At 60.9% G+C, this 45,463-nt stretch carries 43 protein-coding genes and 2 tRNA genes; 32 read left to right on the top strand and 13 right to left on the bottom strand.

Annotation, left to right across the window (positions count from 1 at the left end; all coding sequences use genetic code 11):
- Positions 1–752, top strand: a 752-nt coding sequence (locus DWX39_RS08335) for a sugar nucleotide-binding protein (protein ID WP_117759327.1), incomplete at its 5' end; no start/stop codon positions are given.
- A 37-nt stretch (positions 753–789) separates the two neighbouring features.
- Here DWX39_RS08335 and DWX39_RS08330 read toward each other — a convergent pair.
- Genes DWX39_RS08330 through DWX39_RS08320 form a run of 3 tightly spaced genes read right to left on the bottom strand, consistent with a single transcriptional unit; the run spans position 790 to position 5,128 of the window.
- Complete coding sequence (locus DWX39_RS08330; protein WP_117759323.1) at positions 790–3,198, bottom strand: YfhO family protein; 2,409 nt, start codon at positions 3,196–3,198, stop codon at positions 790–792.
- Entirely contained in the window at positions 3,182–4,150 is a 969-nt protein-coding gene (locus DWX39_RS08325) for a glycosyltransferase family 2 protein (protein ID WP_117759321.1), read from the bottom strand. The genes DWX39_RS08330 and DWX39_RS08325 overlap by 17 nt, the downstream gene beginning before the upstream one ends.
- 6 nt (positions 4,151–4,156) lie before the next feature.
- Positions 4,157–5,128 (bottom strand): glycosyltransferase family 2 protein, encoded by a 972-nt coding sequence (locus tag DWX39_RS08320; RefSeq protein WP_117759319.1) that lies wholly within the window; start codon positions 5,126–5,128, stop codon positions 4,157–4,159.
- Positions 5,129–5,288: 160 nt separating this feature from the next.
- Here DWX39_RS08320 and DWX39_RS08315 point away from each other — a divergent pair, with 160 nt between their 5' ends.
- The 4 genes from DWX39_RS08315 (at position 5,289) to DWX39_RS08300 (ending at position 8,106) form a co-directional block, all read left to right on the top strand.
- Positions 5,289–6,134 carry an ABC transporter permease gene (locus DWX39_RS08315; RefSeq protein ID WP_022094778.1) on the top strand — a complete coding sequence of 282 codons (846 nt, stop codon included), beginning with the start codon at positions 5,289–5,291 and terminating at the stop codon, positions 6,132–6,134.
- Positions 6,135–6,145: 11 nt separating this feature from the next.
- Entirely contained in the window at positions 6,146–6,913 is a 768-nt protein-coding gene (locus DWX39_RS08310) for an ABC transporter ATP-binding protein (protein WP_006236046.1), read from the top strand.
- Positions 6,914–6,967: 54 nt separating this feature from the next.
- A tRNA-Arg gene (locus DWX39_RS08305) sits at positions 6,968–7,044 on the top strand.
- A 75-nt stretch (positions 7,045–7,119) separates the two neighbouring features.
- On the top strand, positions 7,120–8,106 hold the full coding sequence (locus DWX39_RS08300; protein ID WP_117759317.1) for an acyltransferase family protein: 987 nt from the start codon (positions 7,120–7,122) through the stop codon (positions 8,104–8,106).
- A 99-nt stretch (positions 8,107–8,205) separates the two neighbouring features.
- Here DWX39_RS08300 and DWX39_RS08295 read toward each other — a convergent pair whose 3' ends face one another.
- The 9 genes from DWX39_RS08295 to aroF form a co-directional block, all read right to left on the bottom strand.
- Positions 8,206–8,673, bottom strand: a complete 468-nt coding sequence (locus DWX39_RS08295) for a DUF4869 domain-containing protein (RefSeq protein ID WP_117759315.1) — start codon at positions 8,671–8,673, stop codon at positions 8,206–8,208.
- Positions 8,674–8,804: 131 nt separating this feature from the next.
- On the bottom strand, positions 8,805–9,242 hold the full coding sequence (aroQ, locus tag DWX39_RS08290; RefSeq protein WP_117759313.1) for a type II 3-dehydroquinate dehydratase: 438 nt from the start codon (positions 9,240–9,242) through the stop codon (positions 8,805–8,807).
- Between the two features lie 99 nt (positions 9,243–9,341).
- Positions 9,342–10,580 carry a shikimate kinase gene (locus tag DWX39_RS08285; protein ID WP_117759311.1) on the bottom strand — a complete coding sequence of 413 codons (1,239 nt, stop codon included), beginning with the start codon at positions 10,578–10,580 and terminating at the stop codon, positions 9,342–9,344.
- Entirely contained in the window at positions 10,581–11,726 is a 1,146-nt protein-coding gene (gene pheA / locus DWX39_RS08280) for a prephenate dehydratase (protein WP_117759309.1), read from the bottom strand. It lies immediately after the preceding gene.
- A gap of 49 nt (positions 11,727–11,775) precedes the next feature.
- Positions 11,776–12,867 carry a chorismate synthase gene (gene aroC / locus DWX39_RS08275; protein WP_117759307.1) on the bottom strand — a complete coding sequence of 364 codons (1,092 nt, stop codon included), beginning with the start codon at positions 12,865–12,867 and terminating at the stop codon, positions 11,776–11,778.
- A gap of 1 nt (position 12,868) precedes the next feature.
- On the bottom strand, positions 12,869–14,188 hold the full coding sequence (gene aroA, locus DWX39_RS08270; RefSeq protein WP_117759305.1) for a 3-phosphoshikimate 1-carboxyvinyltransferase: 1,320 nt from the start codon (positions 14,186–14,188) through the stop codon (positions 12,869–12,871).
- The gene (gene aroB, locus DWX39_RS08265; RefSeq protein ID WP_117759304.1) at positions 14,182–15,288 is read right to left on the bottom strand and encodes a 3-dehydroquinate synthase; all 1,107 of its coding nucleotides are present in this window, start codon (positions 15,286–15,288) and stop codon (positions 14,182–14,184) included. The genes aroA and aroB overlap by 7 nt, the downstream gene beginning before the upstream one ends.
- Before the next feature lie 36 nt (positions 15,289–15,324).
- Positions 15,325–16,239 carry a prephenate dehydrogenase/arogenate dehydrogenase family protein gene (locus DWX39_RS08260; RefSeq protein WP_117759302.1) on the bottom strand — a complete coding sequence of 305 codons (915 nt, stop codon included), beginning with the start codon at positions 16,237–16,239 and terminating at the stop codon, positions 15,325–15,327.
- 3 nt (positions 16,240–16,242) lie between these two features.
- Positions 16,243–17,265 (bottom strand): 3-deoxy-7-phosphoheptulonate synthase, encoded by a 1,023-nt coding sequence (gene aroF, locus DWX39_RS08255; RefSeq protein ID WP_117759300.1) that lies wholly within the window; start codon positions 17,263–17,265, stop codon positions 16,243–16,245.
- 204 nt (positions 17,266–17,469) lie between these two features.
- Between aroF and DWX39_RS08250 the strand changes: the two genes are divergently transcribed.
- The 19 genes from DWX39_RS08250 (at position 17,470) to rsfS (ending at position 37,342) form a co-directional block, all read left to right on the top strand.
- Positions 17,470–17,546, top strand: a tRNA-Arg gene (locus DWX39_RS08250).
- 76 nt (positions 17,547–17,622) lie between these two features.
- Complete coding sequence (locus DWX39_RS08245; RefSeq protein ID WP_117759298.1) at positions 17,623–20,340, top strand: HAD-IC family P-type ATPase; 2,718 nt, start codon at positions 17,623–17,625, stop codon at positions 20,338–20,340.
- 103 nt (positions 20,341–20,443) lie between these two features.
- Positions 20,444–21,586: a zinc ribbon domain-containing protein gene (locus tag DWX39_RS08240; RefSeq protein WP_158561643.1), complete on the top strand. Its 1,143-nt coding sequence runs from the start codon at positions 20,444–20,446 to the stop codon at positions 21,584–21,586.
- Between the two features lie 107 nt (positions 21,587–21,693).
- A complete protein-coding gene (locus DWX39_RS08235; RefSeq protein ID WP_117736658.1) occupies positions 21,694–22,236 on the top strand; it encodes a peptidylprolyl isomerase in 543 nt (180 codons plus the stop codon).
- Positions 22,237–22,247: 11 nt separating this feature from the next.
- The gene (locus DWX39_RS08230; protein WP_233512210.1) at positions 22,248–23,552 is read left to right on the top strand and encodes a tetratricopeptide repeat protein; all 1,305 of its coding nucleotides are present in this window, start codon (positions 22,248–22,250) and stop codon (positions 23,550–23,552) included.
- Positions 23,553–23,679: 127 nt separating this feature from the next.
- Positions 23,680–24,711 (top strand): rod shape-determining protein, encoded by a 1,032-nt coding sequence (locus DWX39_RS08225; protein WP_006236061.1) that lies wholly within the window; start codon positions 23,680–23,682, stop codon positions 24,709–24,711.
- 78 nt (positions 24,712–24,789) lie between these two features.
- On the top strand, positions 24,790–25,731 hold the full coding sequence (mreC, locus tag DWX39_RS08220) for a rod shape-determining protein MreC (protein WP_117759294.1): 942 nt from the start codon (positions 24,790–24,792) through the stop codon (positions 25,729–25,731).
- Positions 25,732–25,742: 11 nt separating this feature from the next.
- The gene (locus DWX39_RS08215) at positions 25,743–26,309 is read left to right on the top strand and encodes a hypothetical protein (protein ID WP_117583249.1); all 567 of its coding nucleotides are present in this window, start codon (positions 25,743–25,745) and stop codon (positions 26,307–26,309) included.
- A gap of 13 nt (positions 26,310–26,322) precedes the next feature.
- Positions 26,323–28,392 (top strand): penicillin-binding protein 2, encoded by a 2,070-nt coding sequence (gene mrdA / locus DWX39_RS08210; RefSeq protein ID WP_055249986.1) that lies wholly within the window; start codon positions 26,323–26,325, stop codon positions 28,390–28,392.
- A 9-nt stretch (positions 28,393–28,401) separates the two neighbouring features.
- Complete coding sequence (locus tag DWX39_RS08205; RefSeq protein WP_055249988.1) at positions 28,402–29,628, top strand: FtsW/RodA/SpoVE family cell cycle protein; 1,227 nt, start codon at positions 28,402–28,404, stop codon at positions 29,626–29,628.
- Between the two features lie 18 nt (positions 29,629–29,646).
- Positions 29,647–30,576, top strand: a complete 930-nt coding sequence (locus tag DWX39_RS08200; protein ID WP_055249990.1) for a YcjF family protein — start codon at positions 29,647–29,649, stop codon at positions 30,574–30,576.
- Positions 30,577–30,586: 10 nt separating this feature from the next.
- Entirely contained in the window at positions 30,587–32,464 is a 1,878-nt protein-coding gene (locus tag DWX39_RS08195; RefSeq protein ID WP_055249992.1) for a TIGR03960 family B12-binding radical SAM protein, read from the top strand.
- Entirely contained in the window at positions 32,461–33,273 is an 813-nt protein-coding gene (locus DWX39_RS08190) for a TIGR03936 family radical SAM-associated protein (protein WP_117759292.1), read from the top strand. The genes DWX39_RS08195 and DWX39_RS08190 overlap by 4 nt, the downstream gene beginning before the upstream one ends.
- 67 nt (positions 33,274–33,340) lie before the next feature.
- Complete coding sequence (rplU, locus tag DWX39_RS08185; RefSeq protein ID WP_035138585.1) at positions 33,341–33,715, top strand: 50S ribosomal protein L21; 375 nt, start codon at positions 33,341–33,343, stop codon at positions 33,713–33,715.
- 33 nt (positions 33,716–33,748) lie between these two features.
- Positions 33,749–34,006 (top strand): 50S ribosomal protein L27, encoded by a 258-nt coding sequence (gene rpmA, locus DWX39_RS08180; RefSeq protein WP_006236075.1) that lies wholly within the window; start codon positions 33,749–33,751, stop codon positions 34,004–34,006.
- A gap of 84 nt (positions 34,007–34,090) precedes the next feature.
- Positions 34,091–35,557 (top strand): GTPase ObgE, encoded by a 1,467-nt coding sequence (gene obgE / locus DWX39_RS08175; RefSeq protein WP_199411476.1) that lies wholly within the window; start codon positions 34,091–34,093, stop codon positions 35,555–35,557.
- Positions 35,558–35,560: 3 nt separating this feature from the next.
- Positions 35,561–36,238 (top strand): nicotinate-nucleotide adenylyltransferase, encoded by a 678-nt coding sequence (gene nadD, locus DWX39_RS08170; protein ID WP_055249998.1) that lies wholly within the window; start codon positions 35,561–35,563, stop codon positions 36,236–36,238.
- An 86-nt stretch (positions 36,239–36,324) separates the two neighbouring features.
- Positions 36,325–36,858: a bis(5'-nucleosyl)-tetraphosphatase (symmetrical) YqeK gene (gene yqeK, locus DWX39_RS08165; RefSeq protein ID WP_199411477.1), complete on the top strand. Its 534-nt coding sequence runs from the start codon at positions 36,325–36,327 to the stop codon at positions 36,856–36,858.
- Between the two features lie 28 nt (positions 36,859–36,886).
- On the top strand, positions 36,887–37,342 hold the full coding sequence (rsfS, locus tag DWX39_RS08160) for a ribosome silencing factor (RefSeq protein ID WP_117759286.1): 456 nt from the start codon (positions 36,887–36,889) through the stop codon (positions 37,340–37,342).
- A gap of 98 nt (positions 37,343–37,440) precedes the next feature.
- Here the strand turns inward: rsfS and dinB are convergent, their stop codons facing one another.
- Positions 37,441–38,694, bottom strand: coding sequence for a DNA polymerase IV (gene dinB, locus DWX39_RS08155; RefSeq protein WP_199411475.1), 1,254 nt, complete (start codon positions 38,692–38,694; stop codon positions 37,441–37,443).
- Between the two features lie 201 nt (positions 38,695–38,895).
- On the opposite strand from dinB, the gene rpsP reads away from it, so the two are divergent.
- From rpsP to DWX39_RS08115, 8 genes are read left to right on the top strand one after another with little or no spacing between them, the layout of a single operon-like run.
- On the top strand, positions 38,896–39,237 hold the full coding sequence (rpsP, locus tag DWX39_RS08150; RefSeq protein ID WP_022094749.1) for a 30S ribosomal protein S16: 342 nt from the start codon (positions 38,896–38,898) through the stop codon (positions 39,235–39,237).
- A gap of 42 nt (positions 39,238–39,279) precedes the next feature.
- The gene (locus DWX39_RS08145) at positions 39,280–39,525 is read left to right on the top strand and encodes a KH domain-containing protein (RefSeq protein WP_171021534.1); all 246 of its coding nucleotides are present in this window, start codon (positions 39,280–39,282) and stop codon (positions 39,523–39,525) included.
- 4 nt (positions 39,526–39,529) lie between these two features.
- Positions 39,530–40,051, top strand: a complete 522-nt coding sequence (gene rimM / locus DWX39_RS08140; RefSeq protein WP_117759282.1) for a ribosome maturation factor RimM — start codon at positions 39,530–39,532, stop codon at positions 40,049–40,051.
- Between the two features lie 10 nt (positions 40,052–40,061).
- Complete coding sequence (gene trmD, locus DWX39_RS08135; protein ID WP_089573450.1) at positions 40,062–40,820, top strand: tRNA (guanosine(37)-N1)-methyltransferase TrmD; 759 nt, start codon at positions 40,062–40,064, stop codon at positions 40,818–40,820.
- A gap of 2 nt (positions 40,821–40,822) precedes the next feature.
- Positions 40,823–41,386, top strand: a complete 564-nt coding sequence (gene lepB / locus DWX39_RS08130; RefSeq protein ID WP_089573451.1) for a signal peptidase I — start codon at positions 40,823–40,825, stop codon at positions 41,384–41,386.
- 59 nt (positions 41,387–41,445) lie between these two features.
- Positions 41,446–42,357 (top strand): glycine--tRNA ligase subunit alpha, encoded by a 912-nt coding sequence (locus DWX39_RS08125; protein ID WP_006236091.1) that lies wholly within the window; start codon positions 41,446–41,448, stop codon positions 42,355–42,357.
- A gap of 3 nt (positions 42,358–42,360) precedes the next feature.
- Complete coding sequence (gene glyS / locus DWX39_RS08120) at positions 42,361–44,457, top strand: glycine--tRNA ligase subunit beta (protein ID WP_117759280.1); 2,097 nt, start codon at positions 42,361–42,363, stop codon at positions 44,455–44,457.
- Between the two features lie 34 nt (positions 44,458–44,491).
- Positions 44,492–45,367 (top strand): pyruvate, water dikinase regulatory protein, encoded by an 876-nt coding sequence (locus DWX39_RS08115; protein WP_117759278.1) that lies wholly within the window; start codon positions 44,492–44,494, stop codon positions 45,365–45,367.
- Positions 45,368–45,463: the final 96 nt, after the last annotated feature.

The raw sequence follows: 45,463 nt of genomic DNA, 5'->3' as shown, positions 1-45,463 counted from the left end.
CCTATTCGCAGTACGACTGGTCGCTCTACGGCACCGTGATCAACTGCGGCGCCTACACGGCCGTGGATAAAGCGGAGACCCCCGAGGGCCGCGTGACCGCCTGGAAGGCCAACGCGACGGGGCCCGCGCTTCTCGCACGCACCTGCGCCGGGCACGGGATCACGCTCGTGCACGTGTCCTCCGACTACGTCTTCGACGGCACCGAGGAGGTGCATGACGAGGAGGAGCCATTCAGCCCGCTGTCCGTCTACGGCCAGACGAAGGCCGCCGGCGACATCGCCGTGGCCGGGTGCCCGCGCCACTACGTCATGCGCAGCTCCTGGGTCATCGGCGAAGGCCACAACTTCGTCAAGACCATGAAGGGCCTCTCCGACCGCGTCGCCGACCCCGAGGACAAGCTGGACAAGGTCACCGTCGTGGACGACCAGCTGGGACGCCTGACCTTCACGCGCGACATGGCCGAGGCCATCTTCCACGTGCTGGGCTCGCACGCCCCCTACGGTACCTACGACTGCACCGGCTCCGGTGCCGTGAGGTCCTGGGCGGACATCGCCCGCGCCGTCTTCGAGGCCGCCAACGGCAATGGCGACAAGGTCGTGCCGGTGTCGACCGCCGACTACTACGCGAATGCCGCCGGCCCCGTCGCCCCGCGCCCGGTCCACTCCGCGCTCGACCTGTCCAAACTCGAGTCGGTCGGGTTCCACATGCCCGACTGGGAGGAAGAGCTGGGGGAGTACCTCAAGACGCTCTAGCCGCTATTAACTTTTCGAGAGTAAAAGCCGCCGTTCTTTAACGGCGGCTTTTCTTTTGCCTGGTGAATAGCCCCGCTGCAACAAGGGCGGCGGCGGTCGCCAGACTCACTGCAAGCCCCGCAAGGGCGCCCGGAGTCTTGTAGGTCATCACGATCCTATTCGCGCCTTTCTGCATGTTCAGGGATGACAAGCCCTTATCGGCGGCGGGCGTTAGTTCTGTGGCGGTTCCGTTTGCCGTTACGTTCCAGCCCTCATCGTACGGAACGCTCAGCAGTAGGTTGCCGTCATCCTTGGCGGTATACTCGCCTTCGATCCTTCCGTCCTCAAAAACCGTCGGAACAAATTCGCTCATCTTAAGCTCGTTAATAATCTGCTCGAAAACGTCCAGATTGAGGGCGTAAAAGACCGGCTCATTGTCTTGGGGCATGTCTGTATAGCCCTCTGCGACTCCGATTGACACCGTATGCTGGCTCGGGGAGTCCGATGCATCCGCAATCTGGCGGATATTATTGTCGAATCTCCAGGCCTCGTTTCCGATCGTTCGCTGGTCGATGGTAAGGGTGACGGGCCAATAACTGCCGGCGGTCGCATCTTTGTTGATGTAGAGATACCCGATGGAACCCGACGGCACGGTGGCGTTCCACTGCCTTAAGTTCTCGTCATCCTCCGTGTTTTTGGCCTCGATTTTGGTATAGAGCATTACCTCGCGGCCCAGGATTTTGCTGTAGAGGTCGTTTTGCTTTTCGAAGGGGTTCTCGCCCTTCAACGTGCAGTTTTGAATGTCATTGGATGTCATGACACCAACGCTGAGCGCATAGGGGTTCTCGTACACCGCACTTGCTGTATCGGCTATTTCAGTCATTGCCGCGTATCCCGAAGGCGCGTGCTCGGCGATGGCGTACTTGACTCCCAACAGGGCATCAACGGCAAGAATGGGCTCGGCATAACGGGTCGAGAATTCGCCGACGCTGCTGTATCCAAGGGAGTTGAGCAGTGCGATGGCCTGCGGATTGTTGGCAGACGAATACGAAGACAACTGGTTGTACCCAAGCGCCAAGCCTTCGTTGAGGGCGGCGCTGTCGACGCGTGTGGTTGTGCGGTCAATGCGATAGAACGACGCCGAAGTCTGGTCTTGAATGGTCGTGATAGTGTCGGTTGCGGTGGCGACATAGGCGCTGTTGGCTTTTTCGGAATAGCCTGTGTACAGCTGGTTCCACATAACATGGGCGTTGGCAAACAACTCAATGGCGGTTAGTGCCAGGAGGGGCATGATGACGACGGGGCGATAGGCTTGACGCAATTTAGGCTGGTTTTTGAGCGCATGCAGCGCGTGTCCTGCGGCCCACAGCGCAAAGAAGCTCAGCAAAAAAGCCGTGCGCGAGTAGAAGCCGTTGGGAACGCGCATGCCGCACCAGATGTACTCGAGCGGGCTCAAAACGGAGCTTGCGACCAGGATTATCGTGACGACGAGTGTTGCGATGCGCGTCTTGATCGAAACCGTGCGGTTAACCAGCAGGCTCACCGCAAGCAGCATCATGACGATGCCGCAATAGAACTGCGGTGTGCTTTCGTTGCTTACCCACATGCAGGGAAGAAAGCCCCTGATGAGCGACTTGAGGCTGGTTTTAAGTAGGGGGCCGAGTGCTAGAACGGGACCGCCCTTGGACATGGCAAGGATGGTCGGCAAAAAGGTCCAGGCGGACAGAAGCAGTCCGAGCGCGATAGCCCCGGCGAACCGCAGGGCCCGATCGAGCATGAGCTTCCAGCTAAAACCTTCTTCTGCAACATAATCGACAAATTCGACCAATACGAAGATGCAGAGGAACAGGATGCTGATGTAGGCCGTATACCAGCAGAACATGACATTGAGCGCCGTTGCGATGACGAGGCGGATCATGCGCTGCTTGCGGATGAGCTCGTAGCATCCGTAGGCGCAGATGGGCAGCAGGATGAGGCAATCGATCCAGAGCGGGTTGCGTAGGTTGCTGATGGTCCAGCTGCAAAACGTGAACGAGAGGGAAAGCAGGAATGCTGCGGGCTTGGGTAGGTCAAAGCGCTTTTGCACATACCAAGCGCTGCTGATGTGGATGCAGCCCAGTTTGAGCGCGGAGATAACAAACACGAAGAGCGTTAGCTTGTCTGCGGGAAAAAGCGCGCAGAGCAGGTTGAAGGGGCTGGCGAGGTAGTAGCTATAGAGCCCCCATGTGTTCATGCCGAGTCCTTGCGAGAAGGAATAGCGAAGGCTTGCCTCGCCTAAAAGGACGCGCCGGAACCAAGCAAAGAAGTCGATGTATTGGTATTTGAGATCGTTGGTGAGAAACGAGTTGTCGCCAAAGGGGTAGACATGCCCTGCCACTGCAAGTGCGACAAAGAGTGCGACGGAAAATGCGAAGCAGGCGGCGTAGAACGCCACATTCTTGAGCGTGCTGTTATTGGGCCGTGTCATCAGATTCCTCGTTGGATTCTCGAATGATATAGATGGGACGTCGCTTGGTTTCCAAGTAGGCTTTTGCCAAGTATTCACCTATGATTCCCAGGCACAGAAGCTGCATGCCGCCAAACAGCGTTATGAGGCAGGCGAGCGACGGCCATCCGCCGACGGGGTCGCCCCAGACAAGCGTCTTTACTAGGATGACGACGAATCCCAGAATAGCGATGAGGCAGAAGACGATACCCGTGAGGGCGGCGAGGGAGAGCGGTGCCGTGGAAAACGCGACGATACCGTCGATGGAATAAAGGAGCAGCGACCAAAAGCTCCATTTGGTCTCGCCGGCCACGCGGTTGACGTTTACGTAGGGGAGCCATTTGGTCTTGAAGCCGACCCAGCCGTAAATGCCCTTGGAGAATCGGTTGTATTCGCCCATGGAGATGATGGCGTTGACCATAGGCCGCTTCATGAGCCTAAAATCGCGTGCTCCGTCGACGATGTCGGCCTTGGAAATGCGGTTGATGATCTTGTAGAACATACGGGCACAGAACGACCTGATGGGAGGTTCGCCTTTGCGGGTGGTCCTGCGCGTTGCGACGTTGTCGTAGTCTTCGGTCTGCAAGATCTCGTACATCTGCGGCAGGAGCGAGGGCGGGTCCTGCATGTCGGCATCCATGGTGGCGACATAGTCGCCTTTTGCGTGCTGGAGTCCGGCGAGTAGTGCCGCCTCCTTGCCAAAGTTGCGCGAGAAAGAGTGCCAGCGGATGGCGTATGGATGCGCCGCCGCGGCTTCCGCCTTCATGACGGCGAGCGTTTTGTCTGCCGAGCCATCGTCGATGAGGACGGCTTCAAAGGAGATGCCGGGGTCTTGCCGGGTCATGATGCGAACGACGCCATCGAGCTCTTTGAGAAAGATCGGAAGTGATTCCTGCTCGTTGTAACTCGGTACGACGATGGAGATGAGCGGCATGGTGGTTTACCTCTCGCTTGGCTTGGAAGTAGGGTGGCCGGGCTGGTCGTCGTAGGCGTACTTGCTATATACGTTGACCTCCCACTGCTTTTTTTCGACCTTTGCTACAGAATCCAGGATGAATCCGGTTGCAAGGCTCAGGCCGCACAGGAACATAAACGACGCGGCGAGCATGGCGGTGGGGAAGCGCGGAACGAGGCCGGTCTGGAAATACTCGACAACGATGGGCATGCCCAGGGCGAGGCCGATCACCGCAAACAGAAGCGCGACGAGGCTGAAGAACTTCAGCGGGCGGTAGTCCTTGAACAGCGTGCCGATCATCGCGACGACTTTAATGCCGTCGCTCACGGTATTGAGCTTGGACTCGGAGCCTTCCGGACGGTCGCGGTACTCGATGGGCACATCTTTGATGCGCCAGCGGTGGTCGACGGCGTGGATCGAGAGCTCGGTTTCGATCTGGAAGCCCTCGGAAAGCACGGGGAAGGTTTTGACGAACGGGCGGCTCATGGCGCGGTAGCCGGTCATGACGTCATCGAAGCTGTAGCCATAGATCCACTTGATCATGGCGCGGACCAGATTGTTGCCAAAGCCGTGGAAGGCACGCTTGTTCTCCTCGGCGTAGGTGCCGTTGGAAAGGCGGTCGCCTACGGTCATGTCGGCCGTGCCGTTAAGGATGGGCTCGCAGAGGGCTTTGGCAGCCTCGGCGGGATAGGTGTCGTCGCCGTCGACCATCAGGTAGCAATCGGCGTCGATATCGCGAAACATCTGGCGGCACACGTTGCCCTTTCCCTGACGGGGCTCAAAGCGGACCGTGGCGCCGTGCTCGGTGGCGATGCGTGAAGTATCGTCCGACGAGTTGTTGTCATAGACATAGACCGTCGCTTGCGGAAGCTCGCGGTGAAAGTCGTCGATGACTTTGCCGATCGTGAGGGCTTCGTTGTAGCAAGGGATGATGACGGCGATGGATTCAGAATTCACTCAATGCTCCTTATACTTTCAATCCTTGAAAGTATAGCCGTTTGGGCTTGGCATCCTAAGATGTGGGTTAGTTCTCCAGTTTTGTTGCGCGAATCGTTTGCATGGCCGTCGGGTCTATACTGTTCGTTTGTCAACGATTACGAGTAAAGGAGTTGCATCCGTGTCGGATCAGACAAAGCAACAAGAAACTCGCAGTCTGCCTGCGACGTTTGCTAAGAACGAATTTGAGAAGGATGCGTTTATCCTTCGTCAGCTGGTTACCAAGGATTTTAAGATCAAGTATCGCCGTAGCGTTCTGGGTGTCGCATGGTCGGTGCTCAATCCGTTGCTGATGATGATCGTCATGGCCATCGTGTTCTCGACGATTTTTGGCCAAGGCCGCAATGGCTCAATGACGCCCGAGATGTACCCGCTGTACTTGATCGTGGGTAACATTACCTTTGCCGTCATGTCCGAGTCTACGAACCAGGCCCTGACGTCTATCGTGGGCGCTGCCCCTCTGCTCAAGAAGGTTAAGGTGCACCGCTGGGTCTTCCCGGTGCAAAAGGTGCTCTTCTCGCTGGTCAACTTTGCCTTCTCGCTGGTCGCCGTCGCCATCGTCATGCTGTGGTTCCGCGTTATGCCTTCTTGGCACCTCATTCTGCTGCCGGTTTGCCTGCTGCTGCTTATGTGCTTCTGCATGGGCCTGGGCATGATGCTCTCTGCTCTTACGGTCTTTTTCCGCGACGTTATGCATCTATGGAGCGTCGTCATTACGGCGTGGACTTACATTACGCCCATCTTCTGGACGACTGACTATATTGCGCAAATGCCGCATCTCGTGCGTATCTTGATGTATGCGAACCCCATGTTCAACTACCTGCAGTTTATGCGCGATATCTTTCTGTTTCAGACTACGCCCTCGCTCATGACGTTTGGTATGTGCGTTGCCTGGGCGGTTCTTGCGCTTATTATTGGCTACACCGTGTTCCATAAGTCCGAGCGCAAATTTATCCTCTACATCTAAGGAGTGCTGTGATGACTGAATCTGTTGTTGATTACAGCGAGCAGCCTCTGGCTGTCGAGGTCGACGACGTCACCATGATCTTTAACATGGCGTCTGAGTCGCTGACCAACCTCAAGGAGTACTTCATCAAGCTCGCCAAGCACGAGTTGTTCTTTGAGGAGTTTAGGGCGCTTAAGCATATTTCGTTTGATATTCATCGTGGCGAGGTCGTGGGTCTGGTTGGCACCAATGGCTCCGGCAAGTCTACGATGCTCAAGATTATCGCTGGCGTGCTTGAGCCAAGCGAGGGCAGCGTTAAGGTGCACGGTAACATCGCGCCGCTGATTGAGCTTGGTGCCGGCTTTGATCCCGAGCTGACCGCCCGCGAGAACATCTATCTGAACGGCGCCCTGCTCGGCTATACCAAGGAGTTCATCGACGCCAACTTTGACGGCATTATCGAGTTCGCTGAGCTTCAGAACTTTGTCGACATGCCGCTTAAGAACTTCTCCTCGGGCATGGTTGCGCGTATTGCCTTTGCAATCGCGACGATTACCGAGCCCGATATTCTGATCGTTGACGAGACGCTGTCCGTCGGTGATGTGTTCTTCCAGCAGAAGTGCGAGGCCCGCATCCAGCACTTTATCCAGAGCGGCGACGTGACGGTTCTGTTCGTTTCGCACTCCATGGAGCAGGTTGAACGCATCTGCCAGCGTGCCGTTTGGATTGAGAAGGGTGACCTTCGCATGGACGGCCCGGTCGATGAGGTCTGCAAGGCGTACCGCGAGCAGTTCAACTAGGTTATAATTACTTGCGCCTGACAGGTTTGCGCTTGCTTGGGCGTGCGGTTATTTGCTCCATTAGCTCAGTTGGATAGAGCAGGGGACTTCTAATCCCAAGGTCGACGGTTCGAATCCGCCATGGAGCACCATCATTTATTAAGCCCGGACCGCTTGGTGGTCTGGGCTTTTTTCATCTTGCGTGCTGCGGTTTTGAAGGGTTCGCCATGGGAAGTAAAAGGCTCGACTGGATAGATATTGCAAAGGGGATTGCAATGATTCTGGTCATTGTGGGGCACACCGTCCCAAATCCTTCTCCCTTGCGGCACGCGATCTTCTCGTTTCACATGCCGGTGTTCTTTATTCTTGCCGGGTATACGTTTAGGCCGAAGCCGTGGCGCGAGCTGCTGAGTGGTTCGGTGTCGCGCCTGCTGGTGCCGTATGTGGTTCTTGCACTGGCGTGGCAGGTGCCGACGTTCTTGATGAGCGGTGTTTCTTTGACGAGCGGTACGCTGGTTGCGGGGCTTAAGACGCTTGTGTTTGCCTCAGGCGTTGATGTGCCTCGGCTTGGCGTTGCCGCCGTTGGCATGGCATGGTTTTTGGCGGCGCTGTTTACGTCGCGCCTGTTGTTTAATGCGCTCGTGCGGCTGTTTGATCGCCGCGGGATCGGGGTTGTTTGGCAGGGCGTTGTCTGTGCCGCGATTGCCTTTTGCGGATTGAGCGTGTCTCGATTAATGGGTGTTTACCTGCCGCTCGATATGGATCTGAGCTGCTATATCTTGCTGCTGATGTGGGTTGGCTATACGGCGCGCCAAAAGGGGCTGGAGCCGAGCGTGAGCAAGCCCCTGCTGTTTATTGGAGCCGGTGTCGCTTGGCTTGTCCTTGCCGCGCTGAGTGGGCTTGAGCTTTCGAGCCGCCGCGTGGATGGGTTTGTGGTTGCGACAGTTGCCGCTCTTGCCGGCAGCTACTGCGTGTGCTGGGTTTCCATGGCGCTGGAGAAGTTGAAAGACGTGCCGGTTTTGGGGTCCTTTGAACAAGCCCTCGTGTTCTGCGGACAGGCCAGTCTTGCCATCTTTGCAATCCACGCGGTCGATTGGTTTATTCCTTGGCAGACGATGCCGCTGCTTATGACGCTGCCGGCATCGTGGCTCTTCGCGTCAATCGTACGCTGTGCCTGCGATATTGGATTGGCATTCGTGATTAAGAAGGCGTAACAAAAGCAGTGTGACTAAGTTGGCCCCCGCTGTTTCATTTGGGTTTTAAGTATTCTGGTAAGACTTTTCTAACGCATTCAGCGATTGCGGCCATAGAACCTAGTGCAGCACTCTGGCCGTATCATCAACATCCAAAAAGTCATTGGTGGCACCGACGAACTCCTGCATGTTCTTGACGATGCGGCCGTCATTTTCAATACGGATTTCGAAACGCTTCCAGGGGAATTTCATGATGTGATAAAGGGTTACCAGCACGTCTTGCTCTTTGCCAATCTTGAGCAGCCAACGGGCGCAGTTGTCTCCGCAGGTGGAAGCATTAAATACCATGTCGGGGAGATTGCGTACCAGCAGCAACGTCTTGACACCGCCAGAAAGCTCGAGTGGCGTAATCGAGCCAAGCTGCTTGCTGATGATGTTGTGGGGGCCGATGAGCTCTGAACCGTCAACACCATTAATCATCTGTGCAGCCATGGGATCTTCGAACCATGAATCCAGGTACGAGTTCCTAAAGTAGGTCTTGGTATCGTAGATGGAACCGGGGTAATCCCCCAGGTGAATGCTCAGCATGTGGGTCTCCAGACGTAGTGTGACTGCAACGATTATATGCCAGTAACAAAATGCCGGAAGCAGCGAGGTCGCTGCTTCCGGCGCTGGAGTTTTGTTCGCGTGAATCGGTGTTAATGAATTGATCCGCGAGGCTACTTTTCGAGATGCTCCTTCAGCAGCTCCAGTGCATGCGCATAGCCTTTCAGGCCTTCGCCGGTGATGGTGGCGAAGCAGGCTAGGCGTGCATAGCTCACCTGGCGGAAGTCCTCGCGGGTCTCGACGGCGCTGATGTGGACCTCGACGGCAGGGATGGCGACGGCCTTGAGGGCATCGAGGATCGCGACGCTCGTGTGCGTGTAGGCCGCCGGGTTGATGACGATGCCGTCGACCTTGCCGTAGGCCTCCTGGATCTTGTCGACGATGCTGCCCTCGTGGTTGGATTGGAAGACCTCGACCTCGTTAAAGCCCTGCGTGGCGCCTGCCTCCTGGCAGATCTGGACCAAACGGTCGTAGTTATCGCTTCCGTAGATGCCCGGCTCGCGAATGCCGAGCATGTTGAGGTTGGGGCCGTTGATGACGAGTGCCTTCATGGTTGCTTCCTTTGCAGTTGGTTGGCGTGGCTGGTCTTGCGATCTTCGGCGATTGCCCAGATAAAACCTGCCAAAATAAACCTGTCCCTTTTTGGCAGGTTAGAGGGTCTCGACGATGGCGGCCGCGGTTTTGGCGGCGCAGTCGCGTGAGTCGATGATGTAGTCGGCCCAGGAGCGGTAGCGCGGCATGCGCTGCTCGGCGAGCTTGTCGATGCCATCGCGCGCCGTGATGGGGCGGCCCTTGTGGGCGAGCTCGTCGAGCTTGCGATTGAGCATCACAATCTGGCTGTTCTGGTGCAGCAGCGGGTAGTTCTCGTCGCGCGTGACCACGCCGCCGCCGGTGGAGAGCACCAGGCCGCTGCGCTTGGAGATGTCGGCCAGCGCCGCCGTCTCCTGCTTGCGGAAGGCCACCTCGCCGCGCTCGACGATAAAGTCGGCACAGGTCATGCCCAGACGCTCCTCGAGCGCGTGATCCAAGTCGATGTGCTCGCGACCCGTGAGCAGGGCGATCTGCTCGCCCACGCGGGTCTTGCCCGAACCCGGCATGCCGATCAGGGCAATGTTTTGCTCGCGGCGGGACAGACGCTCCGTTATGTCCAAGATGCGCTTGCGCGGGGTGACCTGGCCGGTATAGCGCTCAACGGCCTGTGCCGCTTGGGCCACGAGCATCAGTAGGCCGCCGATGCAGGGGATGCCGCGGCGCTCGGCCTCGAGCATCAGGCCCGTGCGAGCGGGGTTGTAGACAATGTCGATAACGCCTTCGAGCGCATCTAGCCCTTCGAGCGTGCAAGGCGCGTCGGGGCAGTGGGGGAACATGCCGGCAGGTGTGCAGTTGACGAGCAGTGCCGCATAAGATTGCTGCGCGATGTTGTCGTAATTGACCTCGCTCGTACGACCCACGGGTACGACGACGGCGCCCAGGTCACCGAGTACCATGCTCGCCGTGGTGCCGGCGCCACCGGTGGCACCGAGCACGAGGACCTTCTTGCCGGCAACCTCTACGCCCAGCTCCTCGACAAGGCACTGAAAACCGAAGTAGTCGGTGTTGTCGCCGCGTAGGCGGCCGTCGGGCAGGCGCGTGATGGTGTTGACGTTGCCCATGCGCTCGGCGAGCGGGCTCAGCTCGTCCAGGTATTCCATGACGGCGCGTTTGTAGGGGATGGTCACGTTGGTGCCTTCCCATTCGTTACACGTCATAAAAGCCTCAAGATCCTCGGGCTCGCGCTCAAATCGCACGTAATCGAGCCCAGCGAGCTCTTTGTAGATGGTTGGGGTGTAGCTGTGGCCCAGCACGCGGCCCAGCACTCCGTAGGGGCGGGTTGCGGCGGTATCGGTCATCTAGAGCACCTCCGTGTAGCTGCCAAAGTAGGTGAAGCTCTCGCACACGTCGTCGATAGAATCGAGCAGGTCGTCGAGGGCCTTGCTGCCAAAGGGGCAGTCCAGATCAAAGTAGAACATAAACTCAAAGTCGCGGCTGGGGATGGGGCGGCTCTCGAGCTTGATGAGGTTGATATTGAGCGCGTAGAAGCGCTCGAGCACGCGATAGAGGGCGCCCGGCTCGTTGACCGTGGTAATCATGAGCGAGGTGCGGTTGGCGCCGGGGTAGACGCGCGGCTCGCGGCTGATGACGACAAAGCGCGTGTAGTTGTTGTCCGAGTCCTGAATGTTGGACTCCAGCGCCTCCAGGTCGTAGAGTGCCGCGCAGCTGCGCGATGCGATGGCGGCAACATCGGTGCGGTCGGAGTTGGCGACCATCTCCGCCGACATGGCGGTATTGGGGTACTTGGTGGCGTGCAGGCCGTGGGCCTCGATAAAGCTGGCGCACTGCGCGATGGCCTGACCGTGGCTGTAGACCTCGCGCACGTCGGCGAGCTTGGTGCCGGGCTTGACGAGTAAGTTGTGGTCGATCTTGAGGCGAAGCGAGCGCACGATGTGGAATTCGAACTGGGCGAGCAGGTCGTAGACAGCGTTGACCGAGCCGGCGGTGGAGTTCTCGATTGGTAACACGCCAAACTCGCAGAACCCGTCGCGTATAGCGCGCATGACGCCCTCGAAGGTCTCGAAGAACGCAATATCCGGCACGTCGAAGAGCTTGCATGCGGCGATCTGGCTGTAGGCACCCTCAACGCCCTGGCAGGCGACGCTGGCAGTCTGGGGGAAGGGCGTGTCGAAGGCTACGGCCGTGGCGTGGGCCTTTTGCGACACTGTGATGCCCTTGAGTTCGTTGATGTAGCGCTGCTGCTCGGCCTTGCTCATGCTCATGAGGAGACGGAACAGGGTGATGGTCTGGGCCTCGTAGCGCTCGGGTGCGCGGCTGGCGAGGTTGTTGAGCTTGGAGCGCTCGCGGGCGGGGTCGAAGACGGCCTTGCCCATCTCGATTTTTGACTTGGCGACCTCGGTGGCAATGTCCATGCGCTCGACAAAGCTGTTGAGGAGCGTGGTGTCGATGCCATCGATGGCCTGGCGAATGTCAGCAAGGTCCATGGAGACCCCTTTCACGTGTCGGGGGATGTTGAGGGGTGGATAGTTAGCGCTAGGCGGCGTCTTCGAGGAGGGCGTCCCAGATGGCGAGGGCGGCGGCTGCCTCGGCTACGGGGACGGCTCGGGGGACGATGCAGGGATCGTGGCGGCCATGGACCGAGAGCTCGGCATTTTCCATAGCGTCCATGTCCACCGTCTGCTGCTCGCTGCCAATGGAGGGCGTCGGCTTTACGGCCATGCGCCACATGACGGGCGCGCCGGTCGAAATACCGCCCAGGATGCCGCCGGCGTTATTGGACTCGACCTTGATCTCGCCTGTCTCGGCATCGATGCGATACGGATCGTTGTTCTCGCTGCCGCGCATGGCGGCCACGGCAAAGCCCATGCCAAACTCCACGCCCTTTACGGCGGGAATGCCAAAGGCGATTTGCGCGATGCGGTTCTCGATGCCGTCGAACATGGGGTCGCCGATGCCCGCGGGAAGCCCGTAAATGCCGCACTCCACGATGCCACCGATGCTGTCGAGTTCGTCGCGCGCAGCTAGGATTTCCTCGCGCATGCGGCCGGCTGCGGCGGCGTCAATGCACGGCAGATCGTTCGTAAGGATCGCCTTGCGGTCGGCCTCGCGATAGACCATATCGTCCATCGGCAGGTCGGAGATGCCGCCGATCTGCGCCACATGTGCCATCACTTTAATGCCGCGGGCCTCGAGTGCCTGCAGCGCAATGCCGCCGGCGATGCACAGGGGTGCCGTTAGGCGGCCGGAGAAGTGTCCGCCGCCGGCGACATCGTGCATGTTGTGATACTTCACGCGCGCAGGGAAGTCCGCATGTCCGGGGCGGGGCTTGCGGCGCAGTTCGGAGTAATCCTTGGAGCGCGTGTTGGTGTTCTCGATAATCGCGGCGATGGGCGCGCCGGTGGTATGTCCATCGACCACACCGGCGATGATGTGGGCGGCGTCGGCCTCGCGGCGTTTGGTCGCGGTCTCGTCGCGACCGGGGGCACGACGGTCAAGGAAGGCCTGCAGCTGCTCCTGGTCAACAGCGATGCCCGCCGGAATGCCATCGAGGGAGCAGCCGATGGCGGGGGAGTGCGACTGGCCGAAGATGCTTACGTGCAAGACGTTGCCAAAGGTCGAGGACATGCTATTCCTCCTCGAGTGTGACCTTGCCGCCCAGCAGGCGGTAGTGGTCGAAGAAATCGGGATAGGACTTGTTGACGGCCTCGGCGCCGTGGATCACGACCTCGCCGGTGGCGCGGCTCGCGGCGATAGCGGCCATCATGGCGATGCGATGGTCGTTGTGCGAATCGACCTTGCCGCCGGTGAAGGCATCGACACCCTTGATGATGAGGTCATCGCCGGCAATTCGTACCTGCGCGCCCAGCGCGGTGAGCTCGCGGGTGGTGGTGACCAAGCGGTCGGATTCCTTGATGCGCAGACGGGCACAATCGCGGATAAAGGTGCGGCCCTGTGCCAGCGAGGCCACGGCCGAGATGACGGGCACCAGGTCCGGAATGTCGTGGGCACTCATCTCAAAGCCGGCGAGCTTGTCGGACTGCACGGTGGCGGCGTTGGTGGAGCGCACGATGCGGGCGCCAAAGCGCGAAAGCGCGGCAAGCACGTTACGGTCGCCCTGTGCGGAGCTTAGCGACACGCCCTCGACGGTGATTGGGTCGGTACCGATGGCGCCGGCGCACAGCCAAAAGGCGGCGTTGGACCAGTCGCCCTCGACGGCCACGCTGCCGGGCGTGCGGTACGAGCCACTGCTCACGCGGAAGTTCGTGACCTCGGGCTGGCCGTCCTTGGCCGGAATGCGCTCGACGTCGACCTCGACGCCAAAGGCCTTCATGGCCTGTATCGTCAGGTTGATGTAGGGGCGGCTCTCGATGAGGCCGGTTACCTGCACGCAGGAGGGCTGGGCCAGCAGCGGGGCTGCCAGCAGCAGGCCCGAGATGTACTGCGAGCTCACGTTGCCCGGAAGCACAAAGGTGCCCGGGCGCATGCGGCCGCTCGTCTTGAGCGGAAAACCGCCCAGACCCTGTAGGTCGCAGCCGGCGGCGATGATCTCGTCCGAGAGCGGGGAGAGCGGGCGGGCGCCCAAGCGCCCCTGACCCACAAAAGTTGCTTCTGCGCCCAGCGCGCAGGCGACGGGCAACATAAAGCGGAGCGTGGATCCGCTTTCACCGCAGTCAAGCGTGCCGCCGGCAAGGGCCTTGAGCAGGCCAAATTCAACACTCTTCATGGTGGGGTGGACCTGGAAGCCGTCCTCGACGGTCTCGATGCGAGCACCCAGGGCCGTAAGGCAGCGCACCGTAGCCTCGATGTCGGCGCAGGTGGTGTTGCAGGTGACGTGTGTCTCGCCGTTGGCAAGCGCAGCGCAGATGATCAGGCGATGCGCCATCGACTTGGACGCGATGGCGGGAACGGTGCCCTTGAGCGGGGACGGGGTGATGCGGGCTAGCATGCGGATGCGTCTCCCTTCTGGCCGAGGCCCTCGGCAATGAGTTCGTGGAAAGTGGAAAGCGGTGTGCGGTCGATGCTGCAGCGGCCAATGCCGTGCGGAATCACTAGATCGATGGTGTCACCCGCGCGCTTCTTGTCGTGGAGCGCCTCGGCAAAGACGGTATCGGCATCTAGGTCGCAGCGGGTCTTGAGGCCATGGCGGGCGCAGAGTTCCTCAATACGATCGGGCAGTGCAGCATCGCAAATGCCGTGCAGGGCCGCGGCGCGCGTGATGATGCCCATGCCGATTGAAACGCAGTTGCCGTGTCCGAGCTCAAAGTGCTCGCAGGCCTCGACGGCGTGCCCGGCGCTGTGTCCAAAATTGAGGAGCTTGCGCTGGTTGGTTTCGCGCTCGTCGGCGACGACCACGGCGCGCTTGATGTCGATATTGCGGGCGATGATGAGCGCTACGCGGGCCACATCGCGGTTGAGCAGCTCCAGCGTGAGCGGGGTCTTCTCCAGCTCGGCGAAAAGCTCCGGGTCGGCGATCACGGCGTGCTTGACGACCTCGCCGCAGCCGTCGGCGAACTGCTCGGGCGTGAGGGTGGCCAGGCACCCCACGTCGGCAATAACCATGCTCGGCTGCCAAAAGGCGCCGGCCAGGTTCTTGCCGGCAGCCAGGTCTATGGCGGTCTTGCCGCCCACCGACGAATCCACCATGGCGAGCAGGCTCGTGGGGATCTGCACAAACTTGCAGCCGCGCATGTAGGTGGCGGCCACAAAGCCCGCCACGTCGCCCACGACGCCGCCGCCGAGTGCCACGATCACGTCGGAGCGCGAAAGCTCGTGCTCGGCCACAAACTCCAAAATGGCAACGTAGGTCTCGGCGCGCTTATGGGCCTCGCCGGCCTCGAAGGTGCAGATGCTCACCTCGTAGCCTGACGCCTCCAGGCTCTGCTTAACGGGCATCTGGTAGAGCGGGCCCACGTTGGTGTCCGTCACGATGACGGCCTTGGTGCCGCCGGCGGTGGCGCGCACGAGCGGCCCCGCCTGCTCCAGCAAAAACGTGCCAACATGCACCTGGTAGGGGCGTGCAGTGTCGATATCGATGGTAATCGCCATAAGCTTCGGTCCTTTCGACCTGGCGTGATGGGTTGTCTAGTGGGAGGCCTCGTCGTCGAGTGCGCGCTTAATGCGGTCGCCCTCGGCAAGGAGATTCTCCAGATAGCGCTGGTCGCGGTCCTTGAGCGCGCGGCTGTAGGCGCCGAGCGATTCGATCAGATGGTCGATCTCGAAGGCGAGCGCATTGGCGTCGTCGATCATGAGCTCGGACCACATCTGCGGATTGAGGTGCGCTACGCGGGTGAGGTCGCGGTAGCTGCCGGCCGAAAAGCCGTGGTGAACCTGAGCGGTCGGGCTCTTAACATAGGCGTTTGAGACGACATGCGCGAGCTGGCTCGTAAAGGCGATGACGCGGTCGTGCTCGGCGGCGCTGGTCACGCTGAACTTGCCAAAGCCCAAGGGGCGCACCATCTCGCGCACCTGGCCCAAGAGCTCGAGCTTAAGGGCATCGTCTACCGCGGGTGGAACGAGCACCAGGGGAGCGCCCTGGAACAGGTCGGCGCGGGAGTGAGCGTAGCCCGAGAACTGGGTGCCCGCCATGGGGTGCGCGCCCACAAAGTAAAAGCCGTGCTCGCGGGCAAGCTCAAAGGCGCGCTCGCACACGATGCCCTTGACGCCCACCGTGTCGATCACCACGGGGCCCATGATGGCCTCGGTATCGGTGGCGTCGGCGAGCGCCTGGGCGTGCGCCTCGAGCCACTCGATGCAGGCTTCGGGGTAGCAAGCCAGGACGATGATGTCGCATTCGCCGAGCGTCTCGTCGTTGAGCTCGCCGGCAACGGTGCCCATGCTGGCGGCCGTCATGACATCGTCATCGGGATCCCAGGCCAGCACGCGGACGCCCGCCTGCGCATAGCCGCGGGCAAAGCTGCCGCCAATGAGGCCAAGGCCGACGATGCCGGCGCACTTGGGGCCGCCCTGGTTAACGCGCGCGTTTCTCACCGTGCCCATGGGCTACTCCATGGTCTCTTGGCAGACAACCTCGCGGATGGCCCGGATGCGGCGCATGGTGTCGTCGAACTGATCGGGGGTGAGGGCCTGGGCGCCGTCGGACCATGCGCGGCTGGGCTCGTCGTGGACCTCGATCTCCAGACCGTTGGCACCGCAGGCGGTCGCGGCGAGCGCCATGGGCTCAACGTAGCGGGTGTAGCCGGTGGCGTGGCTGGGGTCGGCGACGACGGGCAGGTGCGACAGGTGGTGCAGCACCGGCACGGCATTGAGGTCGAAGGTGTTGCGGGTGCGGGTCTCGAAGGTGCGGATGCCGCGCTCGCACAGAATGACGTTGTCGTTGCCCTCGCTCATGATGTACTCGGCGGCCATGAGCAGCTCATCGATCGTGCCGGACATGCCGCGCTTAAGCAAGATCGGAGTCTTGGTCTTGCCGACCTCTTTAAGCAGAGGGAAGTTCTGGGCGTTGCGGGCGCCGATCTGCATGACGTCGATCTTCTTGTCCAGGAAGACCTGCACGTCGCGCGGGTCCATGATCTCGGTGACGATCGGCATGTCGAGCTCGGCAGACGCCTCGCACAGCAGGTCCAGACCGGCGGGGCCCATGCCCTGGTAGGCGTACGGGGAAGTGCGGGGCTTGTAGGCACCGCCGCGCAGCATCGTAGCACCGGCGGCCTTCACGCGGCAGGCGATGCGGATGAGGTTCTCGCCCTCGACGGAGCACGGGCCGGCGATGACCTGGAACTGGTCGCCGCCGATCTTGACGCCGTGGCCGCAGTCGATGACGGAGTCCTCGGGGTGGAACTTGCGGTTGGCGCGCTTGAACGGCTCGGAGACGCGCTGCACGCGCTCGACGACGTCCATGGACTCGAGCAGGAACGGGTCGATCTTGGTCGTATCGCCCACCAGGCCGATGATCGTCTCGTTCTCGCCGCGCGAGACATCGGTCTTCAGACCCTTTTTCTCAATCCAGCTGACGATATGGCTGACGGCCTCGTCGCTGGCGCTCTGCTTTAAAATTGCAATCATGGTGTGCCTCTCACCTCGATGGATAACCCTTGCAAAAACGGCCCGCATCGCGAGCCGTGTATATATGGTGCATGAGAGTTTATACTATCTGATTCGCTTTTGCCTTCTAAAGTGAGCCGTTGCGCCACGTCTTCCCCGGAATTGCAAAGCTTTTTCTTTTATTTTGATAGCCCGTGGTGCACTTGGGTATAATGCCAACCGTTGGCCCTATTAGCTCAGGGGATTAGAGCGTCTGCCTCCGGAGCAGAAGGCCGTTGGTTCGAATCCAACATGGGGCACCATCGAACGTAAGACCGTCCGAACCTCGCATGGTCCGGGCGGTTTTTCTTATACCGACGCGACGTGATGGGACGTGGTATGGCAGCAACGGATATCGAGCGCGGACTCTCGACCGCCGAGGTCGAGGAGCGCATCGCCGCCGGTAAGATCAACCGCAACATGGAGCTCAAGACCAAGTCGGTCCGCGAGCTCATCATCGAGAACCTCTGCACGCTGTTCAATTTGATCAACGTGATCTTGGCGTTCCTGGTCATTTTGACCGGTTCGTTTAAGAATCTGACGTTCCTGTTCGTGGTGTTCCTCAATACCGCTATTGGCGTCATTCAGTCCATGCGTTCCAAGAAGATGGTCGATAAGCTCACGCTGCTGACCTCCAAGAAGGCCATCGCGGTGCGCGACGGCTCCGAGGTTGAGCTCGACCTGGATCAGATCGTGCTCGACGACATCATCCGCCTGGGGCGTGGCGACCAGATTCCCGCTGACGCCGTGGTGGTTTCGGGCGAGGCGCTCGTGAACGAGAGCCTGCTGACGGGCGAGAGCGACCTTATTAAGAAACAGCCCGGTTCCGAGCTCATGAGCGGCAGTTTTATCGACTCGGGCCTGCTGCGCGCCCGCGTGATCCATGTCGGCGCCGACAACTACGTGGCCAAAATTAATAACGAGGCCAAGTACGTCAAAAAGGTCAATTCCGAGATCATGAACGCGCTTAACGCCATCGTGCGGTTTGCGAGCATCATCATGATCCCGCTCGGTTTGGCGTTGTTTTCCTCGAGTGTGAGCGAGCTGTGGGATGCCGCGGGAACCCCGGGCGATAGCGCGCTTTCGTGGTGCTTCTCCGAGCTGCTGGCCGGCCGCGTGCCCTCGTCGGCGCTGCTGTCCACGGTGGGCGCTCTGCTGGGCATGATCCCGCAAGGCCTGGTGCTGCTGACCTCGTCGGTGCTCGCCATCGCCACGGTGCGCCTGGCCCGCCGCAAGGTGCTGGCGCAGCAGCTCTACTGCATCGAGACGCTCGCGCGCGTCGACGTGCTGTGCCTGGACAAGACGGGCACCATCACGTCGGGTCGCATGGAGGTCGAGGGTACCTATCCGCTACCGGTCGAGGGTATGGGTGTGGGGGAGAGCGACGCCGCCGTTCCCGTCGATACCACGGTGCTCGATTTTGCGCTGGCTAACGTGGCGCGTGCGACCTCGGCCGATGCCAACGAGACCTGCCAGGCGCTGCTCAACTATTACGCCGATCGCCCGGTCGAGGTGTCTGAGCCGCTGTCGGTCATTCCGTTCTCGTCGTCTAAAAAATGGAGTGGCGCTTCATTTGCGCAGGGCTCCTACGTAATGGGTGCGGCGCAGTTTGTGCTCTCTGATCGTGCGTTTGCCCAGGTCGAGAACCGTGTCGCCGAGCTTGCCGATACCTGCCGCGTGCTCGTGGTGGCACTCGTGGACGGCTTTACGCCCGATGGCGATATGGTGGGCGAGGCCGAGCCCGTGGGCTTTGTGACCATCCGCGACGAGATTCGCACCTCGGCGGCCGAGACCATCGGCTACTTTAACGAGCAGGGCGTGACCCTCAACGTGATCAGTGGCGACGACCCGCGTACGGTGTCGTCGATCGCGCGCGTTGTGGGCGTGCCGGGGGCGGACGCTTATGTGGACGCCACGACGCTCGATACGCCGGCCAAGCTCGATGCCGCAGTGGACCGCTACCATGTCTTTGGTCGTGTGACCCCGCAGCAGAAGCGCGAGCTCGTGCAGGCGCTCAAGCGCCGCGAGCACACCGTGGCCATGACAGGCGACGGCGTCAACGACGTGCTGGCGCTCAAGGAGGCCGACTGCTCCGTGGCCATGGCGGCCGGCTCCGATGCCGCGCGTAACGTGGCCGAGATCGTGCTCGTCGACAACGACTTTGCCTCGATGCCCGCCGTGGTGGCCGAGGGCCGTCGCTCCATCAACAACCTGCAGCGTTCGGCTTCGCTGTTCTTGACCAAGACACTGTTCTCGATGGGCCTGGCGGCGCTGTGCATCGCGCTGCCGCCGTACCCTTTCGAGCCGATTCAGATGACGCTCATCAACTTCTTCTGCATTGGCGCGCCGGGCTTTGTCTTGGGCCTGGAGCCCAACAATGCTCGCGTGAAGGGGTCGTTCCTGACGAACGTGCTCAAGCGGGCACTGCCGGCGTCGATTGCGGTCATTTTGGCCGCGGCGCTCGATATCTTTGTGGCGCGCGTGTTTGGCTTTAGCCAGCTCACGCTGTCTACGATGTGCCTGCTTACGTCGTGCGCGGCGAGCGTCAGCCTGATCTGGCGAATCTCGCAGCCCCTCACGCCCTTACGTGTGGTGCTCTTTGTGTTTGTAGTCGCCGGCATCTTGGTAGGCGTTATCGGATTCCCGGAGCTGCTGTCTATTGCCAATCTGACGATGGGTCAGATGGTTTTCTTGGCTGCCATCGTGGTCTTTACCTGCTCGGTGTTCTTTAAGCTCGCCACGATGATGGATTCGCTCAGGCCGCGTCGTCGTCATGCCGCAACTGGTTTTGGCCGCGGTGTGCGCGTCCGCCTGGGTCGCGGTGGCGGCAAGGTGAGCTCGACGGGTTCGACGGCGGAGCGTTTTGCCAAGCGCGTCGCCGCCGACATGGCGCAGCGCCGTGAGGCGCGCACCGTTCGTGAGGCCGAGGCCCGCGCACTCGAGGGCGTGGCCCAGGCCCAGCCCAAGAAAAAGAAGAGTACCGGAGCCAAGCGCTCTCGCGTAACCAAGTCCGCCCAAGGCATCAAAGTCTCGATGCCAAGCAAAAAGAAGAAGTAACTACGCGCCCTGGCGATGTTGAATTGGTGCCTTGCTCCTGTGGGGCCGTGGCGATGTTATGCTCTAACCTCGATTATTTGAATTGCTTCGAAAAGAGGATGCCGTGATCTGCCCGCATTGCCTTAAGACTATCGAGGACGGCGCCTCGTTCTGCCCCTACTGCAACGCCTATGTGGGTCCGGGCGATGGTCCCGAGCACACCGAGTTCGTGTTCTGTGAGGGCTGCGGTGCCCGTCTTTCTCCGCATGATCGTACGTGCCCCAAATGCGGACGCCCTGCTCCGGGTATCCTCTCCGAGGACGCGGCCGCATCCGACCTGGCAGCGGGCCGCACGGCGGGCTTTCCGCGCCTAACGCAAGAGCAGATCGACACCGAGGTGCCGCATGCGCCGGCCTCTGCCGCTGCGGTGCTTTCGGACGCCGCCGACCCCAATGAGACCTGCGTGCTGCCGGCTTTCGATAAGGATTTCGGTATTCCCAAGGTCGATATTCCCATGCCCGTTTCCCTGCATGACGATGCTCAAAAACCCAAGCGCAAGGTGCACCCCGACGAGGACGCCTATCACAAGCACAAGCGTCATATTCCCAAGCCGCTCATTATCATCGCGGTCCTTGCCGTCGTTTGCGGCGGTGCCTATTGGTTCGTGACGACCGATCCCATGGGTGTTATGCCCGGCTTCTACGACCAGTTTGGCCAAGCTGCACAGACCACCTTCCCCACGCGCCAAAAGGGCGAGGCCACTGAGGACGATGCCAAGCAGGACGATTCTGCGGAGGTGGTCCAGGAAGAAACCGTGCTCACCGATGATCAGCTCTATACCAGGCTGGACGGTCTGTATCAGACCATCGTGTCCTATGCTGACGAGGACCAGATTGGCGAGGTCATCGATTCCTTTAACAACGGCTATCTCCGAACGCCGCTGTCCACCCGTCAGGAGCTGTCGCAGAGTGCCTACGCCCTGCGTGACCAGATTAAAAAGACGCAAGATGAGCTCAACAATCTTAAGTATCAGGACGATACGGTCTATGCGGACGACATCGCCCACTTAAAGCAGCTTGCCGAGTGGATGTATGAGCGCGTTGACGTGATCTGCCAGAGCTGGGATATCTCGCTGGCCATTCCCGATGGCGAGTCGATGAGTTCCCACCAAAGCGAGATCCTGGCGCCCATCGCGCAGGGTGGCAACAGCGCGCTGAACCAGTACGACGCCAATGTGGGTTCCTGGAAGCCGCAGCAGCGTTCCTAAAAATAGTTCGCCATAGTCGGCATAACCTACGTGCGCAATTGATGTAAGCCCGTGCTTATTGCTACAATTCGTACAAATATGCTTTAAACGCACGAGGAAGGAACCACATGTTTGGTTTTAAGAAAGAGCTCTACACGCCCGGGTATCAGCTTGTCGGCGACGAGTGCGCCGTAATCGAGACGTCGAAGGGTACCATCAAGGTCAAGTTTGACGGCGAGGGCGCTCCCATTCATGTCGCGAACTTCTGCGAGCTTTCCACGATGGGCTTCTATGATGGCCTTAAGTTCCATCGCTATGTGCCCGGTTTTGTTATCCAGGGCGGGGACCCCAATACCCGCGACATGTCCGGCGCCGACGTCGCCGCCGGTCTTGAGGGCCCCGACGGCATGCCCGGTACCGGTGGCCCCGGCTACTGCATCAAGGGCGAGTTCGCCACCAATCCGCGCAACAGCCATGTCGATGGCGCCCTTGCCATGGCGCGCTCCATGGACCCCGATTCCGCGGGTTCGCAGTTCTACTTCTGCCTGGGTGCCCAGCATAACCTCGATTCCGGTTACACCGTCTTTGGTACCACGGTCGAGGGTCTCGATGTGATTTCGCAGCTGCGTGCCGGCGACGAGATCGTTCATGTCGAGATCGTTCACGAGTAAAGGGGACTTCCTTGAATAGCCAGCTGATCCAACAGGGCCGCGCCGCTTACCGCGCGGGTGATTTTTCCGCTGCAGCCCAGATGCTTGGGGCGGCAAAGACTCCCGATGAGATTATGGGCGAGGCCGACCACCTTCGTGGCAACGCCTTGATGCACCTGGGCATGTATGCCGAGGCCGCCGAGGCCTATGCCGCCGCCCTCAACGACGGCACCTATGGCAAGCGCGGCGCGCTGCTCACCAACCGCGGCAAGGCGCTCGCCGCGGTGGGCGACTACACGACGGCCGCTCAGGCGTTCTCTGCTGCTACGCAGGATGCTTCCTATGCCACGCCGTTCAAGGCCTATCTGGGTCTGGGCAATGCGCTGTTCCAATCGGGCGACTATGCCAACGCGGGAACCGCCTTCCGTCAGGCTGCCATCGACGGCGCCAATCCGGCTCCTGCCGCCGCACTCGGCGAGCTCGGTCGTTGCTTCATTAAGCTCGGCCGTCCGGCGGATGCCGTGGAGACCTACCGCACGGCTATCGACTTTGCCGGCCCCCGCGACGACACGCGTGCGCTCAACGCCGGCATGGGTCAGGCGCTTTCTGCCGCCGGCCGTCCCTCCGACGCACTCGACGCCTTTAACGCCGCTACTGCCGATGGCATCTACCAGCTCACCTCCGAGCAGGCCGATGAGCTTGCCCGCGTGCAGGATTCGCTTGCTGCGCTGTCTGCCCAGACGGCTATGGCCACGGCTCCGGCGCCCGCGATGGACGCTCCTGCCGTCGATCCGCTCGATCCTACGGGCGCGACCGGTCAGTTTATGCCCGATCCCTCGGACACCGGCTTCTTTACGCTGTCCGAGTCCGAGATGGTCCAGCAGGACCGTCAGGATCGTAAGCAGGCCAAGGTCCGTCGTCGCCATCGCCACACGGGTCTTAAAGTCTTCATCGTGCTGCTTCTGCTCATTTTGATCGCCGCGGGCGGTCTGGGCTTTGCCTACACGCGCGGCTTTGGCTTCCCGTCTCAGGAGTCTGTCGTTACCGATCTGTTCCAGGCTGCCGGCGACGGTGACGCCGCAAAGGCCGAGTCTTGCCTGGCCTCGAGCCTGTCCGAGGCCGCTAAGTCGATGATCATCTCCTCGATTCCGCAGGGTGCCACCGTGTCCGTCGAGGGCATGGATCAGTCCATGACCGAGACGACCGCCAAGGTGAAGGCATCGCTGTCCAAGGGCGGCGAGCAGGAGTACACCGTCAAATTCGTGCGCTCCGACAACCATATCGGCTGGGCCGTTTCTTCGCTCGATATGGATTTCTCGGCTGCTGACAACCAGTAGTGACCTTATGGGATTTAGCTTTGCCCGGCGCTTCACCGCAAGTGAGGTGCCGGGCTTGCGCTAGTATGATGGGCTAGTAGTTTTCCAGCAATCATCCAACACATCAGGAGTTGCGTTGTTTTCTTTGATGGATATGTTCTTCGGTAGCTATGCGGGCGATCTTGCCATCGACCTCGGCACCGCAAATACGCTTGTCTCCGTGCGCGGCAAGGGCATCGTCATTCGCGAGCCCTCTGTTGTCGCCATCGACAAGAACGACGAGCGCATCTTGGCGGTCGGTATCGAGGCAAAGCGCATGCTCGGCCGTACGCCCGGCAACATCGTGGCCGTTCGTCCCCTGAAGGACGGCGTCATCGCCGACTTCGATGTTACCGAGGCCATGCTTCGCTACTTTATCGATAAGGCGTCCGAGAAGCGCTATCCGTGGACTCCGCGTCCGCGTGTCGTCGTCTGCGTTCCCTCCGGTGTCACGTCGGTTGAGAAGCGCGCTGTCTTTGAGGCCACGATCCAGGCCGGTGCCCGCCAGGCCTATCTGATCGAAGAGCCTATGGCAGCCGCTATCGGCGCCGACCTGCCCGTCGAGGAACCCACCGGCTCCATGGTCATCGACATCGGCGGCGGTACCACCGAGGTCGCCGTTATCGCTATGGGCGGCATCGTCGTCTCGCAGTCCATTCGTATTGCCGGCGACGAGTTCGATCAGGCCATCCTCACGCACGTTCGTGATGCCTACAACCTGGCCATCGGCGAGCGTACGGCAGAGGACATCAAGATCAAGGTCGGTTCCGCCGTGCCGCTCAAGGACGAGCTCGACGTTGAGGTCAACGGCCGCGACGTGATCACCGGTCTGCCCAAGACCGTGCGCATCGAGAGCGAGGAGATTCGTCGCGCGCTCAACAAGCCGCTCGACGAGATGGCCAAGGCCGTCAAGGACGCACTCGACGCTACGCCTCCCGATCTTGCCTCGGACCTTATGTACTACGGCATTTTGCTGACCGGTGGCGGCGCGCTGCTGCGCGGTCTCGACGTGCGCCTGCGCGATGAGACCGGCGTTTCGGTCAATGTTAGCCCCACGGCGCTCGATAACGTCGTTAACGGCTGTGCCCGCGTGCTCGAGGCCAATGCGTTTGATGGCGGCTTCGTCCAGACCAATGCTTAATTTCCAAAAGGTGGATTCCATTTGGCACGATCTTCGGGTTTCTCCACAAATCTGAATACCAAGCGACAATCAACGGGTATGCGCCCGTTGATTGTTTTCAGCCTGATTTCGGTGTTGCTGCTCACGTTTTACATCCGCGAGGGCGAGGCAGGACCGATTCATGCCGTGCGCTCGGGCGTGACGACGATTACCTCGCCGGTGCGCTTTGTGGGCTCGGCTGTGGCGGCTCCCTTCAATGCGATCGGTAACGTGTTCTCTAACCTTACGGCGTCGCAGGACACGCTTGACGAGCTTAAGAAGCAAAACGAGGAACTGACCTCTAAGGTTGCCGAGCTCTCCGAGGCTCAAAAGACCGCCGAGCGACTGGAGGGGCTGGTCGGCCTGCAGTCGACCTACAACCTCAAATCAACCGCAGCTCGTATCATCGGCGCTTCGGGCGATGCCTGGACCTCGACCGTCACCATCGATAAGGGTTCTGCCGACGGTCTTACCATCAACATGCCTGTGACGAGTTCTGCCGGTGTCATAGGCCAGATTATCGAGGTCTCGGCCAAGACGTCCACCGTGCGCCTGATTGGCGATGAGAACTCGGGCGTGTCCGCTATGGTGCAGGACACGCGCGCCCAGGGCATGCTGCAGGGTCAGGCTGACGGCACGCTGCGTCTTGAGTACGTGAGCGTCGATTCCGACGTTAAGGTTGGCGACATCATCGTGACCTCGGGCATTGGCGGTGTGTTCCCCAAGGGTCTACCGCTCGGCACCGTCTCGTCTGTTGAGAAATCGGCTAACGACGTGTACTACACCATTGTGGTGCGCGCCCAGACGACGGCCGAGAACAACGAGGAAGTGCTGGTCATTACCTCGCTGACCGACGAACAGTCGGCCTCGGATGAGGACGTGAATACGGCCAACAGCACGCCGCAGGGAACGTCGCGCGATGCTGCGACCAAGACGAAGGACGAGAGCCCGGATGACAGTTCCGACACGTCCGAGACGACCGATTCCGGCTCGAGCGAATAGGGGGCATGTCCATGGATCTACACGAGCAGGGGATGAGCTCCCGCACGTTTGTAATCGCCGCCATTGTGTGCGTGCTGCTGCAGGCAGGCCTGGCACCGCAGATCTCCATTGCGGGCGGTCGCGTCAACTTTATGATTATCCTGGTGTGCCTAAGCGTGTTCTCGGGCGACCCGACCCGTGCCGTCGTGTGCGGTTTTTGCAGCGGCTTGTTCTATGACCTTTCCGCTGCCGTGCCGGTGGGCGTTATGTCGCTCCTGCTGACCGTGGGTTCTTTTGCCCTGGTGCATAGCGCTGCCGGTCAGACGGGCGGTGCCCCGAGTGCGCGCGGCATCACGGTGGGCGCCTTCGCGTTCGTCATTAATGTGATCTACAGCATCATCTTGCTGTTTATGGGTTTGGAGACGAGCTTTGTCGTGGCGATCTTCGGCCATGCGCTGCCGTCTTCGATCCTGACGGGTCTGGTTGCCATTCCGTTTTTGATGTCCGGCGTCGTGCCGCAGTCCGGTTATGGATTCTCCGCACGTGGCGGACGCCAGACGGGCATGCGCTTTAAGCCCAAGACCCGTAAGCTCAAATAGGGGAGGCTCGTAGATGTCTTCCCAGATGACGGTTATTATCGCCGGTATCGTGCTGGTTGTGGCTATCGTGGTCGCACTGGTCATTATGCGTCGCGGCGATTCTCGTTTTACCTACGATACGCAGCATGGGACGGCCCCGCGCGCCACCGAGGGCGAGGGCAATACCGCGGCGACCGCCTTTAAGGGCCGCTTCTCCATCCTCACCACGGGTGTGGGCGCGATGTTCGCGGCGCTTGCCGTCAAGCTGTGGGGCATGCAGATGGTCTCGTCGGACTATTACGAAAAGCAGGCTAATAGCAATCAGACGCGCACCGTTACCACACCCGCTGTGCGCGGCCGCATCCTCGACCGCAATGGCGTGGCGCTTGTCCAGAACCGTCCCTCACTTGCTGTCGTGGCCTACCGCGACCTTGCCGAGGATGAGGTTCTGGTTCGCCATCTTGCCAACGTGCTCGGTATGCCCTACGTGGCGGTGCTGCGCAATATTCAGGACAATTCCGAGGGCGCTCAGAGCCTGCATACCATCGCGACGGACGTCCGTCGCTCCACGGTTGCCTATATTCAGGAGCACGCCGGCGAGTTCCCGGGCGTCAAGATTGCCGAGCGTACCGAGCGCCAGTATCCATATGGCGAGACGGCATGCCATATCTTGGGCTATACCGGCACCATTACCTCCGAGCAGCTCGAGGCCCAGAATAAGAAAACCTCTGGTGATGATGATGCTTCTGCTGGCCGGATTACGTACCAGTCGGGCGATATCGTGGGCCAGGCGGGTGTTGAGAGCTACTACGAAAACCTGCTGCAGGGTATTCGTGGCGAGCAGACCGTCAAGGTCGATGCCTCGGGCAATGTGACCGGTCAGGCCGGCGCCGTGCCCGCCAAGGCCGGCTCCGACATTAAGCTCACGCTCGATCTTAAGATCCAACAGGCCTGTGAGACGGCGCTGGCGAGCGCCATCGAGCTTGCCAAGACCACTGGCTACAGCAATGCCGGCAACGGCGCTGTGGTGTGTCTCGATCCCAACAATGGCGAGATCCTGGGCATGGCGAGCGAGCCCAAGTTCGATCCGTCCGTCTTTATCGGCGGCGTCTCAAATGACGTGTGGACCGAGCTCAATGATGACAAGGGTTCGCACCCGCTGCTCAACCGCGCCATTAGCGGACAGTACATGTCGGCTTCGACCATCAAGCCGCTCTCGGCACTGGCCGGTCTTGAGTTTGGAACCTACACTTCAACGCAGACAACCAACTGCACGGGCTATTGGACGGGCCTGGGCAAGGCTTGGGGCAAGCGCTGCTGGCTGACGTCTGGCCACGGCACCATGACGCTGCAGTCGGGTATCGCCAACTCGTGCGACCCCGTCTTCTACGACATGGGCAAGGCCTTCTTTTATGACGAGCAACATTCCGAGGGCCTGCAGGAGGTCTTTCGTCGCTGGGGCCTAGGCAAGACCTGCGGTATCGATCTGCCGAGTGAGGGCGCGGGCCGTATTCCCGATGCCGAGTGGAAAGAGTCGTACTTTACCGACGCCTCTGCCGAGGACCGCAAGTGGAATGCCGGCGATATGACCAACATTGCCATCGGCCAAGGCGACATCCTGGTGACGCCCCTGCAGATGGCGTGCGCCTATATGGGTCTTGCCAACGGCGGCAAGCAGTACGTGCCTCACGTGTTTTTGTCTGCCGTGTCGCGCGATGGCGACGGCGATGCCTATAAGTACAACGGCAAGGGCAAGAAGAAGCGCCTGGAGGCCAAGATCAACAGCGATTCGGATTTGACTCTTGTTCGCAACGGCATGCACGACGTGATTTACACGGCATCGACGTCCCTGGCGGCTCACTTTGGCACCCTGACGCCGCAGGTGTACGGCAAGTCGGGCACGGGCGAGAAAAGCGGCGAGGACGAATACGCGTGGTTCTGCGCCTATGCACCGGCCGATGATCCCAAGTATGTCATCGCTACTGTCCTGGAGCAGGGCGGCGGTGGTTCGGATACCGCGATGCATGTCGTGCGCGACGTGCTCGGCGTGATTTATGACGAGCCCGATACCTCTTCGGCCTCGGGCGATTCTTCGGTTCGATAGGAGGTTGCGATGGATTTTTCTCCGGCGGATCTGTTCCGTTCAACCAAGACCGGCTCTCGCAGCAGCCTGGACCGCGTCAACAAGCAACTTTCGGCCTCGCGCGGTACGTTTCGCCAAAAGGTGCATATCGGTGTGCTGCTGGCTACCGTCGCGCTCGTTGCCTATGGCGCCATCATTATTTGGTCGGCGTCACAGTTTAAGGCCGACGCCTCATTCTCGCGCCACCTGCTGGGCATTGGCATTGGCGCGGTGCTTGCGGTGCTCGTCTGGCGTACCGATCTGCGCGGCATCTCTAACTTCTCGACGGCGCTGCTCGTCATTGACCTTATTGTGATCTTCTCGCCCAAGATTCCGGGCCTGTCCTATACGGGCGGTCTGGGCATGACGGGCTGGATCAAGATTCCCGGTATCGGCTTGACATTCCAGCCGGTTGAGCTTGCCAAGCTCATCACCATCTTCTTTATCGCCACGCTTGGCTCGCAGTATAACGGCCGCATCGATACCGTTCGCGACTACGTCAAGCTCTGCGGCATGCTGTCCATTCCGTTTTTGGCCGTCGTCGCCATGGGCGACCTGGGCTCGGGCCTGGTCGTGCTGGTCTCGGGCGCCATCGTCATCTGCATGAGCGGTGCACGCCGCGAATGGGTGCTGTCGACCCTGGCCCTGCTCGTGGGCCTGGTGGCCCTCGTCCTGGCGCTCGATTCGGTCTTTGATTCGTTGCTCGGCCACGATGTGCTCATCAAGCAGTATCAGATGAACCGTCTGACGGTCTTTATCGACCCCGATAATGCCGATTCGGACGATGCCTACAACCTGCAGCAGTCGCTTATCGCCGTTGGCTCGGGCGGCTTCTTTGGTAAGGGTTTGGGCCATGCGACGCAGTCGGCCGGCGGCTTTCTGCCCGAGTTCCACACCGACTTCGTCTTCGCCTTCCTGTCCGAGACCTTTGGCTTTTGCGGTTCCTTTTTGCTCCTGTGCCTCTACGTGCTGCTGATCTTTTCGACGATTCGCGTCGCCTTTAAGTGTGAGTCGCTGTTCTTGCGCCTATCGTGTGTGGGCATCGTTGGCATGTGGGCGTTCCAGACCTTCGAAAACATCGGCATGTGCATCGGCATGATGCCGATTACCGGTATTCCGCTACCGTTTATTAGCTTCGGTTCTTCTTCGATGATGATTCAGCTGCTGACGGTGGGTATCGTACAATCCATATGGCGGCATCGTTCGGGCGCCGCGTAACCGCTGGAGGGGTTTGCTATGAAAATTCCCGTAGATAAGCTGACCCGCGCTTTTAAGATGGGCGCGTCCGTTAAGAAGGATTCCGATACGCCGGTGCGCGTCTCGGTCTATTTGGATTCGTCCGCCTCGCGCTTTCTGGCCGAGACGGTGCGTGACGCCTTTGTACCGCAGACGACCTCGGGCATTGTGCGCGTCGAGCGTCTGGGGGAGGAGCGAATTGCTCCAAAGACCGATACCGATGTGGTACTGGTGCTCTCGTGTGGTTCCGACCGCTTGGAGAGTGCCGTGCAGGAGCTCGTGATCGCCGGCGCGCCCGTGTGCGTGCTTGCCGAGTCTGCTGTGGAGGTGCCGTTTATCGAGGAGTCCACGCCCATGCTCGGCGTGGTAGCGGCAACCGATAAGACGTATCTGCTCGAGACGCTTGCCCGCTGGATTCTCGATCGCACCGAAAAGGAAACGGCTTTTGCGGCGAACTTTGCCTTCATGCGCATCGCGGCGGCCAATCGTATCATCACCTCGTGCGCGCTCACCAATATGGCGACCGGTGCGCTGGTGTTTTTGCCGGGCGCCGATTATCCCGTTATGGCGCTGGCGCAGGTGGGCATGCTCTTTGAGCTCGCTGCCGTCTTTGGACGCGGCATTAAGCCTGAGCGCGGCTACGAGGTCGCTGGCGTGCTTGCCGGCGGTCTTGTGATCCGCGCGGTCACCCGCGCGCTCGTCAAGCAGACGCCGCATATTGGGTTTGCCGTCAAGGCGCTCACTGCTGCTGCGGGCACCTATGGCATGGGCCGTGCGCTCGTTTCGCTCTACGAGCGCGATGTCGACTACAGCCGTGCCAACGAGGTGGTCACTGCCACGTTCTCCCGCGTTCGCGATCTGGTGACCACGGTCGCGGGCGCTACCCGTCCTATGGCGTCCTACCAAGACGCATCCGATCTCGCTGCTTAGGGGTTTTCCGTTGCGCGTTCCGTATCAAGACTGCTTTCATTTAATTGAGCCGCTGCTCGCCAAGGTCGAGAAGCCGAGTCGCTATATCGATCACGAGTGGGGCACGCTTTCCAAGGCCGATGCCGACTACCGTTGCTGCTTGATCTACCCGGATGTGTACGAGGTTGGTCTGCCCAACCAGGGCATCGCCATCCTCTACAATATCCTTAACCAGGCCGAGGGCATCTCCTGCGAACGTGGCTATGTGCCGTGGCCCGATATGGGTGACGCCATGCGCGAGGCGGGTATTCCGCTGCTGTCGCTCGAAGGTGCTGCCCCCGTCGCTTCGTTTGATATCGTCGGTCTGCATGTGCCGCACGAGATGGCGGTGACGAACTTCCTCGAGGCTCTCGACCTCGCTGGCATTCCGCTGTTAGCGGCCGACCGAGGCGAAGACGACCCCATCATCATCGCCGGCGGTCCCTCGGTGTACAACCCCGAGCCGTACGCGGCCTTTTTCGATGCCATCCTCATCGGCGAGGGCGAGGAATCGCTGCTCGAGACCTGCCAGCTGCATCGCCGCCTGCGTGACGAAGGGGTCCCGCGCGCGCAGATTGTTGAGCAGCTTGCATCCATTGCCGGCAACTACGTGCCGTCGCTCTATGAGGTTCGTCACGACGAGCCCTGCTCGCCGCATGGCTACACCGTGCCGCGTGAGGGCAAGGATGCGCCGACCGTGGTCTACAAGCGCGTCGTCGAGGATTTCGGCGCCACGAATCCGCTGTCGCAGTCGTGCGTACCCTATGCGCAGCTGGTCCACGACCGCCTGTCTATCGAGATCCTGCGCGGCTGCGCCCGCGGCTGTCGCTTTTGCCAGGCCGGCATGACGTATCGCCCGGTGCGCGAGCGCTCGGCCGACCAGATCGTCTCGTCGGTGATTCAGGGTCTGGAAAAGACCGGCTATGACGAGGTGTCGCTGACCTCGCTCTCCACGACCGACCACTCCTGCATTCGCGACGTGCTCGGCAGGCTCAACCGTCGCCTGGAGGATACGGGTATTCGCGTGTCTATTCCGTCGCAGCGCCTGGATTCGTTTGGCGTGGATATGGCCGAGTCGGTCGCCGGCGAAAAGAAGGGCGGCCTGACGTTCGCACCCGAGGCCGGCAGCCAGCGCATGCGCGACATCATTAACAAGAACGTGACCGAGGAGGACCTGGACCGTGCGGCCAAGGCGGCCTTCGAGGCCGGCTGGAACCGCATGAAGCTCTACTTTATGATGGGCCTTCCCGGCGAGCGCGACGAGGACATCGTGGCCATCGCCAATCTGGCCGATCACGTGCTGGAGCTCGGTCGTTCCGTGGTGCCCAAGGCTCGTCGCGGCTCGATCTCGGTGTCCATCTCGGTTTCGGTCTTTATCCCCAAGGCTGCCACGCCGTTCCAGTGGTGCCCACAGCTCGACTACGACGACGTCAAGCGTCGCCAGAAGCTGCTTATCACGAGCGTTCGCAACCGTGCCGTCCGCGTGCATTACCACGATGCCGAGACCTCGCTCATCGAGGCCGCTCTGTCCCGCGCCGGTCGTGACATGACGCCCGTCATCATCGATGCTTGGCGCGCGGGCTCTCGCTTTGACGCCTGGGTAGAGCATTTCTCGCTCGATAACTGGAAGGAGGCTGCTGCCAAAAACGGCATCGACCTCAATGAGCTCGTGCACCTGCCCTACGAGTTGGACTGGCGCCTGCCGTGGGAGCACGTGAGCCCCGGCTGCACGCGCGGCTTCCTCGAGCGCGAGTACCGTCGCTCGCTCGAGGGTGTCACGACTCCCGACTGCACCCGCACGTCGTGCACCGGCTGCGGAATCTGCCCCACGCTCCACGCCAAGAATGTATTGATGGGTGATCGCGCATGAGTGAGCGCCTGACCGAAAACCCCACGCTCTTTAGACTTCGTGTTCGCTATGGCAAGCGCGATCGCCTTAAGTACCTGGGCCATCTCGAAGTAATCCATACCATTGAGCGCATCGTGCGCCGTGCGGGACTTCCCTATGCCGTCACGCAGGGCTTCTCTCCGCACATGCGCGTGGGCTTCTCTTCGGCGTTACCGGTGGGTACGTCGTCGACCTGCGAGTGGTATGACCTGTTTATGACCGAGTTCGTGGCGCTCGACGAGGCGTTTGGGCGCCTGGCTGCGGCGTCTCCGGCCGATCTGGCGCCCATCGAGGCGGCGTATATCGACGTGCGCACGCCGGCGTTGACGGCGCAACTCACGCGTCTGTCGTATCGCATCGACCTGCACTTGGATCCCGAGGCGCCCGTAAGCGCCGACGAGGTGCGTCGTGCGATCGACACGCTGCGCGCGGACCATGGCATCGACTACGCGCGCGGCAAAAAGAGCAAGCGACTTGATCTGGACCATACGCTCGTTGGCTATGAGCTCACGGCGGGGGAGTGTGAGGACCATCTGGTGCTCATGCTCGACACCCATGCCGACAACGAGGGCTCCATGCGTCCGGAAATTTTGCTTTCTGCTGCTGATGTTTTGTTGCAGGGCTTGACCCCGGGCGTGGATGCACCTATTGTTTCCACCGGTATGCAAGACCTCGTGACCATCTGCTCCTACGATGTCGAGCGTCAGAATCAAGCATGCGAGGACGACGAGGGCCGACTCGTCAGCCCCATACCTGTGCGAACTTGTGGATTTGCTCCACATACTCGTTGACGGGGGTATTTTCGCCTGCTACTATATTCGGCTGTTGCACTAACTGATGCATGAAGGGCAAGTAAACATGTACGCAATCGTTAACACGGGCGGCAAGCAGTACAAGGTCGCCACCGACGATGTCATCACCGTCGAGAAGATCGAGGGCAATGAGGGCGACAAGGTCACCCTGCCGGTCATCTTCCTCAACGATGGTAAGAAGATCGTCACCGATCCCGACAAGCTGGCCAAGGCCAAGGTTACCGCTCAGATCGTTGAGCAGTTCAAGGGCGAGAAGCAGCTGGTCTTCAAGTTCCACAAGCGTAAGCGCTATCGTCGTCTGAAGGGTCACCGTCAGCAGCTCACCAAGCTGAAGATCGTGAAGGTCCAGGCTACGTCCCGCGCCAAGAAGGCTGTCAAGGCAGAGGCCGAGGCTGTTGCCGAGGCTCCCGTCGCCGAGTAGATTACACTCGTAACGAAAGAGTAGGTATACACAATGGCACACAAAAAAGGACTCGGTTCCTCCCGTAATGGCCGTGACTCCCGCGGTCAGCGCCTTGGCACGAAGCGCTATGCCGGCCAGACGGTAACCACGGGCACGATTCTCGTCCGTCAGCACGGCACGCACATCCACCCGGGTGAGAACGTTGGCCGCGGCAAGGACGACACGCTGTTCGCGCTGGTCGACGGTACCGTTGAGTTCCACAAGGGTATCAAGCACAGGGTCAGCGTACGCCCGCTCGCGAACGCGTAATTTACCCTTCATAGAGCACATATGTGGGAGGCACTTGAGTTTTAGGATTCAAGGGTCTCCCTCTTTTTGTAGGAGGCGATTCTGTTGTCACAGTTCACCGATATCAGCCGCATTAACGTGTGCGGCGGCGACGGCGGAGCCGGATGCATGTCGTTTAGGCGCGAGGCATTTGTCCCCAAGGGCGGCCCCGATGGCGGCGACGGCGGTCGTGGCGGCAATGTTGTCATCCAGGCCGATGCTCAGCTGTCTTCGCTGATCGATTACCGCTTCAAGCATCACTTCCGCGCCGAGCGCGGCACGCATGGGCAGGGTGCCCGTCGTAACGGTAAGAGCGGCGAGGACCTGATCCTGAAGGTTCCCATGGGTACCGTGGTGCGCGAGCTCGACCCCGAGACGCAGACCCCGATGTTCGAGATTGCTGACCTGGTGCACGATGGCGAGCGCGTTGTCGTGGCGCCCGGCGGTGTCGGTGGCCTGGGCAACACGCACTTTGTGACGTCGGTGCGTCGCGCGCCCGCGTTCGCTCAGCTGGGCGAACCGGCCGAGGAGCACTGGATTGAGCTTGAGATGAAGCTTATGGCCGATGCCGCGCTCGTGGGTTTCCCCTCGGTGGGCAAGTCCTCGCTTATCGCGCGCATGAGTGCCGCCCGTCCCAAGATCGCCGACTATCCGTTTACAACGCTCGTGCCGAACCTCGGCATGGTGCGTGCCGGTGAGTATTCTTACGTCGTTGCCGACGTTCCTGGTTTGATCGAGGGCGCGAGCGAGGGCAAGGGCCTGGGCCACCAGTTCCTGCGCCACATTGAGCGCACGGCGCTCATCATGCATGTCGTTGACATGACGGGCGGGTTTGAGGATCGCGATCCGGTCGAGGATTACCGTATCATCAACCGTGAGCTCGAGCAGTATGGCGCCGAGCTTTCGGAGCGTCCGCAGATCGTCGTCGCCAACAAGTGCGATGCGCCGGGCACGGCCGACAAGATTGCCGACCTCAAGCGCGCCGCGCTCGACGATGGACATATGTTCTTTGCCGTGTCCGCCGTGACGGGCGCCGGCCTCAACACGCTGATGCTTGCCGTGGGCGAGCAGGTGGCTAAGCTGCGTGCCGAGTTGGTGGTCTCCGCTGAGCCAGTCGATCTGCGCGACGAGGAGTGGGAGCGCCGCCGTCTGCAGCGCGAGAAGCGTTTCCGCATTGTCCAGGAAGAGCCCGGTGCCTTCCGTGTGGTTGGTCGCGCGATTGAGCGCATGGTCATCCAGACCGATTGGGAAAACGAGGAAGCTGTCATTTATCTACAGCACAAGTTTGCGCGTATGGGTGTTGACGACGCGCTCGAGAAGGCCGGTTGCCGTGCGGGCGACGAGGTCCGCATTTGCCAGCGCGCCTTTGACTTTGAGGGCGCTGAGGACTTCTCGGAGTACGAGGAGCTCGAGGACGCTGGCGAGGACGTTGCCGTTGAGGCCCTTGACGTGACCGATGCTCCGGATGAGGGCGTCGAGGTTGTCGATGCGGCGGATGTCGCGGACGATGCCGAGACCTCGGAGGGCGAGTAAGCCATGTCGCTGCGCGGTGGAATCGGTTTGCCCGAGCTGCCCATAAAAGAGGGCAAAGAGTTTCGGCTTGGCATTATGGGCGGCACATTCGACCCGATTCATTACGGGCACCTGGTGACTGCCGAGCAGGCGCGCGAGTCGCTCGACTTGGACGCTGTGCTCTTTATGCCGGCGGGCTCTCCCGCCTTTAAGCTTGACAAGCCGGTGACGCCTGCCGAGGACCGTTATGCCATGACGGTCCTCGCCACCGCCGCGAACCCGGCCTTTTTGGCGAGCCGGTTCGAGATTGACCGTCCGGGCGTAACCTATACGGCCGATACGCTTCATGCCCTTCGCGACTTTTACCCGCCGCAGGTAAAGCTCTACTTTATTACGGGCGCCGATGCGATTATCGATATTGTGACCTGGCATGATGCCGAACGAATTGCTGAGCTTGCTACCTTTATTGCGGCGACGCGACCGGGCTTTGATATCGATACGGCGCGTGCCCGAATCAAAGAGTCGGGGCTGCCGTTCGACGTGCGCTATATTCAGATTCCGGCGCTGGCGATCAGCTCGACGAACATTCGTAAGCGAGTTGCCCGCGGCATGAGCGTGCGCTATCTTACGAGCGAGTCTGTGCTCGGCTACATTCGCAAGCGCAGTTTGTATGTCGATCTGGGTCAAGAAGATTTTGAGTGATGGGGGCTACGTTGTCGGTAGAGGATCAGTTTGAGGGCGATGAGCGCGCGCTGCTCAAGCGCATTCAAGAGCTGCTCGATGTTCGCATGAAAGATAAGCGCAAGCGCTATGTGCATTCGCTGGGTGTTGCCGAGACCGCACTTCATCTGGCCGAGGTCTACGGCGTTGACCGCTTTGATGCCGCTGCCGCCGGCTTAATTCACGACTGGGACAAGGTGCTTTCCGATGATGAGCTCGTGGCCCGCGCGCTTCACTATGGCATCAAGGTTGTCGGCTCTCCTTCCGCCGCGACGCCGCTTTTGCATGGCCCTGTTGCCGCCTATGAGCTTCCGCAGCTTTTTCCCGAGCTGTCACCGGCCGTTTTCCAGGCTGTCGACCGTCACACCGTGGGTGCCTGCGACATGACGCCGCTCGATATGGTGGTCTTTGTGGCAGATGCCATCGAGCCCAACCGCCACGGCGACTATGCCCATGCGCTGCGCAAGATGGTGGGGAAGTCCTCGCTCGACGAGTTGTTCTTCTCCTGTTTTGCGCAGGGTCTGGTCTATGTGATCCAGTCCGGGCGCTATCTTTATCCCACGGCTATTACGATTTACAACCATTACGCCCAGCTGCGCTAGCTCGGGTGTGTCTAGAAAGAGGTATTCCATGGCCGACGAGACCATGACTGACGAGCAGATTCTTGAAGGTGTGGAGCACAAGAGTTTCGTTGCCACGTCCGACCGCACCGCCGCCTCGCTGTCCGCGAGCGGTGTCGCCGCCGAGGATGTCGCCCGCGCCGCCGCGCAGGCCGCCTACGACAAGAAGGGCGAGGACGTGCAGGTGCTCAACCTGACCGAGCTTTCCGACGTGTGCGACTACTTTGTGCTTGCCACCGGTACCAACAACCGCCAGGTCGATTCGATTGTCGACGAGATCGAGGAGAAGGTCGCCGAGGCTTGCGGTGAGCATCCGTTCTCCATCGAGGGCCGCGAGCAGAAGATCTGGATGCTCATGGACTACGGCTCGGTCGTCGTTCACGTCTTCACTCCCGAAGCCCGCGACTTCTACCGTCTAGAAAAGCTCTGGGGTGACGCCCCCCAGCTCCCCCTCGACCTCCTCTAGTGGCTCATTTGATACGGGGCTTTTAGTTAGCCTCGCGCATTTTGCCGGGCAGTTGCGGTTTTCCGTACCTGCCCGGCTTTCTTTTTGCTCAAAGGCGGTTAATCGCTGAAGCGGGATTGGCGGCCGAAGGATAGGGCGGTGTCGCCGAACTTGTCTCGGACGGCATCGATCGCGACGGAGAGGTCGCGACGGTCGCTCGATTGGGCTCCGCGGTCGTCGACTTCGCAGAACAGGTCGGTCTGGATGCCGCCTTGGTGGTCGAAGTCGCTCATACCGATGCCTGCTAAGCGAACATGCATGCCTTCCTGCCAGATGTTGTCGAGTAGCTCGAGCGCCACGGCCACGAAGATGTTCTCATCGTCGGTCGGATGAGGCAGCCGGCGCTGTGCCGTACGCCCGCTTCCATACGAATACTTGAGCCTGAGCGTTACCGTGCCGCCCGTCAGTCCCTGACGGCGCAGGCGGCGTCCAACCGACTCACCCAGCAGCGCAATCGCCGCTTCGATGTCCCCGCGCTCAGTCAAATCTTTCGCAAAGGTGCGTTCATTGCTGACCGACTTGACCTCGCGCCCTTCATCGAGACTCGTGACTTCGGAGATTTCGAGTCCCAGCGCACGCTGGCGCATGCGTTCGCCGTTGACGCCAAAAATAGAGGCCAAGGTGGATTCCGGTGCACGTGATAGCTCGCCGAGCGTGTAGATGCGCATGCGGCGCAGTCGCTCCTCGGCCGAGCGCCCGATGCCGCTCATGGCAGATACCGGCAGCGCGGCCAAAAAGCGCTGCTCGGTTCCGGGGCGCACGATGGTCAGCCCAAACGGCTTATCCCGCTCGCTTGCGATCTTTGCGACCGTCTTGTTGCAGCCTACGCCAATGGAGCACGTCACTCCCAGCGCTGCCACGCGGTCGCTTATACGCCGTGCAACCAGCAGCGGGTCCTCGGGCGCAAAGCGACCCGGTGTGATATCGATAAAGGCTTCGTCGATCGATACGCGCTCAACGCGCGGCGTCTCCTCGGCAAGAATCGCCATGACCTGCGCGCTCACCTCGCGATAGCGATCAAAGTGCCCGTGCGTCCAAATGGCTTGCGGGCACAAGCGCCGTGCCTCGGCTGAGGGCATGGCGGAGTGCACGCCAAAGCGACGTGCCTCGTAAGAACAGGTGGACACAACGCCGCGGGAATCGGCGTCTCCGCCCACGATGAGCGGCTTTCCGCGCCATTCGGGATGATCGAGCATCTCCACGCTCGCAAAAAACGCATCGAGGTCCATCAGGCCCACCGCCGGACCCGTCCAGGGAGGCGGCGTGACGCCCATGGCATCCTCATAACCGTATGTATGTTCGCGTCTTTCCATGTCATGAGTATACCGCGCAGCTCATGTGGGGTGCGTGTATGTGCTTGCAAATCGCGAATTCTTGTCTAAGATATGGATTTGCCTTCGACTACACCGAAGAAGTTGGTCTCACGGACTTCACCTGCCCGCGTCGATGGCGTATTATGTTCAACTGTTTGTTTGTAGTTGCAGCCTAAAGCTGCTTGGTTGGAGGAGTTTCCTTTGGCAGTCAAGATTCGCCTTGCTCGTCACGGCGCTAAGAAGCGTCCGTACTACCGTGTCGTCGTCGCCGATTCCCGCGCCCCGCGTGACGGTCGTATCATCGAGGAGGTTGGCCGCTACAACCCGATGACCGCCCCCAAGACCATCAACCTCGACCTCGAGAAGATCGCCGACTGGCAGTCCAAGGGCGCTCAGCTCACCGACGCCGTCGCCGCTCTGGTCAAGGCCGCCAACGAGGGCGAGAAGACCGAGACCGTCGTCAAGAAGTCCAAGAAGCAGCTCGCCAAAGAGGCCGAGGCCGCTAAGGCTGCCGCTGAGGCCGCTGAGGGCGCCGAGGAGTAAATCGTGCCTGAGGTTGACGCTGCACAGCTCGAGGGTGAGGCAATGCTCTCAGATCGCATCGCCGATCTCGTCGAATATCTCGTTGTTCAGATCGTCGACGACCCGGATTCCGTGAGCCTTGAGGTCATCGATGGTGACGACGCCTCTACGATCGAGGTTTCGGTCGCCGAGGATGACGTCGCTAAGGTCATCGGCCGTCGTGGCCGTACCATCAAGGCCATTCGCACGCTCGCCCGTGCACTGGCCGCTCGCCTCGACACTGCTGTCGAGGTAGAGGTTCTGGGCTAGGACCTTGAGGTTCCAGTACAAAAACATCGCCCGTGTGGTCAAGCCGCACGGAAGGAAGGGGGAGGTCCTCGCGCAGCCGCTGCGGGGGCTTCCTTCTGTATTAGAGCCGGGTATGCGCGTCGCCCTGACGCCGCCGGCGCTCAAGCGCGACCGCTTTTGCACGGTCGTGTCCGTCACCGATACGGGCGATGGCGATCTGGTCTCGTTTGAGGGCATTGACGACTTGACGGCCGCCGAGGGCATCACGGGATGCTATGTGTTGGCAAATCGTGACGATTTTGAGCTCGATTCACTCGACGCCGCCTATTCCGACCTGATGGGTCGCGAGGTGGTCGACGAGCGCTTCGGTTCACTCGGTACGATCGTCGAGATCATGTCGACGCCCGCTAACGATGTTTGGGTTGTCGAGGGCGATCGGTACGGCGAGGTACTGATTCCCGTGATCGAGCAGGTTGTGCTCGATCTTCCCGACACAGGAACAATTTCCGTCCACGTTATGGACGGCCTGATCGATATGGACAAGTAGGGAGGACAACATGCTGATTGAGACCCTTTCGGTCTTTCCCGAGATGTTTGAGCCCGTCATGTCCACATCGATTTTGGGCCGCGCCCGCAAGGCCGGCCTTTTTGATTTTAAGGCGTATAACCTGCGCGACTGGACGCACGACCGCCATCGTACCGTCGATGACGAGCCGTACGGCGGCGGGCAGGGCATGCTCATGAAGGTCGAGCCTATCGCCGAGGCCATCGAGGCCATTAGCGCGGAGGGCCCCAAGCCGACGGTGGTGTTCTTCACCCCGTGCGGCGAGCCTTTTACGCAGCATGTGGCCGAGCGCCTGCTCAAAAGCGAGCGCCTGCTGTTTGTGTGCAGCCGTTACGAAGGTGTCGACGAGCGTGCCTATGCGTATGCCGACGAGCGCCTGTCGATCGGCGATTACGTGCTCACGGGCGGCGAGCTTCCCGCTATGGTCGTTGCCGATGCCGTCGTACGCCTGATCCCCGGCGCCCTTGGTGATGAGATGAGCAACGTCGACGAGTCGTTCTCGACCGCCGAGGACGGAGGCCTGCTCGAGTACGCGCAGTACACCCGTCCCGCCGAGTTCAACGGCGAGGGCGTGCCTCCGGTGCTTGTGAGCGGCGATCACGCCAAGGTCGATGCCTGGCGTCGCAAGAACGCCATCGAGCGCACCTGCCGCTGGCGTCCGGACTTGATCGAGACGGCGCGGCTCACGCCCGAGGAGCGCGCTTACGCGCAGGTGATCCTTGACGCTTCGTATTCGCAGAGCGAGGAGTGAGTATGGTTCCTACGCAACATTCCGCGTTGAGGGGCGCTTTTGAGTGGATCGCGGTCATCGCGATCGCACTGGTCGCCACCTTCTTGATTCGCTCGTTTGTGGTCGAGCCCTTTGTAGTGCCCACCGGTTCCATGGAGGACACGATCGAGATCGGCGATCAGATTCTGGCGCAGAAGGTGACGCTCGAACTCGGACAGCCCGTCAAACAGGGCGATATCGTGGTGTTTCACAACCCCGATGCCACATCCGAGCATGACGTGCTGGTAAAGCGCGTCATCGCCACGGCCGGCCAGACGGTCGACCTTCAGGACGGCAAGGTCGTCGTTGACGGCCAGGCGCTCGACGAGGACTATACGACGGGCATGAGCTGGCCGCTTTCGGTCCAAGCGCCTGGCGCCCAGGTGAGTTATCCCTACACCGTTCCCGACGGGTGCGTGTGGGTGATGGGCGACAACCGCGAAAACTCTGCCGACTCGCGCTACTTTGGTCCCGTCGATCGCTCTGATTTGATCGCTGTGGCGCTTGTGCGCTACTGGCCGCTCAACCGCATCGGCGCTATCGACTAAAAACCGCTATAGTACAGTACCTAACCGTGTAATCGTTTCGACGAGGGGATATTAGAGGCATGAACGCTTCATCGCTTTCCTTCCAAGACATCATCCTGCGCCTCCAGCAGTACTGGGGCGAGCAGGGCTGCGTCATTATGCAGCCCTATGACTCCGAGGTCGGTGCCGGTACCTTCCATACCGCGACCACGCTGCGCTCGCTCGGTCCCGCCGAGTGGCGCACCTGCTATGCGCAGCCTTGCCGCCGTCCCGCCGACGGCCGCTACGGCGAGAACCCTAACCGCATGCAGCACTACTATCAGTTCCAGGTGCTCATCAAGCCGTCGCCGGTCAACGCCCAGGAGCTCTACCTGGGTTCGCTGGCCGCCATTGGCCTGGACCCCAACGACCATGACGTCCGCTTTGTCGAGGACGACTGGGAGAGCCCGACCCTGGGCGCCTGGGGCCTTGGCTGGGAGGTCTGGCTCAACGGCATGGAGGTCACGCAGTTTACGTACTTCCAGCAGGTGGGCGGTATCGAGGTCGACCCCGTGCCCGTCGAGATTACCTATGGCCTGGAGCGTATCGCCATGTACGCCCAGGGCGTCAACTCGGTCTACGATCTGGTGTGGAGCTACCTGCCCGATGGCACGCCCATGACCTACGGCGACGTGTTCCTCGAGAACGAGCGCGAGTTCAGTGCCTATAACTTTGAGGTCGCCAACGTCGAGATGATGCGTCAGAAGTTTGACGACTACGAGGCCGAGTGCCATTCCTGCCTGGAGCGCAAACTGCCGCTACCGGCGTACGACTGCGTCATGAAGTGCAGCCATGCCTTCAACCTGCTCGATGCCCGTGGCGCCCTGTCCGCGGTCGAGCGTGCCAACTACATCCTGCGCGTCCGCGCCGTCGCCAAGGCGTGCTGCGAGGCCTACATGGCCGAGGTCGCCGGAGTCAACGAGAATGCCGACCAGGAAGGCGAGGTGGCGTAAGCCATGGCAGACGCTAAGGATTTCCTGTTTGAGATCGGTACGGAGGAAATGCCCTCCGCACCGCTGAACAATGCTGTCAAGCAGCTTGGCACCATGATCGCCAAGGGCCTCGACGAGGCCGGTCTGGCCCATGGCGAGGTCCGCGTGATCTCGAGTCCGCGTCGTCTGGCTGCGCTCGTGGCCAACGTCGCCACTGCGACCGATGAGGTTCACGAGGTCAAGCGCGGCCCCGCGGCAAACATTGCCTTTGATGCCGACGGCAACGCCACCAAGGCCGCACAGGGCTTCGCCCGTAAGTTCGGTGTGGCTGCCGAGGACTTGGTCCGTCGTGAGGACACCGACGGCCGCGAGTATGTGTTCGCCGAGAAGAACATTCCCTCCGCACCGGCTACCCCGATCCTGACGGCCCTGTGCGAGAAGACTATCGCCGGCCTGCAGTGGCCCAACTACCGCAGCCAGCGCTGGGGGCACGAGCACGCGACGTTCGTGCGTCCGGTCCGCTGGATTTGCTGCCTTCTGGGCGAGGATATTGTGCCTGTGTCGTTTGCCGACGTGACGAGCGGCAACACCACGCGTGGCCATCGCGTGCTTGGCCCCGGTGACCATGTTGTCGCTAGCCCCGCCGTCTACGAGCAGGTGCTCGAGGACGCCGGCGTGCTTTCTGCCGAGCGTCGTCGTGAGGCCATCCTTGCCGGTATCGCCGAGGTCGAGGCCGCTCGCCCCGGCTGCCATGTCGACACGCCCAAGAAGGTCTTTGAGGAGGTCATTAACCTCTGCGAGTGGCCGACGGTGCTCGTCGGTACCTTCGACGAGGAGTTCCTCAAGGTCCCGCACGAGATCATCTGCGAGTCCATGCTCACCAACCAGCGCTACTTCCCGATCTATGACGGCGAGGGCAAGCTTACGCGTGAGTTCGTGGTCGTCTCCAACAGCAAGCCCGAGAACGCCGAGCGTGTGATCGACGGCAACGAGCGCGTCGTGCGCGCCCGCCTGGACGACGCCAAGTTCTTCTACGAGGAGGACCTGAAGATCTCCCTCGACGAGTTCCGCGAGCGTCTGGCCAAGGTCGCCTTCCAGGAGAAGCTCGGCAGCGTGCTCGCCAAGTCCGAGCGTGTTGAGCAGCTCGCGCTCGCCATTGCCCGTGAGGCCCATCTGGGCGCCCACCTGGCCGCCGACGCCGCTCGCGCCGCTCACCTGTGCAAGGCCGACCTGGTGTCCAACGCCGTCGTCGAGTTCACGAGCCAACAGGGCGTGATGGGCGGTTATTACGCGACCGCGATGGGGGAGAACGACGAGGTTGCCCACGCCATTCGCGATCATTATCGTCCCCGCTTTGCCGGCGACGAGCTGCCCGAGGGCACCGCTGGCTGCATCGTGGCCTGCGCCGACAAGCTCGATACCATCGCCGGTATCTTTGCCATCGGCGAGCCCCCGACTGGCTCCTCCGATCCCTACGCGCTGCGTCGTGCCGCTATCGGTATCATCAACATCCTGCGCGACCGTCTGCCGATCGATCCCACGTCGCTCATCGACTTTGCGCTCGAGCTCTATAGCGAGCAGGGCATTGAGTTCGACGCCGCCGAGGTCGCGCAGCAGGTTCGTGACTTCTTCCATGGCCGCCTGGTGAGCATGGCCCGCGACGAAAAGATCCCGGCCGATACCGTTGCCGCTGTCTCCGCGGTGCACATTATCGCCCCGTCCGTCTTCTTCGCCCGCTGCGCCGCCCTCGACGAGGCCCGCAAAAACGACGCTGAGACGTTCGACAACCTGGCTACCGCCTATGCCCGTGCCGCGCATATCTCGAAGCCCGAGCTGGGTGCGGAGTACGACCGCGCCCTGATGGGCGAGGCCGAACTCGCGCTCGCCGACGCCTCCGAGGCTGCTCAGACCGCTGTCGATGCCGCCCTTGCTGCCGAGGACTACCCGGCCGCATTTGCTGCCCTCGCCGCCCTGCGTGCCCCCATCGACCGCTTCTTCGACGAGGTCATGGTCATGGACAAGGACGAGCAGCTTCGCGATAATCGCCTTAAGCTGCTCAACCGCTTCGAGGCCGTTTTCTCCGGCATCGCCAACATCGGTGAGCTTGCCCGCAAAAAGTAAGCCAGCCTGCGCATAAGCGCAAAAGGAGCCCCGCATGGATTGCCCGGTCACCGCTCGTCCCACCGTTATCGTTATCTCCGATTCGCTCGGCGATACCGCTTGTGAGGTGGTGCTTGCGGCGTCCGGGCAATTTGATGAAGGGGCTTTTCGTCTCTTGCGCCTGCCCAAGGTGACCTCGGTGGAGCAGGTCAAGTCATTTGTGGGGCCGCGCGTCGATGCCGACCATCGCGATGTCGCCGTGTTCCATACCATTGTCGATCCGGCGCTTCGCGCCCGCGTGCTCGATTACCTGGGTATGCTGCATATCCGTTCGGTCGACCTGATCGGCCCGACGCTTGCCGTGCTGTCGTCGCTCATCGGTATGCCGCCCAAGTGCGTTGCGGGCGTGATTCACAAGACCGATGACCGCTATTTCCATCGTATCGAGGCCATGGAGTATTTCGTTGAGCACGATGACGGTCGTGGTTGCGACGATCTGTCGGGTGCCGATATCGTGCTGCTGGGTGTGTCGCGTACATCCAAGACGCCGCTGTCGATGTATTTAGCCTATCAGGGCTACAAGGTCGCCAATGTCCCACTGGCGCATGGCATGGAGCCGCCCAAGTCGATTTACGAGGTTGACCCGATGCGCCTGTTCGGCTTGATTTCGACCGTCGATGTGATTTCCGAGATTCGCGATAGCCGCTTGGGCGACGACTACGCCCGCGCCGTCGCAGGCTCCTATGCCGAGCCCGAGAGCGTGCGTAGTGAGCTTGCGGAAGCCCGCGCGCTCATGAAACGCCTGGGCTGCTTTGTAGTGCGTACCGACGGCAAAGCCATCGAGGAAAGCGCTGCCGAGATCATTGCTCATCTCGAAGAGATTCAAGAGGCAAGAGCCCGCCGTGCCGCCCGCCGCGCTCAACAGCAGTAGTCCTTTCTGTGACGATTTTTCTGGGACGGGGATTAAAAAATCATTAGGTACTCAATGATTTTTTAAGGCTCTGTTAGACCAGGATTGACATTCCGC

Source organism: Collinsella sp. AF19-1LB (assembly GCF_003459655.1).
Lineage (GTDB): Bacteria > Actinomycetota > Coriobacteriia > Coriobacteriales > Coriobacteriaceae > Collinsella.
Note: the sequence above shows the minus strand (reverse complement) of the source record. Positions and strands in the feature narration are given on the sequence as shown.

Bases quoted from the DNA above. Each gene is read 5' to 3' on its own strand.
- DWX39_RS08330 (WP_117759323.1), bottom strand. From the start codon at position 3,198: ATGACACGGCCCAATAACAGCACGCTCAAGAATGTGGCGTTCTACGCC.
- DWX39_RS08325 (WP_117759321.1), bottom strand. From the start codon at position 4,150: ATGCCGCTCATCTCCATCGTCGTACCGAGTTACAACGAGCAGGAATCA.
- DWX39_RS08310 (WP_006236046.1), top strand. From the start codon at position 6,146: ATGACTGAATCTGTTGTTGATTACAGCGAGCAGCCTCTGGCTGTCGAG.
- DWX39_RS08300 (WP_117759317.1), top strand. From the start codon at position 7,120: ATGGGAAGTAAAAGGCTCGACTGGATAGATATTGCAAAGGGGATTGCA.
- DWX39_RS08295 (WP_117759315.1), bottom strand. From the start codon at position 8,673: ATGCTGAGCATTCACCTGGGGGATTACCCCGGTTCCATCTACGATACC.
- aroQ (WP_117759313.1), bottom strand. From the start codon at position 9,242: ATGAAGGCACTCGTCATCAACGGCCCCAACCTCAACATGCTCGGCATT.
- DWX39_RS08285 (WP_117759311.1), bottom strand. From the start codon at position 10,580: ATGACCGATACCGCCGCAACCCGCCCCTACGGAGTGCTGGGCCGCGTG.
- pheA (WP_117759309.1), bottom strand. From the start codon at position 11,726: ATGGACCTTGCTGACATTCGCCAGGCCATCGATGGCATCGACACCACG.
- aroC (WP_117759307.1), bottom strand. From the start codon at position 12,867: ATGTCCTCGACCTTTGGCAACGTCTTGCACGTAAGCATCTTCGGCCAG.
- aroA (WP_117759305.1), bottom strand. From the start codon at position 14,188: ATGCTAGCCCGCATCACCCCGTCCCCGCTCAAGGGCACCGTTCCCGCC.
- aroB (WP_117759304.1), bottom strand. From the start codon at position 15,288: ATGGCGATTACCATCGATATCGACACTGCACGCCCCTACCAGGTGCAT.
- DWX39_RS08260 (WP_117759302.1), bottom strand. From the start codon at position 16,239: ATGGGCACGGTGAGAAACGCGCGCGTTAACCAGGGCGGCCCCAAGTGC.
- aroF (WP_117759300.1), bottom strand. From the start codon at position 17,265: ATGATTGCAATTTTAAAGCAGAGCGCCAGCGACGAGGCCGTCAGCCAT.
- DWX39_RS08245 (WP_117759298.1), top strand. From the start codon at position 17,623: ATGGCAGCAACGGATATCGAGCGCGGACTCTCGACCGCCGAGGTCGAG.
- DWX39_RS08235 (WP_117736658.1), top strand. From the start codon at position 21,694: ATGTTTGGTTTTAAGAAAGAGCTCTACACGCCCGGGTATCAGCTTGTC.
- DWX39_RS08225 (WP_006236061.1), top strand. From the start codon at position 23,680: ATGGATATGTTCTTCGGTAGCTATGCGGGCGATCTTGCCATCGACCTC.
- mreC (WP_117759294.1), top strand. From the start codon at position 24,790: ATGCGCCCGTTGATTGTTTTCAGCCTGATTTCGGTGTTGCTGCTCACG.
- DWX39_RS08215 (WP_117583249.1), top strand. From the start codon at position 25,743: ATGGATCTACACGAGCAGGGGATGAGCTCCCGCACGTTTGTAATCGCC.
- mrdA (WP_055249986.1), top strand. From the start codon at position 26,323: ATGTCTTCCCAGATGACGGTTATTATCGCCGGTATCGTGCTGGTTGTG.
- DWX39_RS08205 (WP_055249988.1), top strand. From the start codon at position 28,402: ATGGATTTTTCTCCGGCGGATCTGTTCCGTTCAACCAAGACCGGCTCT.
- DWX39_RS08200 (WP_055249990.1), top strand. From the start codon at position 29,647: ATGAAAATTCCCGTAGATAAGCTGACCCGCGCTTTTAAGATGGGCGCG.
- DWX39_RS08190 (WP_117759292.1), top strand. From the start codon at position 32,461: ATGAGTGAGCGCCTGACCGAAAACCCCACGCTCTTTAGACTTCGTGTT.
- rplU (WP_035138585.1), top strand. From the start codon at position 33,341: ATGTACGCAATCGTTAACACGGGCGGCAAGCAGTACAAGGTCGCCACC.
- rpmA (WP_006236075.1), top strand. From the start codon at position 33,749: ATGGCACACAAAAAAGGACTCGGTTCCTCCCGTAATGGCCGTGACTCC.
- nadD (WP_055249998.1), top strand. From the start codon at position 35,561: ATGTCGCTGCGCGGTGGAATCGGTTTGCCCGAGCTGCCCATAAAAGAG.
- yqeK (WP_199411477.1), top strand. From the start codon at position 36,325: ATGAAAGATAAGCGCAAGCGCTATGTGCATTCGCTGGGTGTTGCCGAG.
- rsfS (WP_117759286.1), top strand. From the start codon at position 36,887: ATGGCCGACGAGACCATGACTGACGAGCAGATTCTTGAAGGTGTGGAG.
- dinB (WP_199411475.1), bottom strand. From the start codon at position 38,694: ATGGAAAGACGCGAACATACATACGGTTATGAGGATGCCATGGGCGTC.
- DWX39_RS08145 (WP_171021534.1), top strand. From the start codon at position 39,280: ATGCTCTCAGATCGCATCGCCGATCTCGTCGAATATCTCGTTGTTCAG.
- trmD (WP_089573450.1), top strand. From the start codon at position 40,062: ATGCTGATTGAGACCCTTTCGGTCTTTCCCGAGATGTTTGAGCCCGTC.
- lepB (WP_089573451.1), top strand. From the start codon at position 40,823: ATGGTTCCTACGCAACATTCCGCGTTGAGGGGCGCTTTTGAGTGGATC.
- DWX39_RS08125 (WP_006236091.1), top strand. From the start codon at position 41,446: ATGAACGCTTCATCGCTTTCCTTCCAAGACATCATCCTGCGCCTCCAG.
- glyS (WP_117759280.1), top strand. From the start codon at position 42,361: ATGGCAGACGCTAAGGATTTCCTGTTTGAGATCGGTACGGAGGAAATG.
- DWX39_RS08115 (WP_117759278.1), top strand. From the start codon at position 44,492: ATGGATTGCCCGGTCACCGCTCGTCCCACCGTTATCGTTATCTCCGAT.